This window comes from Ruegeria sp. BH8 (assembly GCF_056538065.1).
Genome location: NZ_JBQFSP010000011.1, coordinates 52,710 through 108,373, shown reverse-complemented (window position 1 = coordinate 108,373; position 55,664 = coordinate 52,710). Strand labels below are relative to the sequence as shown.

The 55,664-nt window shown below is 61.0% G+C and carries 57 protein-coding genes (2 of these 57 cut by a window edge); 35 read left to right on the top strand and 22 right to left on the bottom strand.

Annotated elements, in window-relative coordinates; all coding sequences use genetic code 11:
• From ACR0AD_RS16620 to ACR0AD_RS16580, 9 genes are all read left to right on the top strand, one after another.
• A protein-coding gene (locus ACR0AD_RS16620) for a cytochrome c oxidase assembly protein (RefSeq protein WP_480488490.1) crosses the window boundary here: on the top strand, window positions 1-435 show its 3' portion. It extends 141 nt beyond the left edge of the window; 435 of the gene's 576 nt are visible here — the last part of the coding sequence; its start codon lies off the left edge, out of view; the stop codon is at window positions 433-435.
• 22 nt (window positions 436-457) lie between these two features.
• Window positions 458-1,273: a cytochrome c oxidase subunit 3 gene (locus ACR0AD_RS16615; RefSeq protein ID WP_209505605.1), complete on the top strand. Its 816-nt coding sequence runs from the start codon at window positions 458-460 to the stop codon at window positions 1,271-1,273.
• An 88-nt stretch (window positions 1,274-1,361) separates the two neighbouring features.
• Complete coding sequence (locus ACR0AD_RS16610; protein WP_480484380.1) at window positions 1,362-1,454, top strand: twin-arginine translocation signal domain-containing protein; 93 nt, start codon at window positions 1,362-1,364, stop codon at window positions 1,452-1,454.
• Complete coding sequence (locus ACR0AD_RS16605; protein ID WP_480488488.1) at window positions 1,430-2,107, top strand: SURF1 family protein; 678 nt, start codon at window positions 1,430-1,432, stop codon at window positions 2,105-2,107. Before ACR0AD_RS16610 ends, ACR0AD_RS16605 begins: the two co-directional genes overlap by 25 nt.
• Window positions 2,104-3,492, top strand: coding sequence for a threonine synthase (gene thrC, locus ACR0AD_RS16600; protein WP_480488486.1), 1,389 nt, complete (start codon window positions 2,104-2,106; stop codon window positions 3,490-3,492). The genes ACR0AD_RS16605 and thrC overlap by 4 nt, the downstream gene beginning before the upstream one ends.
• Window positions 3,489-4,751: a M16 family metallopeptidase gene (locus ACR0AD_RS16595; RefSeq protein WP_209598175.1), complete on the top strand. Its 1,263-nt coding sequence runs from the start codon at window positions 3,489-3,491 to the stop codon at window positions 4,749-4,751. The genes thrC and ACR0AD_RS16595 overlap by 4 nt, the downstream gene beginning before the upstream one ends.
• The gene (locus ACR0AD_RS16590) at window positions 4,751-5,335 is read left to right on the top strand and encodes a GNAT family N-acetyltransferase (protein ID WP_209505614.1); all 585 of its coding nucleotides are present in this window, start codon (window positions 4,751-4,753) and stop codon (window positions 5,333-5,335) included. The genes ACR0AD_RS16595 and ACR0AD_RS16590 overlap by 1 nt, the downstream gene beginning before the upstream one ends.
• Window positions 5,336-5,439: 104 nt before the next feature.
• On the top strand, window positions 5,440-6,258 hold the full coding sequence (locus tag ACR0AD_RS16585) for an MBL fold metallo-hydrolase (RefSeq protein ID WP_209505616.1): 819 nt from the start codon (window positions 5,440-5,442) through the stop codon (window positions 6,256-6,258).
• Between the two features lie 38 nt (window positions 6,259-6,296).
• Window positions 6,297-7,712, top strand: a complete 1,416-nt coding sequence (locus ACR0AD_RS16580) for an FAD-binding oxidoreductase (RefSeq protein WP_480488484.1) — start codon at window positions 6,297-6,299, stop codon at window positions 7,710-7,712.
• A 42-nt stretch (window positions 7,713-7,754) separates the two neighbouring features.
• Here the strand turns inward: ACR0AD_RS16580 and ACR0AD_RS16575 are convergent, their stop codons facing one another.
• Window positions 7,755-8,294: an adenine phosphoribosyltransferase gene (locus ACR0AD_RS16575; protein WP_209505620.1), complete on the bottom strand. Its 540-nt coding sequence runs from the start codon at window positions 8,292-8,294 to the stop codon at window positions 7,755-7,757.
• 325 nt (window positions 8,295-8,619) lie between these two features.
• Here ACR0AD_RS16575 and ACR0AD_RS16570 point away from each other — a divergent pair, with 325 nt between their 5' ends.
• Window positions 8,620-8,793, top strand: a complete 174-nt coding sequence (locus ACR0AD_RS16570; protein WP_209505622.1) for a hypothetical protein — start codon at window positions 8,620-8,622, stop codon at window positions 8,791-8,793.
• A gap of 8 nt (window positions 8,794-8,801) precedes the next feature.
• Here ACR0AD_RS16570 and ACR0AD_RS16565 read toward each other — a convergent pair whose 3' ends face one another.
• Window positions 8,802-9,431 carry a LysE family translocator gene (locus ACR0AD_RS16565; protein WP_480488482.1) on the bottom strand — a complete coding sequence of 210 codons (630 nt, stop codon included), beginning with the start codon at window positions 9,429-9,431 and terminating at the stop codon, window positions 8,802-8,804.
• A 67-nt stretch (window positions 9,432-9,498) separates the two neighbouring features.
• On the opposite strand from ACR0AD_RS16565, the gene ACR0AD_RS16560 reads away from it, so the two are divergent.
• Window positions 9,499-9,747: a hypothetical protein gene (locus ACR0AD_RS16560; protein WP_480488481.1), complete on the top strand. Its 249-nt coding sequence runs from the start codon at window positions 9,499-9,501 to the stop codon at window positions 9,745-9,747.
• Here ACR0AD_RS16560 and ACR0AD_RS16555 read toward each other — a convergent pair.
• Window positions 9,744-10,616: an S-methyl-5'-thioadenosine phosphorylase gene (locus ACR0AD_RS16555; RefSeq protein ID WP_480488479.1), complete on the bottom strand. Its 873-nt coding sequence runs from the start codon at window positions 10,614-10,616 to the stop codon at window positions 9,744-9,746. The two genes, ACR0AD_RS16560 and ACR0AD_RS16555, sit on opposite strands and share 4 nt — an antisense overlap.
• Before the next feature lie 66 nt (window positions 10,617-10,682).
• Window positions 10,683-11,243: an invasion associated locus B family protein gene (locus ACR0AD_RS16550; RefSeq protein WP_480484388.1), complete on the bottom strand. Its 561-nt coding sequence runs from the start codon at window positions 11,241-11,243 to the stop codon at window positions 10,683-10,685.
• Between the two features lie 165 nt (window positions 11,244-11,408).
• Here ACR0AD_RS16550 and ACR0AD_RS16545 point away from each other — a divergent pair, with 165 nt between their 5' ends.
• Window positions 11,409-13,043 (top strand): SulP family inorganic anion transporter, encoded by a 1,635-nt coding sequence (locus ACR0AD_RS16545; protein ID WP_480488476.1) that lies wholly within the window; start codon window positions 11,409-11,411, stop codon window positions 13,041-13,043.
• 135 nt (window positions 13,044-13,178) lie between these two features.
• Here ACR0AD_RS16545 and ACR0AD_RS16540 read toward each other — a convergent pair whose 3' ends face one another.
• Window positions 13,179-13,784 (bottom strand): flavin reductase family protein, encoded by a 606-nt coding sequence (locus tag ACR0AD_RS16540; protein WP_480484413.1) that lies wholly within the window; start codon window positions 13,782-13,784, stop codon window positions 13,179-13,181.
• Between the two features lie 72 nt (window positions 13,785-13,856).
• On the opposite strand from ACR0AD_RS16540, the gene ACR0AD_RS16535 reads away from it, so the two are divergent.
• The 5 genes from ACR0AD_RS16535 (at window position 13,857) to ACR0AD_RS16515 (ending at window position 16,919) form a co-directional block, all read left to right on the top strand.
• Window positions 13,857-14,351, top strand: coding sequence for a GNAT family N-acetyltransferase (locus tag ACR0AD_RS16535; protein ID WP_267363076.1), 495 nt, complete (start codon window positions 13,857-13,859; stop codon window positions 14,349-14,351).
• A 52-nt stretch (window positions 14,352-14,403) separates the two neighbouring features.
• Entirely contained in the window at window positions 14,404-15,147 is a 744-nt protein-coding gene (locus ACR0AD_RS16530; RefSeq protein ID WP_480484390.1) for an EcsC family protein, read from the top strand.
• A 140-nt stretch (window positions 15,148-15,287) separates the two neighbouring features.
• Entirely contained in the window at window positions 15,288-15,749 is a 462-nt protein-coding gene (locus ACR0AD_RS16525) for an NUDIX hydrolase (protein WP_480488474.1), read from the top strand.
• A gap of 72 nt (window positions 15,750-15,821) precedes the next feature.
• Window positions 15,822-16,277: a DUF1178 family protein gene (locus ACR0AD_RS16520; RefSeq protein ID WP_480488472.1), complete on the top strand. Its 456-nt coding sequence runs from the start codon at window positions 15,822-15,824 to the stop codon at window positions 16,275-16,277.
• A 3-nt stretch (window positions 16,278-16,280) separates the two neighbouring features.
• The gene (locus ACR0AD_RS16515) at window positions 16,281-16,919 is read left to right on the top strand and encodes an SDR family oxidoreductase (protein ID WP_480488470.1); all 639 of its coding nucleotides are present in this window, start codon (window positions 16,281-16,283) and stop codon (window positions 16,917-16,919) included.
• On the opposite strand, the gene ACR0AD_RS16510 is transcribed toward ACR0AD_RS16515, so the two are convergent.
• Window positions 16,913-17,269 (bottom strand): hypothetical protein, encoded by a 357-nt coding sequence (locus tag ACR0AD_RS16510; RefSeq protein ID WP_480488468.1) that lies wholly within the window; start codon window positions 17,267-17,269, stop codon window positions 16,913-16,915. The genes ACR0AD_RS16515 and ACR0AD_RS16510 overlap by 7 nt on opposite strands.
• A gap of 165 nt (window positions 17,270-17,434) precedes the next feature.
• On the opposite strand from ACR0AD_RS16510, the gene ACR0AD_RS16505 reads away from it, so the two are divergent.
• From ACR0AD_RS16505 to ACR0AD_RS16480, 6 genes are all read left to right on the top strand, one after another.
• Window positions 17,435-18,673: an aspartate kinase gene (locus ACR0AD_RS16505; RefSeq protein ID WP_480488466.1), complete on the top strand. Its 1,239-nt coding sequence runs from the start codon at window positions 17,435-17,437 to the stop codon at window positions 18,671-18,673.
• Between the two features lie 46 nt (window positions 18,674-18,719).
• Window positions 18,720-20,963, top strand: coding sequence for a phosphoenolpyruvate--protein phosphotransferase (gene ptsP, locus ACR0AD_RS16500; protein WP_209505648.1), 2,244 nt, complete (start codon window positions 18,720-18,722; stop codon window positions 20,961-20,963).
• A 148-nt stretch (window positions 20,964-21,111) separates the two neighbouring features.
• The gene (gene zwf, locus ACR0AD_RS16495; RefSeq protein ID WP_480488464.1) at window positions 21,112-22,557 is read left to right on the top strand and encodes a glucose-6-phosphate dehydrogenase; all 1,446 of its coding nucleotides are present in this window, start codon (window positions 21,112-21,114) and stop codon (window positions 22,555-22,557) included.
• Window positions 22,558-22,559: 2 nt separating this feature from the next.
• Window positions 22,560-24,365 carry a phosphogluconate dehydratase gene (gene edd, locus ACR0AD_RS16490; RefSeq protein ID WP_245220531.1) on the top strand — a complete coding sequence of 602 codons (1,806 nt, stop codon included), beginning with the start codon at window positions 22,560-22,562 and terminating at the stop codon, window positions 24,363-24,365.
• Window positions 24,366-24,369: 4 nt separating this feature from the next.
• Complete coding sequence (locus ACR0AD_RS16485; RefSeq protein WP_209505652.1) at window positions 24,370-25,002, top strand: bifunctional 4-hydroxy-2-oxoglutarate aldolase/2-dehydro-3-deoxy-phosphogluconate aldolase; 633 nt, start codon at window positions 24,370-24,372, stop codon at window positions 25,000-25,002.
• Between the two features lie 51 nt (window positions 25,003-25,053).
• The gene (locus tag ACR0AD_RS16480; RefSeq protein ID WP_480488462.1) at window positions 25,054-26,244 is read left to right on the top strand and encodes a pyridoxal-phosphate-dependent aminotransferase family protein; all 1,191 of its coding nucleotides are present in this window, start codon (window positions 25,054-25,056) and stop codon (window positions 26,242-26,244) included.
• 126 nt (window positions 26,245-26,370) lie between these two features.
• Here ACR0AD_RS16480 and ACR0AD_RS16475 read toward each other — a convergent pair whose 3' ends face one another.
• Window positions 26,371-27,486: a pyridoxal phosphate-dependent aminotransferase gene (locus ACR0AD_RS16475; RefSeq protein ID WP_480484397.1), complete on the bottom strand. Its 1,116-nt coding sequence runs from the start codon at window positions 27,484-27,486 to the stop codon at window positions 26,371-26,373.
• Window positions 27,487-27,576: 90 nt separating this feature from the next.
• Here ACR0AD_RS16475 and ACR0AD_RS16470 point away from each other — a divergent pair, with 90 nt between their 5' ends.
• Window positions 27,577-28,647, top strand: coding sequence for an SMP-30/gluconolactonase/LRE family protein (locus tag ACR0AD_RS16470; RefSeq protein WP_480488461.1), 1,071 nt, complete (start codon window positions 27,577-27,579; stop codon window positions 28,645-28,647).
• 66 nt (window positions 28,648-28,713) lie between these two features.
• Window positions 28,714-29,496, top strand: coding sequence for a crotonase/enoyl-CoA hydratase family protein (locus ACR0AD_RS16465; RefSeq protein ID WP_480488459.1), 783 nt, complete (start codon window positions 28,714-28,716; stop codon window positions 29,494-29,496).
• On the opposite strand, the gene ACR0AD_RS16460 is transcribed toward ACR0AD_RS16465, so the two are convergent.
• The 4 genes from ACR0AD_RS16460 to ACR0AD_RS16445 all read right to left on the bottom strand — a co-directional run bounded on the left by ACR0AD_RS16460 (window position 29,497) and on the right by ACR0AD_RS16445 (window position 35,223).
• A complete protein-coding gene (locus ACR0AD_RS16460) occupies window positions 29,497-29,829 on the bottom strand; it encodes a DnaJ family domain-containing protein (protein WP_480488457.1) in 333 nt (110 codons plus the stop codon).
• 39 nt (window positions 29,830-29,868) lie between these two features.
• The gene (locus ACR0AD_RS16455) at window positions 29,869-31,032 is read right to left on the bottom strand and encodes a benzoate/H(+) symporter BenE family transporter (RefSeq protein WP_480488455.1); all 1,164 of its coding nucleotides are present in this window, start codon (window positions 31,030-31,032) and stop codon (window positions 29,869-29,871) included.
• 134 nt (window positions 31,033-31,166) lie between these two features.
• Complete coding sequence (locus tag ACR0AD_RS16450) at window positions 31,167-34,229, bottom strand: valine--tRNA ligase (RefSeq protein WP_480488454.1); 3,063 nt, start codon at window positions 34,227-34,229, stop codon at window positions 31,167-31,169.
• A 94-nt stretch (window positions 34,230-34,323) separates the two neighbouring features.
• Complete coding sequence (locus ACR0AD_RS16445; protein ID WP_480488452.1) at window positions 34,324-35,223, bottom strand: phytanoyl-CoA dioxygenase family protein; 900 nt, start codon at window positions 35,221-35,223, stop codon at window positions 34,324-34,326.
• 164 nt (window positions 35,224-35,387) lie between these two features.
• On the opposite strand from ACR0AD_RS16445, the gene ACR0AD_RS16440 reads away from it, so the two are divergent.
• The gene (locus ACR0AD_RS16440; RefSeq protein WP_480488450.1) at window positions 35,388-37,679 is read left to right on the top strand and encodes a xanthine dehydrogenase family protein molybdopterin-binding subunit; all 2,292 of its coding nucleotides are present in this window, start codon (window positions 35,388-35,390) and stop codon (window positions 37,677-37,679) included.
• Window positions 37,657-38,733: a DUF2235 domain-containing protein gene (locus ACR0AD_RS16435; protein ID WP_480488448.1), complete on the top strand. Its 1,077-nt coding sequence runs from the start codon at window positions 37,657-37,659 to the stop codon at window positions 38,731-38,733. The genes ACR0AD_RS16440 and ACR0AD_RS16435 overlap by 23 nt, the downstream gene beginning before the upstream one ends.
• A gap of 116 nt (window positions 38,734-38,849) precedes the next feature.
• Here the strand turns inward: ACR0AD_RS16435 and ACR0AD_RS16430 are convergent, their stop codons facing one another.
• Both ACR0AD_RS16430 and ACR0AD_RS16425 read right to left on the bottom strand, forming a co-directional pair.
• Window positions 38,850-39,551, bottom strand: coding sequence for a hypothetical protein (locus tag ACR0AD_RS16430; RefSeq protein ID WP_480488447.1), 702 nt, complete (start codon window positions 39,549-39,551; stop codon window positions 38,850-38,852).
• A 287-nt stretch (window positions 39,552-39,838) separates the two neighbouring features.
• Window positions 39,839-40,408 carry a GcrA family cell cycle regulator gene (locus ACR0AD_RS16425; RefSeq protein ID WP_267363457.1) on the bottom strand — a complete coding sequence of 190 codons (570 nt, stop codon included), beginning with the start codon at window positions 40,406-40,408 and terminating at the stop codon, window positions 39,839-39,841.
• Between the two features lie 126 nt (window positions 40,409-40,534).
• Between ACR0AD_RS16425 and ACR0AD_RS16420 the strand changes: the two genes are divergently transcribed.
• A complete protein-coding gene (locus tag ACR0AD_RS16420; RefSeq protein ID WP_480488445.1) occupies window positions 40,535-41,338 on the top strand; it encodes an ABC transporter permease in 804 nt (267 codons plus the stop codon).
• Here ACR0AD_RS16420 and ACR0AD_RS16415 read toward each other — a convergent pair.
• The 3 genes from ACR0AD_RS16415 to ACR0AD_RS16405 all read right to left on the bottom strand — a co-directional run bounded on the left by ACR0AD_RS16415 (window position 41,335) and on the right by ACR0AD_RS16405 (window position 43,979).
• A complete protein-coding gene (locus ACR0AD_RS16415) occupies window positions 41,335-42,570 on the bottom strand; it encodes an MFS transporter (protein WP_480488521.1) in 1,236 nt (411 codons plus the stop codon). The two genes, ACR0AD_RS16420 and ACR0AD_RS16415, sit on opposite strands and share 4 nt — an antisense overlap.
• A gap of 106 nt (window positions 42,571-42,676) precedes the next feature.
• Window positions 42,677-43,561, bottom strand: a complete 885-nt coding sequence (locus ACR0AD_RS16410) for a DMT family transporter (RefSeq protein ID WP_480488443.1) — start codon at window positions 43,559-43,561, stop codon at window positions 42,677-42,679.
• A 52-nt stretch (window positions 43,562-43,613) separates the two neighbouring features.
• On the bottom strand, window positions 43,614-43,979 hold the full coding sequence (locus tag ACR0AD_RS16405) for a MerR family transcriptional regulator (protein ID WP_209505680.1): 366 nt from the start codon (window positions 43,977-43,979) through the stop codon (window positions 43,614-43,616).
• A 74-nt stretch (window positions 43,980-44,053) separates the two neighbouring features.
• Here ACR0AD_RS16405 and ACR0AD_RS16400 point away from each other — a divergent pair, with 74 nt between their 5' ends.
• The 4 genes from ACR0AD_RS16400 (at window position 44,054) to ACR0AD_RS16385 (ending at window position 47,149) form a co-directional block, all read left to right on the top strand.
• Window positions 44,054-44,314 carry a zinc ribbon domain-containing protein gene (locus ACR0AD_RS16400; protein ID WP_209598147.1) on the top strand — a complete coding sequence of 87 codons (261 nt, stop codon included), beginning with the start codon at window positions 44,054-44,056 and terminating at the stop codon, window positions 44,312-44,314.
• 242 nt (window positions 44,315-44,556) lie between these two features.
• Entirely contained in the window at window positions 44,557-45,744 is a 1,188-nt protein-coding gene (locus ACR0AD_RS16395; protein WP_480484534.1) for an acetylornithine transaminase, read from the top strand.
• A gap of 75 nt (window positions 45,745-45,819) precedes the next feature.
• Window positions 45,820-46,746: an ornithine carbamoyltransferase gene (gene argF / locus ACR0AD_RS16390; RefSeq protein ID WP_480473650.1), complete on the top strand. Its 927-nt coding sequence runs from the start codon at window positions 45,820-45,822 to the stop codon at window positions 46,744-46,746.
• Between the two features lie 58 nt (window positions 46,747-46,804).
• Window positions 46,805-47,149 carry a 5-carboxymethyl-2-hydroxymuconate Delta-isomerase gene (locus ACR0AD_RS16385; RefSeq protein ID WP_480488441.1) on the top strand — a complete coding sequence of 115 codons (345 nt, stop codon included), beginning with the start codon at window positions 46,805-46,807 and terminating at the stop codon, window positions 47,147-47,149.
• A gap of 24 nt (window positions 47,150-47,173) precedes the next feature.
• Here the strand turns inward: ACR0AD_RS16385 and ACR0AD_RS16380 are convergent, their stop codons facing one another.
• The 3 genes from ACR0AD_RS16380 to ACR0AD_RS16370 are packed head-to-tail and all read right to left on the bottom strand — an operon-like array spanning window position 47,174 to window position 48,359.
• Window positions 47,174-47,488 (bottom strand): monooxygenase, encoded by a 315-nt coding sequence (locus ACR0AD_RS16380; RefSeq protein WP_480473648.1) that lies wholly within the window; start codon window positions 47,486-47,488, stop codon window positions 47,174-47,176.
• 38 nt (window positions 47,489-47,526) lie between these two features.
• Window positions 47,527-47,904, bottom strand: a complete 378-nt coding sequence (locus ACR0AD_RS16375; protein ID WP_480488439.1) for a hypothetical protein — start codon at window positions 47,902-47,904, stop codon at window positions 47,527-47,529.
• Window positions 47,901-48,359, bottom strand: coding sequence for a MarR family winged helix-turn-helix transcriptional regulator (locus ACR0AD_RS16370; RefSeq protein WP_480473645.1), 459 nt, complete (start codon window positions 48,357-48,359; stop codon window positions 47,901-47,903). Before ACR0AD_RS16370 ends, ACR0AD_RS16375 begins: the two co-directional genes overlap by 4 nt.
• Window positions 48,360-48,535: 176 nt before the next feature.
• Here ACR0AD_RS16370 and ACR0AD_RS16365 point away from each other — a divergent pair, with 176 nt between their 5' ends.
• Window positions 48,536-49,528 carry a pirin family protein gene (locus ACR0AD_RS16365; RefSeq protein WP_480488437.1) on the top strand — a complete coding sequence of 331 codons (993 nt, stop codon included), beginning with the start codon at window positions 48,536-48,538 and terminating at the stop codon, window positions 49,526-49,528.
• A gap of 45 nt (window positions 49,529-49,573) precedes the next feature.
• Window positions 49,574-50,548 carry a 2-dehydropantoate 2-reductase gene (locus ACR0AD_RS16360; protein WP_480488435.1) on the top strand — a complete coding sequence of 325 codons (975 nt, stop codon included), beginning with the start codon at window positions 49,574-49,576 and terminating at the stop codon, window positions 50,546-50,548.
• 9 nt (window positions 50,549-50,557) lie between these two features.
• Here the strand turns inward: ACR0AD_RS16360 and ACR0AD_RS16355 are convergent, their stop codons facing one another.
• From ACR0AD_RS16355 to hrpB, 3 genes are all read right to left on the bottom strand, one after another.
• Window positions 50,558-52,036 (bottom strand): inorganic phosphate transporter, encoded by a 1,479-nt coding sequence (locus ACR0AD_RS16355; RefSeq protein WP_480488433.1) that lies wholly within the window; start codon window positions 52,034-52,036, stop codon window positions 50,558-50,560.
• Between the two features lie 89 nt (window positions 52,037-52,125).
• Window positions 52,126-52,584 (bottom strand): NUDIX hydrolase, encoded by a 459-nt coding sequence (locus ACR0AD_RS16350; RefSeq protein WP_480488431.1) that lies wholly within the window; start codon window positions 52,582-52,584, stop codon window positions 52,126-52,128.
• 192 nt (window positions 52,585-52,776) lie between these two features.
• Entirely contained in the window at window positions 52,777-55,230 is a 2,454-nt protein-coding gene (hrpB, locus tag ACR0AD_RS16345) for an ATP-dependent helicase HrpB (protein WP_480488429.1), read from the bottom strand.
• Between the two features lie 173 nt (window positions 55,231-55,403).
• Here hrpB and meaB point away from each other — a divergent pair, with 173 nt between their 5' ends.
• Window positions 55,404-55,664, top strand: partial view of a methylmalonyl Co-A mutase-associated GTPase MeaB gene (gene meaB, locus ACR0AD_RS16340; protein ID WP_209598140.1) — the 5' end (the start) only. Its footprint extends 711 nt past the window's final position; 261 of the gene's 972 nt are visible here — the first part of the coding sequence; the start codon lies at window positions 55,404-55,406; its stop codon lies beyond the right edge, outside the window.

Genomic DNA, 55,664 nt, shown 5'->3' with positions numbered 1-55,664 from the left:
GAAACTGCCCCCGATACCATTCTGGATCGCACCGTTACCATCCGTTTTGACGCGTCCAAGGCCAAGGACATGGAATGGGAATTCAAGCCGGTCGTGCGCGAGATGGATGTGCGCATCGGCGAAACAGGTCTCGCGTTTTACGAGGCCTTTAACCCGACCGACCGCCCCATTGCCGGGCAGGCGTCTTACAACGTGGCGCCCTATTCTGCGGGTGGGTATTTCCAGAAGATTGCCTGTTTCTGCTTTGAAGAGCAGGTGCTGCAACCCGGCGAACGCGTTGAGATGCCGGTGACTTTCTTCGTCGACCCGGAAATGGTCGAGGATCTTGAAGCCAAGTATGTTCATACGATCACGCTGTCGTATACATTCTACGAAATTAACCTGCCCGAGGGCTATGTCGCCCTCGATGCGCAGGCAGATACAAACACGAACTAACGCCTGTAGGTGAGGGACGCTGATGGCACACGCTAAAAACCACGATTACCACATTCTGGCCCCGTCGATCTGGCCTCTGATCGGCGCCGTCGGCGGCTTTGTCATGCTGTTCGGAGCCGTTCTCTGGATGCAAGGCATCACGCCCTTCATGTTCTGGGCCGGTCTGGCAGCTGTGCTTTACACGATGTTCGCCTGGTGGTCGGATGTGGTTGCGGAAAGCCGTCAGGGTGATCACACGCCTGTTGTCCGCATCGGTCTGCGTTACGGCTTCATCCTGTTTGTCATGTCCGAGGTGATGTTCTTCTTCGCCTGGTTCTGGTCGTTCTTCAAACATCGCATGTACCCGATGTACGACTATGCCGGCACCGAATACATTCAGCCGGATATTCATGCGGTTGACCCGTTCCACCTGCCGCTGATCAACACTCTGGTCCTGTTACTGTCAGGCTGTGCGATCACCTGGGCGCACCATGCGCTGGTGCATGACAACGACCGCAAGGCGCTGATCAATGGTCTGGCCATTGGCATCGTGCTGGGCATCGCCTTTACCTTCCTTCAGGGCTATGAATACGCCGAACTGCTCAAGCATGAAGGCTGGGAATTCGGCGGCGACCAGTTCTATTCCAACTTCTTCATGGCAACGGGTTTCCACGGCGCACATGTGATCATCGGGACAATCTTCCTGACCGTCTGCCTGATCCGCGCGCTTAAGGGTGACTTCACCCCCGAAAAACACGTCGGTTTTGAGGCCGCCGCTTGGTACTGGCACTTCGTCGACGTGGTCTGGCTGTTCTTGTTCTTTGCCGTCTACATCTGGGGCCAGGCTCCGCTGATGTAACGCCGGTCAGGCTGATCAGTTGCAAAAGCCGCCCCAAGGGGCGGCTTTTTCTCTATGCGGGGCGTAAGATTGCGCCCCATACAATTGCGTGGTTGCAATTCAGCACGCGCGCCCCTTAACAAGACGCCGGTTCCTGAAAAGAAGTTTGGTCCTGACATGCGCCGTATCCTGTTCCTGCTAATCTTCGGCCTCGCCGGTTTGGGCGTGCTGCTGTCGCTGGGCATCTGGCAGGTGCAGCGTCTGGCGTGGAAGCAGGACGTGCTGACCGAGATCGAAGAGCGGATCTCGGCTGCGCCGGTTTCCCTGCCGCGGCAGGTTTCGGTGGATCAGGACAAATACCTGCCGGTAACAGTGTCGGGCGAAATGGAGCCTGCGGAAGTCCACGTTCTTGTTTCGCTCAAACAGGTCGGTGCGGGGTATCGCATCATTCAGGCTTTCAACACCGAAGATCGCACTATTCTAGTTGATCGGGGTTTTGTCCCGACAACTGCGAAGCAGACCGAACGTCTGACCGGTCCGATGGAGATCACCGGCAATCTGCATTGGCCAGATGAAGTTGACAGTTACACGCCCGCACCTGATCTCGACGCCAACATCTGGTTCGCCCGCGATGTGCCCGCGCTTGCGGCTGCACTGGGCGCGGAACCGGTTCTGCTGATCGCCCGTTCGCAAACCGATCCGAATGTGACACCGCTGCCGGTGGACACGGCGGGCATACCAAACGATCACCTGCAATATGCAATAACCTGGTTTGGCCTGGCTCTGGTCTGGGCCGCGATGACCGGATACTTCCTGTGGCGCAACCGTGCCAATTCTGAAAGTGACGCGACATGAAATATATCTCGACCCGCGGGCAGGCGCCCGAACTGACGTTTGAAGAGGCGATGTTGACCGGACTTGCCCGCGATGGTGGCCTGTATCTGCCCGCCGAAATCCCGGTGATGTCGCAGGACGAGATCGCGGCGCTGGCCGGATTGCCCTACGAAGAAATCGCATTCCGTGTGATGTGGCCCTATGTCAGCGGCTCATTCGCCGAGGATGAGTTCAAGGCGATCATCGCCCGCGCTCACGAAGGTTTCGGCCACGATGCCCGCGCGCCATTGAAGCAGCTGAACGAGAACCACTTCCTGCTGGAACTGTTCCACGGCCCCACACTGGCCTTCAAGGACTTTGCCATGCAGCTGATCGGCCAGTTGTTCCAGGTGGCGCTGAAACGCCGTGGTGACCGTGTGACCATCGTCGGCGCGACCAGCGGGGATACCGGTTCAGCCGCGATCGAGGCGTTCCGCGGGCTGGACGCGGTGGATGTGTTCATCCTGTTCCCGCATGGCCGCGTGTCCGAAGTGCAGCGCCGCCAGATGACCACGCCTGCGGACAGCAATGTGCATGCTCTGGCCGTTGATGGTGATTTTGACGATTGTCAGGCTGCGCTGAAAGACATGTTCAACGATTTCGACTTCCGCGACGGCGTGAAACTGGCGGGTGTGAACTCGATCAACTTTGCCCGCGTCTTGGCGCAGATCGTTTATTACTTCTCGGCTGCCGTCAGCCTTGGTGCGCCGCACCGCAAGGTCAGCTTCACGGTGCCAACCGGCAACTTTGGCGACATCTTCGCGGGCTATCTGGCCAAGCGAATGGGGCTGCCGATTGATCGCCTAGTGGTGGCGACCAACCAGAACGACATTCTGCATCGCTGCCTCTCGGGTGAGGGGTATTTCAAGGGCGAAACCATCCCCTCGATCAGCCCGTCGATGGACATTCAGGTCAGCTCGAATTTCGAACGCGCGCTCTATTATGCCTATGGCGAAGACGGCGGGGCCATCGCACAATTGATGGATGAGCTGAAACAGGGTGGCTTCAATATCAGCCAGGGCGCGATGAAAGCGCTGCGTGAGAATTTCGATTCGGGCCGTGTGTCCGAAGAGGAAACGCTGGCCACGATCAAATCCACGCTGGCGCACAGCGCCGAACTGGTCTGCCCGCACACCGCCGTGGGCATCAAGGTCGCAGAAGAACACCGCGCGGCAGACGTTCCGATGATCACGCTGGCCACTGCGCACCCGGCGAAATTCCCGGCCGCGGTCGAGAAGGCGAGTGGTGAACATCCGCCTCTTCCCTCCCGCATGTCTGATCTGTATGAACGTCCGGAACGGGTGACCCGCATCGCCAATGATCTGGGTGCCCTCGAGGATCATATTAAAAGGCACATCGCTGAGTGACTGTCAGACAAGACCAACTGAAGAACGGGTTTCGTATCGTCAGTGAACATATGCCGGGGCTGCAATCTGCGGCCATCGGCATCTGGGTAACCGCCGGTGGGCGGCATGAGCGGATCGAACAGAACGGTATTGCGCATTTCCTTGAACATATGGCGTTCAAGGGAACCGAGCGCCGTTCGGCCTTGCAAATTGCCGAGGCGATCGAGGATGTGGGCGGCTATATCAACGCCTATACCTCGCGCGAGGTAACGGCCTATTACGCACGCGTCTTGAAGGACGACGTGGCACTGGCGATGGATGTGATCGGTGACATCGTTTTGAACCCGGTGTTTGATCCACGTGAGATCGAGGTCGAGCGGGGCGTGATCCTTCAGGAAATCGGTCAGGCCCATGACACACCCGATGATGTGATCTTTGACTGGCTGCAAGAGCAGAGCTATCACGACCAGCCCCTGGGCCGGACGATCCTGGGCCCGTCCGAGCGGGTCAGTGCCTTTTCGCGCGAAGATTTGTCGGGCTTTGTGACCGAACATTATGGCCCCGAACAGATGATCCTGTCCGCAGCTGGTGCTGTGGATCACGACATGCTGATGAAACTGGCCGAAGAGATGTTTGGCCATCTGCAATCCCGTAAAGGTCTGATCCCCGAGATCGCACGCTTTACCGGTGGCGAAGCCCGTCAGGTAAAAGAGCTGGAACAGGCACATTTCGCCCTGGCGCTGGAAAGTCCCGGCTATCGCGACGATGCGATCTATACGGCGCAGATCTATTCGACCGCATTGGGCGGTGGCATGTCCTCGCGCCTGTTTCAGGAAGTGCGTGAAGCACGTGGGCTTTGCTACACGATCTTTGCGCAGACCGGTGCCTATGCCGATACCGGAACAACCACGATCTATGCCGGAACCTCGGCCAATCAGGTGGCCGAACTGGCGACGATCACCATCGATGAGATGAAGCGCGCCGCCGAGGACATGAGCCCCGAAGAGGTCGCCCGTGCCCGGGCCCAGATGAAGGCCGGGATGCTGATGGGGCTGGAAAGCCCGTCGAATCGGGCCGAGCGTCTGGCGCGGCTGGTGCAGATCTGGGGACGGGTGCCCTCGCTGGAAGACACGGTTGCCAAGATCGATGCGGTCAGCACCGAGGACGTGCGCGCCTTTGCCGAAACCATGGCCGTTCAGGCCCCGGCGGCGCTGGCGCTTTACGGACCGGTCGCAGACGCACCGACATTGGCGGACTTGCAGGAGAGGCGTGCAGCGTGATGCTGTTGGGCAGACGCAAGCTGAAACTCGAGACCGCGCGGCTTAGCTTGCGTCCGCCTGTACATTCCGATTTCAACGATTGGGCGGCGTTGCGGCGCGCCTCAAAAGGTTACCTGACCCCGTGGGAGCCGATCTGGGCCAAGGATCACCTGAGCCGCAAATCCTTTACCAATCGGGTCTACTGGGCTCAGCGCTCAGTCGCGAGTGGCACAGCAATTCCGCTTTTCCTTTTTCGCCGTGAAGACAATGTGTTGGTCGGGGCGATCACGCTGGACAATATCCGGCGCGGCCCTGCGCAGGCCGGAACCCTGGGTTACTGGACCGGTGAATCCTTTGCCCGTCAGGGATACATGCGCGAAGCGATTGGCGCGATGGTACATCACGCCTTTACCCGTCTGGATCTGAGCCGGATCGAAGCCGCGTGTCTGCCGGAAAACCGGGCGTCGCGCGGTTTGCTGGAAAGCTCGGGCTTCAAATATGAAGGCGTGGCGCAGTCTTATCTACAGATCAACGGGCGATGGCGGACGCATGTTCTCTATGCCAGCCTGCGGTCCGACCGGCGTGGCAAGACGGACGCGGGCTAGGGGGGCTCTGCCCCCGGTCGCGGCAAGCCGCGCCTCCCCCGGGATATTTTTGGCCAGATGAACAAGGGGCATGACTTGGTGACGATCTGCGCTACACTTCGGGTATGCGCTGGTTGGTTGCAGCATTGATGGTGATTTCGGGCGGGGCCGTGGCGCAGGAGCGGCGGCCGAGCCATTGTATCGCCATCGCCGAGGCGGCGCCGGGGATCGAATATCTGCACAAAGCTGCATGGCAGGACCCGGTGCCGGAGTTTTCGGTGCGCATCAGCTATATCGCGCATGCCGCTTTTATGATCCAGACCCGTGGCGGGTTGAATGTGGTGACAGACTTTACCGGGTTCATCGGCAGTGCCGATCTGATTCCCGATGTGGTGACAATGAACCATGCCCATGACACCCATTGGACGGCGCATCCCGACCCGGCGATCCCGCATGTCCTGCCGGGATGGGGAGAGTTCGGGCAGGGGATCGAACATCACCTGGATCTGGGCGAGATGCTGATACGCAATGTCCCAACCGATATCCGCTCGGCCTATGGCGGAGTTGAGGAACGCGGCAATTCTATCTTCGTGTTCGAGGTCGAAGGGCTGTGTATCGGCCATCTGGGACATTTGCATCATGTACCGTCAGACGAACAGTTTGCTGCGCTGGGTCGGTTGGATGTGGTCATGGCCGCCGTCGATGGCGGAACAACCATGCCCTTGCCCGACATGATCTCGGTTCTCAAGCGGCTGAAAAGCTCGGTGATCATTCCGATGCACTGGTTCTCGGAGTTTTCGCTGGATCGCTTCCTCGTGGATATCCGGGATGAGTTCCCGGTCGAACGTGACGGCGTGTCCGAGATCACCGTCTCTCTGCGTGACTTGCCGGACCGTCCAACCGTTGTCGTGCTGGAGCCGCGCTATCTGATTGATCTGGAATAAGGCTTGCCGTGGTGGGATCGGTTGGGCATTGAAAGCGTATGAGTCTGAACCCCGCTGATGACCGCATTGCCACGCTGATCCGCTCGAAACTGGGCGATCACGTGCTGCGCCCGGTGACCGACCGGTATCTGGAAGAGCCGCGTGGGCGACTTGTCGGACAGGCTGGCCTGCTGGCCTTGCCCCGCACAACCGAGGAGGTCTCGGTACTGGTGCAGGTGGCGTCCGAAATGCGTGTTCCGGTGGTGCCTTATGGCGGCGGAACCGGTCTGGTCGGGGGGCAGGTAATGCCGCATGGGCCAGCGCCCCTTGTGATTTCGCTGGAACGGATGACCGCCATCCGGTCCGTCTATCCCACCGAATACGTACTGATTGCCGAGGCCGGCGCCATTTTGCAGGATGTCCAAGCCGCGGCCGAGGCGCAAGACCGCCTGTTTCCCTTGACGCTGGCGGCGCAGGGATCCTGTCGGATCGGGGGCAACCTGTCCACCAATGCCGGGGGCGTCAACGTCTTGCGCTATGGCAATGCGCGCGACCTGTGCCTTGGGCTCGAGGCCGTTCTGCCCAATGGTCAAATCTGGCAGGGTCTCAGCCGGTTGCGAAAGGACAACACAGGCTATGACCTGCGCAATCTGCTGATCGGGGCCGAGGGCACGCTGGGGATCATCACCGCAGCCGCGCTCAAGCTGTTTCCCCGGCCTGCCGCGATCGGGACGGCGATGTTTCAGGTGGCGTCACCCGAGGCTGCCATTTCCCTGCTGGCCCAGGCGCGTGATCGCGTGGGCGAGGCTGTCAGCACTTTCGAACTGATCCACCGGCAGGGGCTGAAGTTCTTGTCCGAGGTTCTGCCGGATGTCCGGCAACCGTTTGAAACACCGCCAGAGTGGAGCGTTCTGATCGAATTGGGGCTGGCCACGGGGCAGTCTCCGTCCGACGCGCTGGAGGATATCTTTGTCCACGCGCAAGCGCTTGGGCTGGTGCAGGATGGCGTGATTGCACAAAGCGAGGCGCAGCGTGATGAGTTGTGGGCCGTGCGCGAGCGAATCCCCGAGGCCAACCGCCTGATCGGCTCGGTGTCGAGCCATGATATCTCGATCCCGATCTCAGAAATTCCGGAATTTGTGCGCCAAGGGGAAAAGTTGGTTTCCGGTCTCGGGCAGTTCCGGATCAATTGCTTTGGCCATCTCGGGGATGGCAATCTGCACTACAACGTCTTTCCCCCCAAGGGGCAGCGCCGCGCGGAATTTGAGGGTCAGAGCGCTGTGGTCAAGCGGGCCGTGCATGATTTGGTCCATGCCTTTGATGGTTCGGTCAGCGCGGAACACGGCGTGGGCCGCATGAAAACGGACGATCTGGACCGCTATGGCGATCCGGTAAAGCTGGATGCAATGCGGACCATCAAGGCGGCGCTGGACCCCTTGGGCATCATGAATCCCGGCGCGGTGCTGAAGGCGTGAACCCGGCTCTGACTCTTGTTAAGAAATCCGAAGGTTGCCGCGTTAAAGCCCTTCGAATTCGCACAGGACATGCACGTCCATGCCCATATCTTCCAATACTTTGCGCCCGCCGAGGTCAGGCAGGTCGATAATGAACGCGCATGAGACGATCTCACCGCCCAAACGCTCGATCAGTTTGATGCCCGCCGCCGCAGTGCCGCCTGTGGCCAGAAGGTCGTCAACGACAAGGATTTTTTCGCCTGGCTGGATGGCGTCATCGTGGATCTCGACGATCGCTTCACCATATTCCAGCTTGTAGTCCTGGCTGATCGTTGTGCCGGGCAGCTTGCCTTTCTTGCGGATCGGCACGAAGCCCAGGCTCAGCTGATGCGCAATCGCCCCCCCAAGGATAAAGCCCCGCGCCTCGAGGCCGACAACCTTGTCGATGCGTTCCCCGGCATAGGGGTGCAGCATCTGGTCAATGGCCATCCGAAATCCGCGCGGATCGGCAAACAGCGTCGTCACATCGCGAAACAGAATTCCTTCATGCGGAAAGTCGACAATCGTCCGGATGTAGTCTTTGACAGTCTTGTTCCTTGACATGAACCAACCCTTTTCCGCTTCAAATACCAAAACGTGTTTGGCCCAAGAGGGTTAGCCATGCAAGGAACAATTCATTCGCACGATCACCAGCGGCACGAAACCACAGCCTTGGGCAATCCGTAATACCGGTGAAGCGTGGCAGGTGGCCAAGACAGGTGCGGCTTGTGCATTTGCGTTGATCTCGCAAAAGAAAGGCCCCAGACGGTTTGAAGGTTCATTGCCATTTCCGTTCCGGTGCTGTTAAGTGCTCGATAACGACAATCACTATGCTATGTATACACAATGCATCTCCTGAATTAACAAGCATTTGCTAGGAGCAACGCGCGTGCCAAAGAAAGACGGCAAGGGATCGACGAAGAAAAACAGCCAGCTGGTTCTGCGTCTGGACAAGGATGAGCGCGACGCGTTTGTCGAGTTGTGCAGGGAGCTGGATACATCAGCTGCCCGCGAAATCCGCCGGTTTATCCGCGGGTTCATGAAGGAAAACGCCGAAAACTGAAGAAGGGGTCAGGCCGGGCGGCGCAGAACTGACGTGGCGAAACCCATCCCGATCAGAGTCAGCCCGCCAAACCGCGTCATCCCGGTGATCACGCTGGCGCGGCCAATCAGCCGCCGCAACCGGTCGGCCAGCAACGCATAAGCCAACGCGTTCAGCCAGGCTAGCCCGACAAAAGTGGCAATCAGGATGGCAAATTGCGGCCCCAGTGGTTCAGCCGGGCGCAGGAACTGCGGCACAAAGGCGATGAAAAAGGCGATGGATTTCGGGTTCAGTGCCGTGACTGCGGCCGCGTGTCCAAACACGCTGCCGGGGGTGACATCCCGCCCGGTCGCGACCGTTCCCAGACCGTTCGCCGGGGCGCTGCGCAGCAGTTTAACCCCAAGCCAGACCAGATAGGCCGCACCGACCCATTTGAGGACGGAAAACAAGGTGGCCGAGGCCAGAACAAGCGCGCCTAGCCCCAACAAAGATGCGGTCATCGCCACAAGATCCCCCACAGCGACCCCCGTGGCCGAGGCCACGGCAACGCTGCGCCCCTTGGACAGCGCATAGCTCAGCACCAACAGCACGGTCGGGCCCGGGATCAGCAGCAAGGCGGTGGATGCGGCAACAAAGGCCAGCCAGAGTTCCAGAGACATAAGGGTCAGCTCGCAATACGTTCCTTTGGTATCGCTATAGCCAAACTACCGGTGCTTGACAATTTTCATGGCGACCAGCTTTCGGGCCCGCCAAAGCAGTCCGATCAGGCCCAGACTTGCACGAAAACTGATACCAGTGCGATCCTTCACAACCGTCGCATTCTTGCGGCGAGTATCCGGCAGAAAGAACCCGCATCCCCTGTGCCCGGACAGTTACGGGCGCAGGGTCGATGTCATGCTTGGACGCTTGCATAACGTGATCCGGGAACCCGAACTGCTGGCGGCGATGATGCCTGATGCGTCGCGCGGAACCTAGAGAATCCGCCCCGCCACCGCGTCCAGTTTGGCCAGCAGCACCGGATCGCGCTTTTCGGGCGCGGTGAGGATGGCATATTCTAGCGCCCGGTCACAGCCATGCGGACAGGGCGCGCGGTCGGTCCCCAACAGGATGGGAAGGCCTTTGACCAGTGCACGGCCCTTGTCGGCATTGCCGGTCAGGGTCGCAATGATGGTGGTCACATCCACCTCGCCATGATCCGGGTGCCAGCTGTCAAAATCGGTGACCATCGCGATTGAGGCATAACAAAGCTCGGCTTCGCGGGCGAGCTTGGCTTCGGGCATGTTGGTCATCCCGATCACGTCGCAGCCCCATTGCTCGCGATACATCTTCGATTCCGCCAGAGACGAAAACTGCGGCCCTTCCATCGCCAGATAGGTGCCGCCGCGATGGATCGTGATACCGGCAGCCTTGCCTGCGGTCTCACAGGCGTCCGACAGGCGCGGGCAGGTCGGGTGCGCAACGCTGACATGGGCGACGCAGCCTGTTCCGAAAAAGCTCTTGTCGCGCGCAAATGTCCGGTCGATGAACTGATCGACGATGACAAAATCGCCCGGTGCCATGCGTTCGCGAAACGACCCGCAGGCCGAGACCGAGATCACATCCGTCACACCAAGCCGTTTCAGCGCGTCGATATTGGCGCGATAGGGCACATCGGTGGGCGAATGCACATGCCCGCGCCCATGGCGCGGCAGAAATGCCATTGCGACACCGTCCAGCGACCCGGTCAGAATCTGATCCGAGGGCGCCCCCCAAGGGGTATCGACACTGACCCATTCCGCATTTTCCAGCCCATCGATGTCATAGATGCCTGATCCGCCGATAACGGCAATCCTGGTTTGGGTCACTGTCCTGCTCCGCCTGAAATACTGATATTGAATTTGTGCGGGTTCGGCCCGAAATTGACAAGAGGTCTATTCCTGTTTCGCCAGCAGGTTACGCTGTTGAGATTGCGTATTGAAATCCGCCCACGCGGCTCCAAACTCATCCAGCGGCCACGTCAGGTCCTGCGATTGACCATGCCTGTCACGAAACTCAAAACGATACGCATCCCCGTTCAGCATGGCATCCAGCAGGCTGTCGGCGCGATGATCCTCGAATGTGCAGCTTAACCCTGTCAGGCACCCGGGGCGCCGCGTGCGCCAGATCACATCCTGATCTTTCTCTATGCGGAATCCAGAAGGGCTGAAGAAGGTGCCGGGCTCAATCCCGAACTCGATTTTGAAACCATCTGGTTCAGGTGTGATGAACATGAATTGCGCCGCAAATTTCGGACGCAAGGAAAACACCTCGGCGCGCCTTATGTAGCAGCGCTTCACCAAAGTACCGGCTTCCTCACGCTCGTCACAAATCGAATTCCAGATGCCGAAAATTTCATGGTGCGTGACACGCCAGTTTCCAGCCGTGTCATTCCCTTGCAAGTCCTGTGCAAAGGCGGGCAGGGCCGATAGAAATATAAGGGCAATCCAACGCATGAACTCACATTTGGGTGCTTGATCCGGGTGCCGCAAATCACGTTGCCGAGAGGCGAGTTATGCGCTGTGCGCATGGCTGCATCCCACCTCCTGCGGTGGCTTAACAGCGGCGCGCCCGCTACAACGACCCCTTCGCGCGAACATAAAATCCTTTAGGACTGTCCAATGCCCCGAGCCTTGCTGGCAAGTTTTGCCAACCGTATCGCCATACCCGATCTGCGCTGGGTGCCGGATGAGGGGCTGACCTTCTCTCGCCTGCGGATCGAACTGCTGTCCGGCCTGACCGTGGCCCTCGCACTGGTGCCCGAGGCCGTGGCCTTTGCCTTTGTGGCAGGCGTGCACCCGCTGGTGGGCCTATATGCCGCTTTCCTTGTGGGGCTCATCACCGCGCTGATCGGCGGACGACCCGGCATGATCTCGGGCGCGACGGGCGCGCTGGCGGTCGTCATGGTGGCTTTGGTGGCCGAACATGGGGTCGAATACCTGTTCGCGACGGTGGTTCTGATGGGGATCCTCCAGGTTATCGCCGGGGCGATGCATTGGGGCCGCTTCATCCGACTGGTGCCGCACCCGGTGATGCTGGGTTTTGTGAATGGCCTGGCCATCGTGATCTTTCTGGCCCAGATGGGCCAGTTCAAGGTGCCGGGTACCATGGAAAACACCGGTCACGGCATGGGTGGTGGAGAATGGCTCTCCGGTGCGCAGCTATACACCATGCTGGGCCTTGTGGCACTGACCATGGCGGTGATCTGGGTGGTGCCGCGCATCACGCGCATCATTCCTGCGCCTCTGGCCGGTATTCTGGTTGTCGCTGCGCTGGTGATCGGTCTGGGTCTGGATGTTCCGCGCGTCGGTGATCTGGCCTCGATCGAAGGTGGTCTGCCTGCCTTCCACATCCCGATGGTTCCGCTGAACTGGGGCACGCTTGAGGTCATCCTGCCCTACGCTGTCATTCTGGCCGCGATTGGCCTGATTGAATCCCTTCTGACCCTGAACCTTGTGGGCGAAATCACCGGCAAGCGCGGCGGGGCGTCTCAGGAATGTATCGCCCAGGGAGCGTCGAATATCGTTACCGGCTTTTTCGGAGGCATGGGTGGCTGCGCGATGATCGGTCAGTCGATGATCAACGTGAAATCCGGTGGCCGGACCCGTATCGCCGGGATCGCTGCGGCGCTGTTTTTGCTGACCTTCATCCTGTTTGCCTCACCGCTGATCGAGCAGATCCCGCTGGCCGCGCTGGTTGGGGTGATGTTCATGGTGGTCATCGGCACCTTTGCGTGGAACTCGTTCAAGATCCTGCGCAAGGTTCCACTGACCGACGCCTTTGTCATCGTTCTGGTCACCGTCGTGACAGTGATGGAAGACCTCGCGGTTGCTGTTGTGGTCGGTGTCATCGTGTCGGCTCTGGCCTACGCTTGGAACAACGCCAAGCGCATCCACGCCGTCACCCGTGAGTCCGCGACCGAAAAAGGGGCGAAGGTCTATGAAATCCAGGGGCCGCTGTTCTTTGGGTCATCGGATGGCTTTATCGAACTCTTCGATGTGCCGAATGACCCGGAAACCGTCATCGTCGATTTCGCTGAAAGCCGTGTGGTGGACCAGTCGGCGTTGCAAGCCATCGAAAATATCGCGGCCAAATACGAGGCAGCAGGTAAACGCGTCATGTTGCGCCACCTGAGCCGGGATTGTCACAAGCTGTTGAACAAGGCAGGCCACCTGATGGTCGACAGTGACGATGACCCGGATTACGAACTTGCCGTCGATTACTCGGTCCGTACCGGCATTCTGGGCGGCCACTGATCCATTTGCGAGGCTCTGCCTCGCGCTCCGGGATATTTGAAGCCAGATGAATGAAGGATCCCTGCTTCATCTGGCCAAAAAATATCCCGGGGGAGCCGCCCGGAACGGGCGGTGGGGGCAGAGCCCCCGACACCCTCAATCATCCGGGCGACTGAGCGAGAACAGCTCGGACACGACCGAATAGTCCCGGTACCCAAGCCGCGCCAGAGGTTTGAACGAGGTTACGTCGAACTTGCCCTCTCGGATGTGGTCGTCGAGCAGATGCACGCCTGTTACTTCGCCGAACACGACGCGGTTGGCCGCGCCCGGCAGAGTGACGATCTGGGTCAACTTGCATTCCAGTGCTGCCGGGGCGCCTTGTACGCGGGCGCAGGGTATGGTTTCACATTCGACCGGGGTTAATCCGGCATGGGCAAACTCGTCCACCTCCTTGGGAAGGCTGGCCGAGCTGGCGTTCATCGCATCCTGATGCGCAAGGGCCACGACATTCACGCAGAATACACCTGTCGCCTCGATATTGGCGATACTGTCCTTGCCGCCGATCTGATCGTGTTTCGTGCCGGTTGTGGCAAACATTACTTGCGGCGGTGTGTAAGCAACCCCGTTGAAAAAGGAATAGGGTGCCAGATTGTTGATCCCATCCGCATCACGGGTCGATATCCAGCCGATCGGGCGTGGCGTGATAATGGCGTTGAACGGGTTGTGCGGCAGGCCGTGGCCGTCTTCGGGGCGGTAGAACATCATATCTCCAAGCGTTTGCCCAAGGCGTAGCGAAGTGCTAGGGCGATTTCCAGCAAGGAAACGAGGGCGGGTGTGCAGCAATTCGGGATCAGGCCAGAAGAGCCGGACGATTGGTGGGAGGTCGAAGCCCTCTATGACCTGTGCTTTGCGCCGGGCCGTGAGGCGTTGTCGTCCTACCGGTTGCGCGATGATGTGCCGCCGGTTTCTGACCTGTCACTGGTCGCGCGCGACGGTCAGGGCATTCTGGCCGGGGCGATCCGCTTCTGGCCGGTCCATGTCGGTGAACACGACGCATTGCTGCTAGGCCCGGTTGCCGTACACCCAACCCACCAGGGCGAGGGTCTGGGCGGTTATCTGATCCATGCCGGTGTCGAAGCCGGGCGTAAGCGCGGGTGGCAGCGGGTCATGCTGGTCGGTGACGAACCCTATTACAGGCGATTTGGTTTTGCGCGGCTGCAAGGTGTCGAGATGCCGCCGCCCACCAACCCGGACCGGGTTTTGGGGCTGGAACTGATGCCTGGTGTCTGGTCCGGAGTTCAGGGGGCTGTCACCCGCTGGACCCGCTGACCTATTGAATCGGCGTGGCTTAACGCCGATGTTGATAGGCAGGAGGACGCACATGCAGAACGTGGTTCTTGTCGAAAACGTGGATGCCGACGCTGAACTGGATCGTTTGGCGGGTTATTACCGATCTGCCGGAGGGGCTGGTGTCAAACTGCTGAACAAGCTGGGCGGATCAGCCGAGTCCCTGCTCGAGCAATTGCCCGATCCGGTTCGGAACGGCCTGACAGGGGCTACCGAGCAGGCGCTGTGGCTTGCGATGCACGCGGCTCAGGGGTCCCGGCGTGCGATCCCTGATCAGCAGCCCTGGGTCAATACCGCGCTTGCCACGGCCATGGGCGCGGCCGGCGGGCTGGGCGGTGTATCAACAGCCCTGATGGAGCTGCCTGCAACAACCGCCATGCTGTTGCGCGCCATTCAGGGGGCCGCCGCGCGCGAAGGTTTCGACCCGTCCGCCGAGAACGTAAAGTTCGACTGTGTGCGGGTTTTGTCCGCATCGGGCCCGCTGTCGCATGATGACGGTGCGGATCTTGGCTTTTTCTCGGTGCGCCTGACACTGACGGGTCCGGCCATGCAGCGTCTGATTGCTGCAGTGGCACCACGCTTTTCAATCGTGCTGGGGCAAAAACTGGCGGCACAGTCCGTCCCGGTGCTCGGCGCGTTGGCCGGTGGTGGAACGAACTATGTCTATTCGCGCTATTACCAGCAAATCGCGCGCGTGCATTTCGGCCTGCGAAGATTGGCGGTTGATGCCGATATCCCGCATGACGAGCTGGTGAAACAGCTGTCAGCCCGTATGTGATCAACAAATGCGCCATCACGCCGGACTTGGCGGACACCACTTCATATGGTAGTTTTTCAAGGGATGGGCGCTAAATAGGCGTGTCCTGCGGGCCTATAACGCCAACGGGTCCTTTGCCCGAGCAAAAGGTGCGTCGCGCAATGAATGCAAGACCGGTACTGCGTGAATTGGCTGAGACTGCGGAACACCCTGTTTTGCGGCAATCCTCTGCTCTGTGTTACCGGATACGGCGTGGCCATCCAGAGGTGTTGCTGATCACGACACGCCGGGCCCAGCGGTGGATTGTCCCCAAAGGGTGGCTCATCCCCGGCCTGACCCCATCGGAAACCGCAGTGCAGGAAGCCTGGGAAGAAGCGGGCGTGACGGGGCGATGCAGCAAAGCGGGGCTGGGGCAGTTTCTGCACCTCAAGCACCGCCCAAATCAGCCCCCGACCTTGATTCTGGTCGATGTTTATGCGCTGCATGTACAGGTAATGTCGCAGGACTTCCCCGAAAAGCACGAGCGCAGGCGCAAGTGGTTTGCACCTGAAAACGCGGCCCAAAAGGTCAGATCACCCGAGCTTGCCGAATTGTTACGCGACTTTAAGACCCATACACATTAAGATAGTACCAGAGAGGCTTGATATTGTCAGTCTGGTCGGTATCTATTCGCCAATCGTAATTTTGGACTGAACATGATTCAATACGCGTTGAAATGCAGTGAAGGCCACACATTCGACAGCTGGTTTCAATCCGCAGAAGCCTTTGACAAGCTGGCCTCTGCCAAGATGGTGACCTGCGCGATCTGCGGATGTACGCAGGTTGCGAAGGCGATCATGACACCGCGTGTCCGACCGGCCCGGAATGCGCAGGGAAAGCCCGAAAACGCGCCTGCATCCAATGAACAGATCAACGTCGCCACCCCTTCGCCCGAGATCGAGAAAGTTCTGACCGAAATACGCCGCCATGTCGAAAAGAACTCGGACTACGTTGGCAAGGATTTTGCAAGCGAAGCGCGCAAGATGCATCTGGGAGAGGCGCCAGAGCGTTCGATCTATGGTGAAGCCAGACCGGATGAGGCAAAATCGCTGATCGAAGATGGCGTGCCGGTGGCACCACTGCCGTTTCTGCCCAGCAGAAAGACCAACTGACCCATGCATGTCGTGATCACCGGTGCCAATCGCGGTATCGGCCGCGCCCTTGCCACGCGCTACGACACCCGCGGTGACGCGGTTACCGGAACCGCACGCGATGGCAGTGCACAGGTCCGTCTGGACGTGTCGGACCCGGCCCAACAGGCAGCAATGGCCGAACAACTGAAAGACCAGCCCGTTGATCTTCTGATCTGCAATGCCGGGGTCTATCTGGACAAGGGGCACACGATCGACGACTACCCCGCCGAAATGTGGGCGCAAAGCTTTGCCACCAACGTGACCGGCGTTTTCCTGACCGTTCAGGCCTTGTTGCCCAATCTGCGCGCCGCAGGCGGCAAGGTCGCGATCATCTCGTCGCAGATGGCGTCCCATACGCGGGCACCGGGGGGCAGCTATATCTACCGCGCCTCCAAGGCGGCGGCGTTGAACCTGGGGCGGAATCTGGCGACGGATCTGAAAGCCGACGGGATCGCCGTGGGCATCTATCATCCGGGCTGGGTGCAAACCGACATGGGCGGCGCGGCCGCTGATATTGATGTCGATCAGGCCGTCTCGGGCCTGATGGAACGCTTTGAGGCCCTGTCAATCAGCTCTACCGGCTGTTTTGAAACCTATGACGGGCAGGCGCACGCTTACTGACCGGTCAGCGCCGCTTTGGGAATTTCATAGACCTCACCGGGTTCAATATAGACCACAAGCACGTCACCCAGCGTTTCATAAGTCATCTTCGAGGTCGAGCTGCTGGACTCCGGCGCACCATCCTTGAAATAGATGTTGCGCACCTTGCCACCCCCCAAAGCCACGGCCAGCGTCGTTGTGCCGTCATCATGGCGGCGCAGCTCTGCATTGCAGCTTTGCATCGGGTCACCGGCATTTGCGGCGCAGGGCACCTTGCCCAGTGCATTCTTTCCGTCCGTGCCGGCCACACTGGCAACCTGCGCCAATGCAGGCGATGACAACAAAGTAACGGCAAGGGCTAGGCGAAACATGGGGAACCTCTTGATTTGGTTGTTACTCGCAGGCTGACACCGCACCTGCGCAATGTAAAGCGGCCCTGTGCCACAGGCGGGTCCTGTTTGCGCTCTTGCTCTTGGGGTGCCCCTCGCTTATGAGGCTCGGGACCTCTAATCCAAGGCGCGGAGACATTTGCCCCCATGCCCGTACTCGTTATGAAATTCGGCGGCACTTCGGTCGCCAACCTGGACCGCATCCGCCGTGCTGCCAAGCGCATCGGTGTCGAAGTTGCCAAGGGCTATGACGTGATCGTCATCGTCTCGGCCATGTCGGGCAAAACCAACGAGCTGGTGGGCTGGGTGAACGAGACCTCGCCGCTGTTTGATGCACGCGAATACGATGCCGTTGTATCTTCGGGCGAAAACGTCACCGCTGGGCTGATGGCGCTGACATTGCAGGAAATGGATGTTCCTGCGCGCAGCTGGCAGGGCTGGCAAGTGCCGCTGCTGACAACCAGCGCGCACAGCCAGGCGCGGATCGAAGACATCCCGACCACGAACATCAACCAGAAATTCGGCGAAGGCATGAAAGTGGCCGTTGTGGCCGGGTTTCAGGGGCTCAGCCCCGAAGGCCGCATCACCACGCTGGGCCGGGGTGGCTCTGACACCACTGCCGTGGCTTTTGCCGCCGCGTTTGGTGCGGAACGCTGCGACATCTATACCGACGTGGACGGCGTCTATACCACCGATCCGCGCATCTGCGAAAAGGCGCGCAAGCTGGACAGGATCTCGTTCGAGGAAATGCTCGAACTGGCGTCGCTGGGCGCCAAGGTGCTGCAGACCCGCTCGGTCGAGCTGGCAATGCGCTACAAGGTAAAACTGCGCGTTCTTTCAAGTTTCGAAGAACAATCCGACGAGGCCGGTACGCTGGTCGTTGACGAGGAGGATATCATGGAATCCAATGTTGTGGCCGGTGTGGCCTATTCCCGTGACGAGGCCAAGATGACCGTCGTTTCGGTGGCGGACCGTCCCGGTATCGCCTCGACCATCTTCACCGCGCTCAGCGATGAGGGCGTCAATGTCGACATGATCGTGCAGAACATCTCGGACGAGGGGCGCACGGACATGACCTTCTCGTGCCCCACCGATCAGGTGGTCCGTGCCGAAAAAGCGCTGCTGGCGATCAAGGACAAGGGCGAGCTCAATTATGCCGAACTGGTCGCCGATACCGGTGTCTGCAAGGTCTCGGTGGTGGGAATCGGTATGCGCTCGCAATCGGGTGTCGCGGCCAAAATGTTCAAGATACTCTCGGATGAGGGGATCAACATCAAGGTCATCACAACCTCCGAGATCAAAATTTCCGTTCTTATCGACAGGAAATACATGGAACTTGCCGTTCAGGCACTGCATGATGCCTTTGAACTGGACAAGGCGGCCTGAGCTGATCGGCCAAGGGTTTCGCCTGACACACTGAATTGGTTGGGCCATGGCGGACGGCACGGAAACAGAATCCCGCAAGCTGCTGGGGCGGTTGCGCGAGGCGATGGCCAGCGAAGCCGCTGGACAGGAGCGCCTTGATCAGATCACTCATCTGATCGCTGACAGCATGCGCAGCGAAGTGTGCTCAATCTATCTGTTCCGCGATGATGAGACCCTGGAACTCTGTGCGACCCAGGGGCTTGCGCCTGAATCGGTACACCAGACCCGGATGCGCATGGGCGAGGGGCTGGTGGGCAGGGTCGCCAAGACCGGCAAGGTGGTCAACACCCCGGATGCGCCGTCTGAAAAAGGGTTCCGGTATATGCCGGAAACCGGGGAAGAGCGGTTTTCGTCCTTTCTCGGCGTGCCGGTGCAGCGCCTTGGGGAAAAGCTCGGTGTTCTGGTTGTCCAGTCCCGCAAAGCGCGTGAATTTTCCGCCGACGAGATCTATGCGCTGGAAGTGGTGGCCATGGTGCTGGCCGAAATGGCCGAACTGGGCGCCTTTGTTGGCGAAGGCGCGGCCCTGTCGCCACGGCACCAGCAATCGGTTCTGCTGCGCGGCGGCCCGGCGCAGGAAGGTTCCGCCGAAGGCCATGTCTGGCTGCATGAACCCCGCGTGGTTGTCACCAATCCGATCGCCGAGGACCCGCACCGGGAACGCGAACGTCTGAATGAGGCGGTGGAAGAGCTGCGCGTCGGTGTCGACAAGATGCTCGAAATTTCCCGGGATGGTGATACCGAACAGCTCAAGGTGCTGGAAGCCTACCGGATGTTTGCCAATTCCAAAGGCTGGATGCGCCGGATGGAAGAGGACATTGCTCTGGGGCTCAGTGCTGAGGCCGCGGTCGAGAAAGAACAATCTCAGGCGCGCGCCCGGATGGGGCAGGTGTCCGATCCCTATCTGCGCGAACGGCTGGCGGATCTTGACGATCTCAGCAACCGTTTGTTGCGCATTCTGACCGGGCAGGGAAAAACCGACAGCGCCGATCTGCCGCCCGATCCGATTCTGGTCGCACGCAATATCGGCCCCGGCGACTTGCTGGAATACGGGCGGGCGCTGAAGGGGATCATCCTCGAAGAAGGTTCAGTCGGCAGTCACGCCACCATTGTGGCCCGTGCGCTGGCGATCCCTCTGGTGGTCCATGTGGGCCGGATCACGACCGAAGCGTTGAATGGCGACCACGTGCTGGTGGATGGCGATCAGGGCGTTGTTCACCTGCGCCCCGAAGATAGCGTGGTCGGCGCCTTCCGCGACAAGATCGCGATGCAGGCCAAAGCGCAGGAACGCTATGCCTCGATCCGCGAAACGCCCTGTATCACACGCGACGGGACGCGCATCAATCTGGTGATGAACGCAGGCCTTATGGCCGACCTGCCGTCGCTGGGAACATCAGGTGCCGAAGGTGTTGGCCTGTTCCGAACCGAGCTGCAATTCCTGATCCGCAATCAGATGCCCAAACGGTCCGAGCTGGTCACCCAGTATCAGCGGGTACTGGATGCGGCAGGCGACAAAAGGGTGGTGTTCCGCACACTGGATATCGGGTCGGACAAGGTGCTGCCCTATATGAAACACGTGGCCGAACCCAACCCGGCCCTGGGTTGGCGCGCCATTCGTGTCGGTCTGGACAAACGCGGCGTGATGCGGATGCAGTTGCAGGCCCTTCTGCGCGCTGCCAATGGTCGCCCGCTGACCATCATGTTCCCCTTTGTCGCGCAGGCCGAGGAGTATCGCGAAGCCCGCTGGGAGGTAAACAAAACCATCGAACGCGAAAAGCGACTGGGCCACGTTCTGCCCGAAACGCTTGAAGTCGGCGCGATGCTGGAAACCCCGTCGCTGGCCTTTGCCCCGCAAAAGTTCTTTGACGAGGTCGATTTCATCTCGATCGGCGGGAACGACCTCAAGCAGTTCTTTTTTGCGGCTGACCGCGAAAATGAACTGGTCCGCCGCCGCTATGACACGTTGAATGTCAGTTTCCTGAGCCTGATGGAACGCATTGTCGAACGCTGCGGGCTTTCGGACACCCCGCTCAGCTTCTGTGGCGAGGATGCGGGCCGCCCGGTCGAGGCGCTGTGCCTTGCGGCCATGGGTATTCGCACCCTGTCGATGCGCCCGGCGTCGATTGGTCCGGTCAAAAGCCTGTTGCTGCGGTGTGACCTGATGGAGGTACGCAAAATCATCGCGGACGCACGCCATCGTGGCGAACAATCCGTGCGCCCGGCCGTGATGGAATGGCTGCGCAGTCAGGTATAGCCCGCAAAACCTCGCTTTTTGGGAAACTATGCTTGATTTTTTCGCGCGGGCTTTTTATCACGCAGGCAATGTTAGCGGTAACAGTGTGCCGCAGAGCCGTTTCATGCCGTGCTGAACTGATATCGGCAAACTCGAGAAGGAGCCTGTGATGGTTTCACGCGTAATTCCGGTAGAGCCGTTCGATCTTGTGTTGTTCGGCGCGACCGGGGATCTGGCGCAACGTAAGATCCTGCCGGGCCTGTACCACCGGTTCGAGGTCGGCCAGATGCCCGATGGGGCGCGGATCATCGGCACGGCGCGCTCGGATATCGACAGCGACGGGTTTCGCGATCAGGTCCGTGCATCGATGCAGGAATTCGCACCGAAGTTCAAAAAGGAAACGCTGGACCGGTTCCTGTCCCATGTTGAATACGTGCCGGTGGATGCGCTGGGCGATGCCGGATGGTCCGATCTGTCCAAGGTGCTGCGCCCCGACGTGGTGCGGGCCTTTTACCTGTCAGTGGGTCCCAGCCTGTTTTCGGGCATTGCGCAGCGCCTGCATGACGCCGGTCTGGCCACGCCGGACAGCCGCATCGTTGTCGAAAAGCCTTTCGGCCATGATCTGGCCTCGGCCAGGGCGCTGAACGAAGGCTTGCGGGCGTGTTTCAAGGAACACCAGATTTACCGGATCGACCATTATCTGGGCAAGGAAACCGTGCAGAACCTGATGGCGCTGCGCTTTGCGAATTCCCTGTTCGAGCCGCTTTGGAACTCGACCCATGTCGATCATGTGCAGATCACAGTGGCGGAAACCGTCGGGGTCGAAGGGCGCGGGGCCTATTACGATCAATCCGGCGCGATGCGGGACATGATCCAGAACCATCTGGTGCAATTGCTGTGCCTGACCGCGATGGAACCTCCGTCAAAGTTCTCTCCCAATGCGGTGCGTGACGAGAAGGTCAAGGTGATCGAGGCGCTGGAACCGGTCGAACCCAGGGACATCGCCCGTGGTCAGTATCGCACGGGCAAGGGCGGTGACGGATACCTTGATCACGTTGGCAAGCCGGCCAGCCGCACCGAAAGCTTCATTGCACTCAAGGTCCATATCGGCAACTGGCGCTGGGCCGGGGTGCCGTTCTACCTGCGCACAGGCAAACGTCTGCGCGCCCGTGCCTCTGAAATCGCGGTGTTCTTCCGCGACCCACCACACACGATCTTTCCCAATGTCGGCCCGTTGCATGGCAACGTGCTGGTGATCCGTCTGCAACCTGACGAAGGCATCACCCTGCGCACAACGATAAAGGAACCGGGGCAGGGCGGCTTCCGCCTGTCCGATGTCGCTCTGGACATGAGCTTTGCCGACGCGCTGGGTGATGACTCGCAATCCCCGGACGCATATGAACGCCTGATCATGGATGTCATCCGGGGCGATCAGACCCTGTTCATGCGTGGGGACGAGGCCGAGGCCGCCTGGGCCTGGGTCGATCCCATCATTCACGGCTGGGAACAGCGCGGGGACAAACCCGCCAAGTACGATCAGGGCAGTTCAGGCCCCGAAGAAGCACTGATGCTGATGCATCGCGATGGGCGTCGCTGGCGTCAGATCGGAGGGTAATCATGGTTCACTCTGTCATTTCTGACGTCACCAAACGGATCATCGATCGCAGCGCCGATCTGCGCGGCCCCCACATCGACCGGATGGAACAGGCCAGATCCAAGGGTCCCGCCCGTGCGCACCTGTCCTGCAGTGGTCAGGCCCATGCCTATGCGGGTGCGGGTGAAGACCAGCAATCCATGGCCACTGGTACGGCGGGCAATCTGGGCATCGTCACAGCCTATAACGACATGCTGTCCGCCCATCAGCCCTTTGAACGGTACCCCGCTCTGATCCGCGATGCGATCCGCGCTGCCGGAGGCACCGCACAGGTCGCGGGTGGCGTGCCAGCCATGTGCGACGGTGTCACCCAGGGCGAAGCAGGGATGGAATTGTCGCTGTTTTCACGCGACGTGATCGCATTGGCAACTGGCGTAGCACTCAGCCACAACACCTATGACGCGGCTGTCTTCCTCGGCGTCTGCGACAAGATTGTCCCCGGCCTGATCATCGGTGCGCAGGCGTTCGGGCATCTGCCTGCGGTGTTCCTGCCCGCAGGGCCAATGACCAGTGGCCTGCCCAATGACGAAAAGGCCAAGGTCCGCCAGAAATTCGCTGCCGGAGAGGTCGGGCGCGACGAACTGATGGCCGCCGAAATGGCCGCCTATCACGGCCCCGGCACCTGCACTTTCTACGGCACCGCCAACACCAACCAGATGCTGATGGAGTTCATGGGCCTGCACCTGCCGGGCTCCAGCTTCGTCAATCCCAACACGCCCTTGCGCGACGCGCTGACACAGGAGGGCGCGCGCCGCGCCCTGTCGCTCAGCGCGCTGGGAAACAGCTATACCCCGGTTTATCAGGTGCTCGACGAACGGGCCTTTGTGAACGGTATCGTCGGCCTGATGGCGACCGGAGGCTCGACCAATCTGCTGATCCACCTGATTGCCATGGCGCGCGCTGGTGGTATCGTTCTGGACTGGCAGGATTTTTCCGATATCTCCGCCGTGGTCCCGCTGGTCGCGCGGGTCTATCCCAACGGTCTGGCCGACGTGAATCACTTCCACGCCGCAGGCGGACTTGGGTTCACCATTGGCACGTTGCTCGAAGAAGGTTTGCTGCACCCCGATACGTTGACCGTTGCCGGGCAGGGCCTGCACAATTACACGCGCGAGCCCAAGCTGATCGATGGTGAGCTGACCTGGCAAGACGGCGCGGGCCACAGCCTGAATGACAAGATTGTCCGCCCCGCCCGCGACCCGTTCCAGCCCACCGGCGGCCTGTCGCGCCTGACCGGAAATCTGGGCACCGGGGTCATGAAAGTATCAGCCGTCGCGCCAGAACATCAGGTCGTCGAAGCGCCCGTGCGGGTGTTCCACGATCAGGATGAGGTGAAAGCCGCGTTCAAAGCCGGAGAATTCACCGGTGACGTCATCGTCGTGGTCCGGTTTCAAGGCCCCAAGGCCAACGGGATGCCGGAACTGCACTCGCTGACGCCCATGCTGTCGATCCTCCAGGGCCGGGGCCAGAAAGTGGCGCTGGTCACCGATGGCCGCATGTCTGGCGCTTCCGGTAAAGTGCCCGCCGCCATCCATGTTGTCCCCGAGGCGCTCGACCGCGGCCCCATTGCATACCTTCAGGACGGTGACATCCTGCGCGTTGACGCGGTCAGGGGTGATCTGGAAATCCTCACCGCAGGCGTTCTGGACCGCGCGCCCGTCACCACCGATCTATCCGCCAATCAACACGGCGCAGGGCGCGATCTTTTTGGCGCGTTCCGCCAGAATGTCGGCTCGGCCGACACCGGTGCCAGCATTTTCGGAGTTTAACCTCATGTCCAAATCCCAACGCACCCGTGAAATCTGCGCACTGGCCCCGATCGTTCCGGTTCTGGTTGTCGATGACGTCGCGCAGGCCCGCCCGCTGGCCGAGGCATTGGTCGCCGGCGGTCTGCCAGCGCTCGAGGTCACCTTGCGCACGCCCGCCGCGCTCGACGCGATCCGCGCGATGGCCAAGGTGCCCGGCGGCGTGGTCGGCGCAGGTACGCTGGTCACACCCGAAGACGTCCGCGCCGCCAAAGAGGCGGGCGCGCAGTTCGGCGTCTCTCCGGGCGCAACCGACGCGCTCATCGCGGCGTGCGAGGCCGAGGGCCTGCCCCTGCTGCCCGGCGCGGCCACGGCCAGTGAAGCGATGGCATTGCTGGAAAAAGGCTATGACATGCTGAAATTCTTCCCGGCCGAGGCCTCGGGCGGCGCGCCCGCGCTCAAAGCCATCGGTGCGCCCCTGCCGCAGATCAGTTTTTGCCCGACAGGCGGGGTGTCGCCGTCCAACGCCCGTGACTATCTGTCCCTGTCCAACGTGGTCTGCGCCGGTGGCAGTTGGGTCGCGCCCAAGCAGATGGTCGAAAGCGGTGACTGGGCCGGGATCGAAACACTTGCGCGCGAGGCATCAAAGCTGGCGGATTGACGCCGCGAAGCCCCTCGGTAATGTGGGCGTCACCTCAGACAGGTTGACCCCATGACACAGACATCTGCCCTCTCTCAGGGGCGAACTTATTTGGCAATCCCGGGCCCCTCGGTGATGCCGGACGCGGTCCTGCAGGCGATGCATCGCCCGTCGCCCAATATCTACGATGGCGCGCTCATCGACATGATGCCCGACCTGACCCGCGATCTGCGCCGGGTTGCTCGCACAGGCCATGACGTTGCCATCTACATTGCCAATGGTCACGGCACGTGGGAGGCCGCTCTGTCCAACGTGATCGCCCCCGGCGAAACCGTTCTGGCTCCTGCCTCGGGCCGGTTCACCCATGGCTGGGCCGAGATGGCCGAAGGCATCGGGGCAAAGGTGCAACTGATCGACTTCGGCACCTCATCCGCCTGGGATCTCGACCGGATTGCCGACGCTTTGCGCGCGGATAAAGGCCACCAGATCAAGGCTGTTCTCGCGGTTCATGTGGACACATCAAGCTCGATCCGCAACGATATCCCGGCGCTGCGCAAACTGCTCGACGATCTGGACCACCCGGCGCTGTTGATGGCCGATTGCATCGCCTCGCTGGGATGCGACCGGTTCGAGATGGATGAATGGGGCGTCGATGTCACGGTCACCGCCTGCCAGAAAGGCCTGATGACCCCCGCAGGCACAGGCTTTGTCTTTTTCAACGACAAAGCACAGGCCAAGCGGGCCGCCATGCCGCGTGTGTCACGATATTGGGACTGGCAGCCGCGCGCTAACCCTGACCTGTTCTACCAGTATTTCGACGGTACCGCGCCGACACATCACCTTTATGGTCTGCGTGCTGCGCTCGACCTGATCCATGCGGAAGGGATCGAACAGGTCTGGGCCCGCCATGAACGTCTGGCCACCGCCATCTGGGCGGCCTGCGAAACATGGGCCGAAGGCGGCGCGCTGCATCTGAACGTTGCCGACCGCGCCCGCCGCAGTCACGCCGTCACTGCCCTGCGCCTGACCGGAGGCCGCGGCACGGCCCTACGCGCGTTCACCGAACATCAACTGGGCCTGACATTGGGCATTGGCCTTGGGATGGAGGATTACGACAGCTGTTTCCGCCTCGGGCATATGGGCCATGTCAACGGGCAAATGGTGATGGCGATGCTGGGCGGTATGGAAACGGCCATGGCCGCGCTTGATATCCCCCGTGGCAAAGGCGCGCTCGAGGCCGCCGCCGCCGTCCTGGCCGCCTGATACACGTCAGACGAACAGCGCTGATCCGCCCCTTCATCTGGCCAAAAATATCCTCGGGGGGAATCGCGCATTGCGCGATGGGGGGCAGACAGCCCCCCTTTGCCCCGTTGGCAAGACAGACCAGCGCTAGCCCGTCTTTGCCCGCACCTCTGCTAGCGCCTTGGGCAAGGCGGCCGCAAAAGCATCCAGATCTGCTGTTTCACCACAGCTTACCCGGATGCACCTGTTCTGGGGCGCTGCAAACGGCATCCGAACAAACAGACCCCGCGCAACCAAAGCCTCCAGTACCGCTCTGGCGAATTCTCCATCCCGCCCGCAATCAATCGTCACGAAATTGGTGGCCGAGGGCAACGGCTCCAACCCGTTCTCGCGGGCAATTGTCCCTATCCGCTCACGCGCCTCGGCGATCTGTGTTTGAATATGCTCCAGCCAGGCGCCATCCTGCAACGCGGCCAGCGCCCCGGCCTGCGCCGCGCGGTTCATGCCGAAATGGTTGCGCACCTTGTTAAAGGCTGCGATCAGGTCGGGCGCTCCCATGGCATAGCCAACCCGCGCGCCCGCCATGCCATAGACCTTGGAAAATGTCCGCATCCGGATCACGCGAGGGTCGTCTGCGCTGACGGGTGCCGCTGTCCCATCTGGCGCGCATTCCACATAAGCCTCATCCAGAATCAGCAGGCAACCGTCGGGCAGGGCATCCATCGCCGCCACGATATCCGCGCCGGAATGCCAGCTGCCCATCGGATTGTCCGGATTGGCCAGATAGACCAGTTTTGCACCCACCTCGGCCGCCTTCGCAAACAGGGCCGCCGGGTCTTCGTGATCCCCGGCATAAGGGACCTTGTGCAGAACGCCACCGAACCCGGCCACATGATAATTAAAGGTGGGATACGCCCCGTCCGAGGTTACAACCGCATCCCCGGGCCCTACAATCAGACGCACAAGATAACCCAGAAGCCCGTCAATCCCTTCGCCCACAACGATATTTTCGGAGGTTACCCCATGATACTCGGCCAAAGCATGGCGCAGATCGTGGTTCTCGGGATCGCCATACATCCAGATATCAGACGCGGCCTGCTCCATGGCCCGGATCGCGCGGGGCGAGGGGCCAAACACGCTCTCGTTGGCCCCAAGACGGGCAATGAACGCCGCGCCGCGCTGACGCTCTTGCGTTTCGGGGCCCACAAAGGGCACGGTGGCGGGCAGGGATTGGGCAAGCGGGGTGTATCGAGGTCCTGTCATGCCTGCAGATAACCCCAAGCCCGAGCTTCGGGCAAGCGCGCACCTCATCCCGCGTGTCGGAACGTATTGAAACACAAGTAAGGAGCGCAGATGCGCATACTGTCTGCCATTGTTCTTCTGGGCCTCGCCTATCTTCTGTTCTGGCCCGTTCCCGTTATCCCCGTCGCCGTTGAGATGCCGGAAGATGCAGGTTTCACAGGAGATTTCGCCGAGAACACAGCGCTGGACGCCGCGCAGATGATCCGCCTGCCGGATGGGGAAACCGGCCCCGAAGATATCGCCATCCTGCCCGACGGCGCGGTCTATACGACCAGCCGGTCTGGCACGCTCTATCGGATTGACGGGGCCGACCCTGTTGTGGTCGACCAGCTTGGCGGGCGTCCTCTGGGCCTCAGGGCCGGGCCGGATGGCGCGCTATATATTGCCGACAGCTTTCGCGGGGTGATGCGCTGGACCGGGTCGGGCACGCTTGAATCCGTGGTGGCAGATATCGACGGTGCACCCGTGGTCTATGCAAACCAACTGGACGTGGCACAGGACGGCACGATCTATTTTTCGAACTCCTCTGACCGGTTCGACCCCGAAACCATGGGCGGGACCAAGCCGACCTCGGTCCTGACCATCTGGGAACAATCCGATACAGGCTATGTCGCCCGTCACACACCCGACGGCAGAACCGAAAAGATTGCCACTGGGTTCGTCTATACCAATGGCATTGCCCTCTCGCCCGATACAGATTTCCTGCTGATCGCCGAGACCGGCCGCGCACGGGTGCACAAGCTGTGGCTCAGCGGGCCGAAAGCCGGTCAGCAAGAGGTCTTGCTGGACAATCTGCCGGGCTATCCCGACAATCTCGAAGCACAGGGCGATGGCACCTACTGGATGGCCTTCGCCAGCCCGCGTGTGCCGTCCGAGGCGCTGATGCCGTACCCCTTCCTGCGCAAGGTGATCTGGCGGCTGGGCCCGGCTGTGCGCCCGGCGCCGATCCATCGGGGTATGCTGGTGCAGTTCGATGGTGAAGGCACGATCCTGCGCACGCTACAGGATCCGCAGGGCCGTATTGGCATCACGACAGGGGGCCGGATCGTGGGCGATCAGTTCTATGTCATGACGCTCGATTCTCCCTGGTTCGGGCGGATGCCTGTCAGCGATCTGCCCTGACGTCGCAGTGGAAATCGGCGTCCCGTCCGGGCATGGTCGCCGCAACTGAATTTCGGGAGGTCCCCCATGTCACGCGTATCCGTCACCTATCAAGACCATGTTGCCCATGTCATCCTGACCCGGGGTGACAAGATGAACGCGCTGGATGACGCGATGGTCAAGGCATTGCTCTCTGCCGGGCAAGAGGTCGCCGCCTCGGACGCCCGCGCCGTGGTTTTGTCGGGCGAGGGGAAAAGCTTCTGCGCCGGGCTCGACATGGCAAGCTTTGCCAAGATGGCCCATATGGACCCCACCGAATGGCTGATGACCCGCAGCCACGAAGATGCCAACGAAATGCAGGAGCTGGCGCTGATCTGGCGTCGCGTACCGGTGCCGGTGATCTGCGCCATTCAGGGCGTCGCCTATGGCGGTGGCCTGCAAATCGCTCTGGGCGCGGATATACGTATCGCGCACCCCGAGGCGAAACTGGCGGTGATGGAGATGAAGTGGGGTATCATCCCCGATATGGGCGGCATGGTTCTGCTGCCCCGGCTTGTGCGTTCGGACGTGCTGCGCCTGCTGACCTACACGGCCCGGCCCATCGGCGCGCAGCAGGCGATGGATTGGGGACTGGTCACGCAGCTTTCAGATGACCCGCTGACCGAAGCTCTGGCCATTGCCGAGAATATCGCCGGTCAAAGCCCCTCGGCTATCCGTGCCGCCAAGCGGCTGATCGAAGTGGCCGAAACCCAGCCCCGTGCGGACGTTCTCAAGGCGGAATCCGCCGAGCAGGTGGAGTTGATCGGCAAGCCTCATCAGATGGAGGTCGTGATGGCGCAGATGCAGGGCCGCAAGCCCGAGTTCAAGTGATCAGCGCATGAAAGCCCGCCGCGCATCGCGGGCCATGTTGTAACGCATTTCCAGATCAGCGATCTCCGACATCGCGGCCCGGCGTTCCGCGGGGTCGGTCAGGGCCGGATACGCTTTGCGGGCCGCATCCAGTTTCTTTTTGATGTCGAACTCTTCGGGCAGAACCCCGGCTTGCGCCATGATCCGGTGCCCGGCGGCGATGGCCAGATCGCCCTGCGCCTCGCCGGACCGGTCGGGCAGGGGGTGACCTTCGCCGACAAGGCCCTGCAACTGCCCCTCGGCCTGTGCCTTTTTGATCTGGCGCTCCACCAGTTTTCCAAGTGAACCGAACATGGAGCAACTATACCCGGCAAGGGCAGGATGCGAAAGCGGCTACCGGATTCTGTTGCTCACCAGATAGGCCAGCCCGCCGACCAGCAGGCCCCAGACCGCCGCGCCCAGCCCAAAGACCGAGATGCCCGATGCGGTGATCGCAAAGGTCAGCATCGCGGCCTCACGCTCGGCCGGAACCTCAAGTGCTGCGAAAATCGAATTGGCCAGCACGCCGATCAGGGCGACACCGGTCAGTGTCCCCATCAACAGCGGATCGGCATGGGATGCAAAGCCGGTAATCGCCACGGCAAAGATACCGAATACACCATAGAACACCCCACCCATGATGGCCGACCAGTACCGTTGCGCGGGATCGGGGTGGCTGTCTTCGTTGGAACACATCGCAGCGGTGATCGCAGCAAGGCAGGTGGCAGGTGCACCAAATGGTGCCGATAACAGGCTCGCCCCACCCACGGATGAAAACAGCCTGCCCGGAGCCGGGGTATAGCCAAAGCTGCGCATCACCGCGATGCCGGGAATGTTCTGGGTCGCCATCGTGACGATGAACAGCGGGATGGCGATTCCGATGGTCGAGGCCAGCGAGAAACCGGGCATGGTCCAGACCGGTGCCGCCAGCCATCGCGCCGGGGTCACCGAGGTGTCGCCTGCGTTCAGTACCACAACCAGCGCGGCGGCGGCAACGGCCGCCGGAACGGCGAACAGCCGGTTGATCCGGCCTGCGATGAACCATGTCAGGATCACCGGCAGGGCTTGCGCGGGCAATTCGACTGCGGCCTGAAAGGGCAGAATGCAAAGCGGCAGCAGAACGCCCCCCAGCATGGCCTGTGCCAAAGTCGTTGGAATGGCGGCCGCCAGCCGCCCCAATGGCCGCCAGAGCCCGGCCAGCACCGTCAGCGCCCCTGCACACAGGAACGCGCCCGTTGCCTCGGAAAACCCCAGCGCCGGAGTCGCGGACACCGCCAGCAGCGCCGCCCCCGGTGTAGACCAGGCGACGCTGATCGGTTGCCGGTACCACAGGCTCAGCACAATGGCGGTCAGTCCCATTGCGATGGCCGCCATCATCAGACCCGAGGCCGCCTGCGCCGGAGACGCCCCCATCGCGGCCAGCCCCTGCAACACGATAGGAAAGGAACTGAAGAACCCGACAATGGCGACAACCAGCCCGGTCGAGACTGTCTGGAGCGGTGGGGCAAACTGGGTCATGACAGCCTCGGGCGGTTGGGGTTGGTGATTGCTAACAAGCGGCGGCAGGGGCGGGCAAGGTCTGAACGCGCAAAAGAAAACCCCGCCGGATCAGCGGCGGGGTTTGGGGTATGAGTATTTTGAAAAGGTGAAGATCAGGCGATCTCGGCCAGACGGGCCAGCGCCTCGTTCAGCTTGGCTTCTTCTTCCTCGCGGGCGGCGAGGTTGGCTTTGGCTTCCTCGACCACCTCGTCCGGGGCCGAGGCCACGAATTTGGGGTTGTTCAGACGCCCGCGCAAGCCACCCAGTTCCTTGGCCAGCTTGCCCTTGGCTTTCTCCAGCCGCTCCTTTTCCGCGCCGATGTCGATGATATCCGCCAACGGCAGGCCGAAGCTCGCACCGGGGGCCGCGATGGAGATCGTGCCTTTGGGCAGCTCATCGGCCTTGGTCAGGCTGTCGATCCGGGCCAGACGCTTGATCAGCGCCTCGTTGCGGTCCCACGCGGCTTGGCCGTTGGCGTCGATCTCGGTCACCAGCATCGGCACGTAGAGACCGGCAGGTACCCGCATCTGCGCACGGGCCGAGCGGGTGTTCTCGATTACCGAGATCACCCAGTTCATCTCACGATCCGCATCGGCGTCGACCAGTTCCGTGCCGTAGGTCGGCCAGTCGGCGTGGACGACCAATTTGGCGCGATTGCCGGTCAGGCCCCACAGCTCTTCGGTGATGAAGGGCATGATCGGGTGCAGCAGGACCATGCACTGATCCAGAACCCAGCGCATGGTGGCGCGGGTCTCGGCCTGTGCTTCGGCGTCGTCGCCTTGTAGCAAGGGTTTCGACAGTTCCACATACCAGTCGCAGACCTTGCCCCAGACAAAGGCATAAAGCCCGTTTGCCGCATCGTTGAAGCGATAGCTTTCCAGCGCCGCGTCGACCTCGGCCCGCACGCGGGCGGTTTCGCCGATGATCCAACGGTTGACGGCGGCTTTTGGCTTCAACTCGCTAACGTCCAGTTGCGGCACGGCGTCGGTAAAGACCTCGTTCATCTCGGCAAAGCGGACGGCATTCCAAAGCTTGGTGCCGAAGTTGCGATAGCCGGTGATGCGTTCACGCGACAGTTTCAGCACGCCGCCAATCGCCGCCATCGAGGCGTTGGTGAACCGCAGCGCGTCGGCACCGAACTCGTCCACGATCTCCAGCGGGTCAATGACGTTGCCGGTGGTCTTGGACATCTTCTTGCCCTTCTCGTCGCGGACGAGCGAGTGCAGGTAGACGGTGTGGAACGGAACCTCGTTCACCACGGCCAGCTGCATCATCATCATCCGGGCGACCCAGAAGAACAGGATATCCGCGCCGGTGATCAATACGCTGGTCGGGAAATAGCGGCGCATCTCGTCGGTATCCTCGGGCCAGCCCAGCGTGCCGATGGGCCAGAGGCCGGAGGAGAACCAGGTATCGAGGACGTCGGGGTCGCGGTAGAGGCCGATTTTGCCCTCGCGAATGAACGAGATAGCCTCTTCCTTAGTAGAGACCTCGGCGATTCCCATGCCTTCGTAGTAGCCCTCAACGTCCGCCCGAATTGCATCAAAAGACGGGCCGCAGAATACCGCAAACTCCCCTTTGTTGTGGCTTTCCATACGGGCGATGCGATCAGGGTTCGGTTCCAGCCCCGAGCACTTCTGCTGAGGCCCATACCAAACCGGAATCTGATGCCCCCACCACAGCTGGCGCGAGATGCACCAGGGCTCGATGTTTTCCAGCCAGTGGTAATAGGTTTTCTCGCCCGATTCAGGGATGATCTTGACCGTGCCATCCTTGACCGCGTCCAGCGCAGGGCCGACGACCTTTTCGGCGTCGACGAACCACTGGTCGGTGAACATCGGCTCGATGACGACTTTCGAGCGGTCGCCAAAGGGCTGCATGATCGGCTTGCTCTCGACCAAAGGCACCAGAGCCGCCGGGTTGTCATCCTCGCCCAGTTTGGTGCCCAGACGCGGATCATCCGCGCGGGTCATCACGGCCAGACCGTCAGCAGTGATTTCCTCGACCACCTTCACACGCGCCTCGAACCGGTCCAGTCCGCGCAGGTGATCCGGGATCAGGTTGATTGCGTCGATCTCATTCTCGGTGAACGGCTTGCCGCGCGCATATTCCTGCGCCTTGCCCGCCTCTTCGGCGTAAGGCGCGCCATCAGCCCGCATCGCGCCCTTGGTGTCCATCAGGCGGTACATCGGAATACCGCCGCGCCTGGCGACCATATTGTCGTTGAAGTCATGCGCGCCGGTGATTTTCACCGCGCCCGAGCCGAAGTCGGGATCGGGATACTCATCGGTGATGATCGGAATCTGGCGGCGATGCTCTTTCGGTCCAACCGGGATTTCGCACAGTTTGCCGACGATCGGCGCGTAGCGCTCATCCGACGGATGCACGGCCACAGCACCGTCGCCCAGCATGGTTTCGGGCCGCGTGGTTGCAATGGAAATATAATCCCGCTCTTCGCGGAAGATCACATTCCCATCTTCATCTTTTTCCAAATACTCATATGTCTCACCGCCCGCCAAAGGGTACTTGAAGTGCCACATGTGGCCTGGCGTTTCAATATTCTCGACCTCAAGGTCCGAAATCGCAGTCTCGAAATGCGGGTCCCAGTTGACCAGTCGCTTGCCGCGATAGATCAGGCCCTTCTCGTACATATCGACAAAGACCTTGATAACGGCATCATGGAAGTTGGGTGAGTTTTCGTGCCCGGTGCGTGGGTCACCTGGTGCGCCCGCCATGGTAAAGGCATTGCGCGACCAGTCGCAGGAATTCCCCAACCGCGTCATCTGTTCGATAATCTTGCGGCCGTATTGCCCCTTCCAATCCCAGACCTTGGCCAGAAACTCCTCGCGCGCGTAGTCGGTACGCTTCTTGCCCTCTTCGGCCATCAGTTTCTTTTCAACCTGCATCTGCGTGGCGATGCCGGCGTGGTCCTGACCAGGTTGCCACAGAGTGTCGAACCCGCGCATCCGGTGCCAGCGGATCAGAATATCCATCAGTGTATGGTTAAAGGCATGTCCCACATGCAGCGCGCCGGTCACGTTGGGCGGTGGCAGCATGATGCAAAAGCTCTCATCACGCGAACGGTTCGCGCCTGCCTTGAAGGCTCCGGCCTGTTCCCAGGCCTCATAGATACGGGCCTCGGCCTCGGCCGCGTTGAATGTCTTTTCCATCGCCATGGGATGCGTCCTGCGTCAACAAATTCGGGTCAGCGCCTGCAATAGCGAATGGAGACGGGAAGGGGAAGGCCCTGTGCGGCGACGATTGCCGAAGTCACCCCGTGCCGGTCGCCTCGTTTCCGTACAGGTGCGTGCTTTGTGCCGCGCCTTGTGTCATCGCCTTGGCCTGATCCTCCCGAATGCGGGCATGAAGCGCCAAGGCTGGCTGCGAAAACAACTCGGTCGGTGGTTCGATGAGGATGAAATTGCCCACCCGGTCTTCGCCCCGCGCCAAGACCGCGTAATCGCGGTCCGCCACTTTTTGCTGTGCGTTCGGGTTCAGATACCGGATCGCCAGCCCGATCCGCCGATCGTCCGACATATTGGGCCCCGAGCCATGGATTGTGAGGCCATGGTGCAACGACATCTGACCCGGCTGCAATTCGATATGCGTTTTGTCCTCGTCTGCCACATCGACAGCCACCTCCTGCCCGCGCGACAGCAGGTTGTTGTCTGAAAACGTGTCGTTATGGGGCAGGATCGGGTTTTTGTGGCTACCCCTGACAAAGTCCATGCAGCCGCTTGTTACCGTGGCAGGCGACAATGCGATCCATGCGGTCATCTGATCCGGTGTTTCGCCCATCCCCCAATAGGTCAGGTCCTGATGCATTCCAACAACCTGCGTTGTGCGTGGCTCTTTGATGAACAGTTCCGCAGACCACAGCAGCAAATCCGGCCCCAGTATTCCTTCGACGACGTCCAGAACCCTGGGATCCAGTGCGATACGGGCGACCAGCGGCATCACCACATGGGCGTTCAGGCGTTTGTACATGTTCAGCGGCAGCGGAAGGTCAGCCACGCGCCAGGTCTTCTCGATCTGCTCCAGCTCGGCCCGGAAATGTGCGGTCTCATCCGGCGAAAAGACAGTGATGGGAAAGACAAACCCGTCTTGCCAATACGCGTCGACCGATGGGGCGTCCAGGCGGCCCTGTGTCAGGGAAATGGGTTCGGGCATGGGGGACCTCCGGCAGGCTGCATTTTCAAACAGCCTACGAATCCCTCTGTGGCTCCTGCAATCCTGTTTACGACATCGGTGTCGCCACACGCTTTCATGCAAGGCGCTGGACATAAGCGAGCGCAGGGCTAGTGTCGCCATCAAGGCAGTGACAGGAGCATCCCATGGAAAAATTCGGCAAAAGCCAGCCGGTCAAACGGACCGAAGATCAGCGGTTCCTGACCGGGCAGGGGCGCTATATGGACGATGCCGTGCCCGGCAATGCGCTGTTTGCCGCTTTTTTCCGCAGCCCTGCGGCCCATGGCGATATCACTGCGCTGGATCTTGAATCCGCGCGGGATGCTGACGGGGTGCGGCTGGTCATGACATTGGACGATCTTGCCGCCTCGGGCATCGACACGGTGATGAATGCAGCAACCTTGACCAACCGCGACGGGACCGGCTCTGCCGCGCCGGATCGGCATATGCTGGCCAAGGACCGTGTGCGCTTTGTGGGCGAACCCGTGGCCGTTGTCATCGCGGATACGCTGGTACAGGCGCAGGACGCGGTCGAGCTAATCTGGATGGACATCCAGGAACGCCCCGCCAAGCTGGACGTGAAAGCGGGGGGTGAGGCCCTGCACCCGCAAGCGCCCGACAACCGCGCGTTTGATTGGGGTCTGGGGGATGAGGCTGCGACCAAGGCCGCCTTTCAGGCCGCCGCCCACACCGTGTCGCTGAACGTGCAAGACAACCGCGTCATCATCAGCTCGCTCGAGCCACGGGGCTGTCAGGCCGATTGGTCTGGCGGGCGTCTGCACTTTTCCTATGGCGGGCAGGGTGTCTGGGCGATGAAGGCACAGCTGGCGCAAAAGCTGAAACTCGATGCGGATGCGATCCGTGTCACCACCCCGGATGTGGGGGGCGGGTTCGGCATGAAGGTGATGCCATATCCCGAATATTTCTGCGTGGCCGTGGCTGCGATGAAACTGGGCCAGCCCGTGCACTGGATGTCCGACCGGTCCGAGGCAATGCTGTCCGATCACCACGGCCGCGATCTGACCTCTCTGGCCGAGCTGGCCTTTGATGCCGACCACCGGATCACCGCCTACCGGGTCCACAGCAAAGTCAACCTTGGTGCCTATAACAGTCATTTCGCGCAGGCGATCCAGACAAGCCTGTTCAGCAAGGTGCTGATGGGGGTCTATGACGTTCAGACCACCTATCTCCGGGTCGAGGGGTTCTATACAACGACAACACAGGTCGACGCCTATCGCGGTGCCGGACGTCCCGAGGCGATCTATGTGCTGGAACGCGTGATGGACCGCGCGGCACGCGAACTGGGCGTTGACCCGTGGGAGTTGCGGCGCAAAAACTTCATCAGGCCCGGCGATTTCCCCTACACCTCTGCCACGGGTGAAACCTATGATGTCGGAGATTTCGACATGGTCCTGCGCCGTGCGGCCAGCCAGACCAGCGGGTTCGAGGCCCGCAAGGCCGCCGATGCCGAACGCGGTCTGATCCGGGGGCAGGGTCTTTGTTACTATATCGAAAGTATTTTGGGCGACCCTTCCGAGAACTCGAAGGTCGAGTTTTGCGAGGATGGCACTGTGAACCTTTATGTCGGCACACAATCGAACGGGCAGGGGCACGAGACGGTTTATGCCCAGTTCCTGTCCGATCAGACCGGCGTTCCGATGGCCAGGATCACCGTCATTCAGGGGGATACCGACCGGCTTGGCCATGGCGGCGGAACGGGCGGCTCGCGCTCGGTGACGGTGCAAAGTACCGCGACCCTCGCCACCATTGACAAAATGATCGCCGCATTCACGCCTTATCTGGCCGATAAGATGGGGGTCGAGGACAGTGATGTGCGATTTGACCATGAAACATTCCGCGCGCCGGGCTCGAACCTGACGCCGACCCTGACCGAAGCCGCGGCCATGGCCCGCGCTGACGGGCGATTGGACTTGCTGACGCATGAGTCCCGCGCGCAACTGGATGCCCGCAGCTATCCTAACGGCGCGCATGTTGCCGAGGTTGTGATCGATTCCTTCACCGGCGAAACCCGTGTGGACCGCTACACCGTGGTTGATGATTTCGGAAATCTTATCAACCCGATGCTGGCCGAAGGGCAGGTGCATGGCGGGGTGGTTCAGGGCATCGGGCAGGCGCTGTCGGAACATGTGGTGCATGATGATCACGGACAGCTGCTCACGGCATCGTTTATGGATTACGCCTTGCCCCGCGCGGTGGACGTACCCATGATAAAGTTTACCTCGGCGCCGGTGCCGTCAACTTCCAACCCGATGGGGATGAAAGGATGCGGCGAGGCCGGCACGGTGGGCGCTCTGGCCGCTGTGGCAAATGCGGTTCAGGACGCGCTCTGGGATCACGGGGTGCGGCAGGCGGATATGCCTTTCACACCTCACAAGGTTTGGGAATTGCTGACGCATGAATCTGTCGCGGCTCAGTAGGAAGATTCTGGGATGGCTCGGGCGGCCCTTGCGGTCCGAGCACTCCGCCGAAACGCGGCACCGCGAGCCGATCAGCCACGTCATTATCCTTGATGGCACCATGTCCACCCTCGAACCGGGGTTCGAGACCCACGCCGGTCAGACCTATCGCCTGTGCTGCGAAATGGGCAGCAAGGTGTCGGTGTTCTACGAGTCGGGCGTGCAGTGGGAAAGCTGGAAGTCCACCATGGACGTGATGATGGGCCGGGGCATCAACCGCCAGATCCGCCGCGCTTATGGCTATCTGGCGTCCCGCTACAAACCCGGTGACCGCATTTATTTCATCGGTTATTCCCGTGGCGCCTACGGCGTGCGCAGCCTGGCTGGGGTGATCGATATGATCGGCCTGCTCAAGGCCGAACACGCGACCGAGCGGAACATCCTGCAAGCCTACCGCCATTATGAATGCAATGTCAGCGGCACTGCCGCCCGCGATTTCCGCCGCAAGTTCTGCCACGACAACGTCAAGATCGAGATGGTCGGTGTCTGGGACACGGTCAAGGCGCTGGGCCTGCGCCTGCCGCTGCTGTGGCGCTGGGCCGAGGATCGCCATGCCTTTCACAACCACCAGCTGGGCCCTGCCACTCTGCATGGCTATCACGCGCTGGCCCTAGACGAAACGCGCGAGGTGTTCGAGCCGGTTTTGTGGCGATGCAAGCCCGAGTTCAATGGCCATGTGGAACAGGTCTGGTTCCGTGGCACCCATGGCGATATCGGCGGCCAGCTGAACGGCTATGAAGAGGCCCGGCCGCTCAGCAATATCTCGTTGATCTGGATGCTGGACAAGGCCGAGATGCACGGGCTGCCGATGCCCGAAGGCTGGCGCACCCGTTTCCCCACGGATGCCCATGCGCAATCGGTTGGAACCTGGCGCGGTTGGGGCAAGATATTTTTGCTGCGCAAACACCGCAAGGTCGGGCGGGACCAGTCAGAACGCCTGCATGTCTCGGTCGCGCCGGATGAATTGCCGGGCTGGGTGGCGATGCCGAACCTGCCGACACATCCCGCGCAGTGAAAGGCTACCATGTGCCACTGACACCAAGATCACCTGCACTTCAATGTCAGGTTCGAGCCCAAATAGACCATCACAGGGCGTATGGATTGCGCCTGTTTGCTTTAGATAGGCCTGCTTTAATTCGGTAACCCAACTGCGATTGCTTTCGCGCTAGCAAGTGAAGAGGCAACAATCTTGTCAAACTCCACTACCGCATCTGGATTAACTTCATTATCGTCATAGTCCGCGGCAATAAGCTGATTATGAAACGTCTGAATCATCTCCGTTTGATGAAGCAGGTCTCTTTGTGTGCAAAACATGTCCCATGACGGGTTGGGAGATTGGAAATTTACACAAGCGTCAGCCCCGTCTCTTATCGTTTCTGCCGCTACTGCAACATAATAGAAGCTGCGGCCAAACCTCCGATTTTCGGACTCTGCTTCACTATACAACAACAATAGCTCGACCCACGCGTAATAACCGACACTAAATGGAAAAGTCTCATCATATTCGAAGACTACGTCGATATTACTGCCGAGCTCCTCGAACCCAGAACAACTCAAACGTATTCGTTTTTGCTGAGCATCTTCGGTATTTGCAGATGGAACTAGAACAACTTCTGGGCTCTTTTCTAGCGCAGCATAATATGGGTATGCGATGATCCTACCGTCTTCATCGAATGGGTTTTCCCAAAAATGGTACGGCGTTTCGACACACCCGCGGTAATCATCAGGAACACTTAAGGTTAACCCGTTGTCAGCAACGGCAGGTGAGGTCAAAAAGCTTGCTAGGCCTAAGCTCATTGCTAACAGGGATGTTCTCGTAAGGATTTGATTCACCTAAATGCTTCCAATTCCAAGTTGCCTCAACTTTGTGCCGCGTCTTGGAACTGACATCAACCTCAGCTCTGCAGTCGAAAGCATGCTTATCAAGGTCGGCATTGTCCGCAAAGTTGACGCTCCGAACTAAAACACCCTAGCAGCATTCAGCGAGGGTGTTTTCTTTGTAAGAGCTCGTTACGTCTTGCGTCGGTCTTGACTATGCAACGCTTCCGGCAAGAGGCGTGGCGAAACGCCTGCGCCCTTTTCACGTTCTATAGACATGATTTAGGTTCTGGTGTTCGCAATTACCGCCGCCGGTCGCGGCGCGAGCTCATGGGTTGGAAGGCCACGCCCACATGCGCCTCGCAATAGGGTTTGCCCGCCTCAACCGGCAGGCCGCAGAACCAGAAATCCTCGGTCGCGGGGTCGCCCACGGGCCACTTGCAGGTCTTCTCGGTCAGTTCCATCAGCGTCAGCTTCTTGGCTTTCTTCTCGATCTCGTTGACCTTGGCCAGCGCCTCGGGGCTGATCTCGTTGGCCGAGGGCTGCGGCGGCAGCGGCTGACCGGCCGGGATGATCTGGCGACGGGCCGGAACGGCGGGTTTCGCCTCGGCAGCAGCAGCCGGGCGCGCCGGTTCTGTCTTTGGCATGGGTCTGGGCTTGGCTTCGGCCTTGGGCGCGGGCGCCGGTTTCTCTTTCGGTTCGGACTTGGCCGGGGCTGCGCCTGCTGTCCGGTTGGACAGGCCCAGGCGGTGGACCTTGCCAATCACCGCGTTACGGGTCACACCGCCCAGTTCCTTGGCGATCTGGCTGGCCGACTGGCCTTCGCCCCACATCTTCTTCAGCAGTTCTACGCGCTCGTCTGTCCAGGACATCGTCAGCCTTTCAAAAGCGGAAAGCGGCCCCGGATTCGGGCCGCCTTGGGAATTCGTCTCAGCCCCCTATTCTAAACACTGCGGCCCGAGTTACAAGCTGTCTTCGAATCAGGTTGAGGGCAAAGCATGCAGAATCCCGCAGAACAGACCGCACGCAGCCTTGGGGCGGTCAACTGGATGGGGCTTTACACGCTGGCGCAGCGCGAAATCCGGCGCTTTCTTTCGGTCTGGACCCAGACCGTTCTGGCGCCTCTGGTCACGGCTGGCCTGTTCCTGCTGATTTTCACCATCGCCATCGGGCCCAGCCGCCCTGACGTCATGGGCGTGCCGTTTGTGGTCTTTCTGGCACCGGGGATCCTGATGATGACTGTGATCCAGAACGCCTTTGCCAATACCTCCTCTTCGATGGTGATTGCCAAGGTGCAGGGCAATATCGTCGACACGCTGATGCCGCCGCTGTCCCCGCTCGAGATCCTGCTGGGGTATCTTGCCGGTGGCATTGCCCGTGGCCTGATGATCGCGCTGGTGATTTCGGTTGCTTTGCTGGTTTTGCTGTCCATCGCGCCCCAGCACCCGTTGATTGCGCTGATCTTTGTTGTTCTGGGGGGCGCATTCATGGGCGCGCTGGGTCTGTTTGCCGGGATATTTGCGAACAAGTTCGACCAGATGGCCGCGATCACCAACTTCATCGTCACACCTCTGGCCTTCCTGTCGGGCACCTTCTATTCGGTCGAGGCGCTGCCTCCTGTCCTGAACCGTCTGACCCATCTGAACCCGGTCTTCTACCTGATCGATGGGCTGCGTTACGGCATGATCGGCGTGTCCGACAGCTCTCCGTGGTTGGGCATGGCGGTTTGTGGTTTTGCCACGCTGGCCATCGGGCTGATCACCTGGCAAATGCTGCGTGCCGGTTATCGGCTTAAGGCTTAACCGGTCTCTGCCAACCTGTCGGGCGGCAGGGCAGGTTTGGGTTCGCCCAGCCGCGGATGCAAGCGGGCCGAGACAGCCCATGCCCCGAACAAGGCAATCCCGCCTGCCGCAAACACACCGGCCACCGGAGCCACCAGCAGGACCAGAGCTGCAACACCGGGCGTCAGAATGCCCGAGACATCGCGGTAACTGGAATAAATCGCCGACATCTCGGTTCGCTCAGACGGTTTAACGGCCATAAGGAAGGGCAATCCGGCGCAGATGTCCAGAACGATCAGCCAGACAGACCCCAGAACCAGCGCAGCGACCGAGGCAACCGGCCATCCCGCGACCAATCCGGCTGCGAAAAAGCAGCCTCCCGCGGCGGCAAACCCGATGCGAACAGCCGACCTGAGCGACCGCGTCTGGACCCAGCGCAGGATCAACGGGGCGGCCAGCAGCATGGCGTTAGTGCATGACAGAAGGATGCCGCCCAGTTGTTCTCCCAGCCCGTTCTGGATGGCGAAAATGGGCAGGTAGACCACATATATCCACCACCCGCAGGACCGGATCATTGCAAACAGATATCCGGCAACCAGTCGGGGTTGGACAAAGAACCGGGGAAGAAAGGCCAACGGGTTGTTGGCCGGACCACGGGCCTTGGTGATCAGCTTGCCATTGCCCAGACGCATGCGCCAGAACTGCGCCAGCATGACCAGCGCCGCTCCGGCACTGATGACAAACGGGGCAGGGCGCCAAAGCTCCATCAGCAGAACACCGGCCATTGGGCCGCCCGTCCATCCCAAAGCGCTGTAGAACATGCGGCTGGTCTCGCACCGGCCAAGTTCGATCTTGCTGATGTAATCCAGCACATAGGTGTTGAAGCAGATGAAAGTGACAACCGCGGCCATGGTATTCAGGGCCAATGCGCCGACCACGGCCTCTGGGCTGCCCACGATCGCCAGCGATGCACCACAGATGAACATGACGCACCCGGTGGAATAGGCCCATCTGCGCGGTACAAAACGGATCAGGCACGGCACCATCAACCCGACCAGAAGGGACAGGATGCCAATCAGGAAATACAGGAATGACACGGACGAGGCATCGCCCAGCGCCCGGTACATCGCCAGCGGAAAGACCGAAATCAGAATACCGCGCACCACGGCTTCAATCCCGGCCAGAATCCCGAAATCGCGCACCGATGGGGCAGGCGCGTGGCGTACCCATTCAGGTATTCGGCGTTCATGCATAACAAACTCGCAAATCAACTCAGCCCAGAATGCGCCGGTCACCTCGCCATTCATGGGGATTTGCGACACAAAGGTCGCCCCTGAACCGCAAGGGCGGTTTTTTCTGTCAGGTCCGGCGGTTTACCGCCTCGCGCCAGACCAGGATCAGCCCTCCGGTCAGAATCGTGACCGCGCCAATCAGGCTGATCCGGTCGGGGATCACATCAAACGCCGCAAATTCGTACAGCGCGGCGAAAATCAGCGTGGCATAGCTGATCGGGGCCACGAATGACGCGTCCGCACGTGCCATGCCGTTGATAAAACAAACCTGTGCGCAGGCCATCAGCAGGCCGATCCCCACCAGCGCAACCCATTGCTGCGGTGTCGGCATGTGAAACACAAAGCTGACCGCGACCGTGGCGATCACCAGCCCCATCGTGTTGTTGATCAGCAGAATCTGGATCGGGGCCTCGCGCCCCGACAGTTTCTTAATAAAGATCAGCTCCATCCCGATAAACGCAGCCGCAGCCAGCGCCAGAAGGGCGGCGGGTTGAAAACTTGCAGGTGTCGGGCGCAGCAGGATCACTGCACCCACAAGGGCCACGGCCGCCGCCAGCCAGCGCCACGGGCCGACGCGTTCCCCCAATAGCGGAATGGCCAGGACCATGCCAAAGACCGGGTTCAGAAAGGAGATCGCCGTCGCATCCGCCATCGGAATGTACGCAACAGACGCGAACATCAACGTCACCCCGGCCCAGCCAAAGCTGGTTCGCCCGATATGCAGCCCCCAATGAGGCCGTCCCAGCCGGGGACGAAGCACTGCGACCGCGGACAGGATGGCAAGCAGGGCAAACAGAAACCGCCCGTGACTGATCTGCATCGCGTGCAAGGGTGGCCCGAGTGTATCCGTCCCCAAGGCCTTGGCCAACAGCGTCGTCGCCGCGATAAAGGCGGTCGCGACAAAGATCAGCCCTGCGGCCAGAGCAGGATTTTGCGCCTTCGGGGTGAACATGGGCGAAAGCGGTGCGCCAAAACGGGGGCCATGGCAAGACGCAATTCTGCGCTCAGCGCAAAACCGGTGGGGCCGCCAGCGCCGCCTTGGCTTGTTTGAGGCTGTCCAAAAACCGCTCTGCCCGCACAATCCGCGCTTCGACCTCGTCAATCCGGTCCTGCAGAAACGCCTCGCCGTCAAAGCTGTCGGGATCGGCGGCTTCCAACTGCCCCAGCAACATGACCAGTTCTGCAATGCTGATGCCTGCCGCCTGTGCATCGGCAACTTGCTCCAGCGTGATCAGCGCGTCTTCGGGATAGTCGCGATAGCTGTTCGTGTTGTCCGGCCCCGGGCCTGACCGGATCAACCCCTGCCGTTCATAAAACCTCAGCGTGTCGCGGCTCAGCCCGCTGCGCCGCGCAAGTTCCCCGATCCGCATGTTTCAAAACCGTTGACTCAACTCCATGGTTTTGATCCTATGTCAGACAGTCATTCTCTGCAAGGACAAGCATCATGGGTCCCAAATGCCAAAGTTGCGGCATGCCGCTGTCAAAAGATCCCCAGGGCGGCGGGTCCGAAGCTGACGGCGGGCGCAGCACGCGTTACTGCTCGCTGTGTTACGAAAACGGTGCGTTCCGCCACCCCGACGCTTCGCTGGAAGAGTTTCAGTCTCATTGCGTCGATGCCCTCGTCGCCAAAGGCATGCCCCGCATCCTTGCCTGGGCTTTCACCCGCGGTATGGGCAAGCTCGACCGCTGGCGCTCGGCGGGATGATCCGGCGGCAATTTTGACCCTGCGGCAATAATAGGGTTTTCAGGCTGTCTTTTCACGTCTATAGAGCGGCCATGATCAAACGCGCACATATCCAGTTGCTCCGACGCCGACGCCTCTCTGCGTAATCGGCCTGTTTGATCCCATGTGCCTGCCAAATTGGCACAAATCTCACCAAATCTGTTGACGAACCGGGCCTTCGTGTATCACTCACGAGGCTCAAACGACCCGAAAAGGATGATCCCATGATCCCGTCCGTTCTGCCGACCTATAACCGCGCGCCCCTGTCATTTGTAAAGGGCGAAGGCGCCTGGCTGACCGAGGCGGATGGCCGACGTTTTCTGGACCTCGGCGCAGGGATCGCGGTGAACGCGCTGGGCCACGCCCATCCGGCGCTGGTGGCCGCACTGACGGAACAGGCCCATGCGCTGTGGCATGTCTCGAACCTCTATAACATCCCGCAACAGCAGGCACTGGCAGACAAGCTGGTCGAACACACCTTTGCGGATACGGTATTCTTTACGAATTCCGGTACCGAAGCCTGTGAACTGGCCGTGAAAATGGCCCGCAAGTATTTCTATGACAAAGACCAGCCCGAACGGGTTGAGATCATCACCTTCGATGGCTCCTTCCATGGCCGGTCGTCGGCGGGCATCGCTGCGGCCGGGTCTGAGAAGATGACCAAAGGCTTTGGCCCGCTTTTGCCGGGCTTTGTCCACGTCACCTTTGGCGATCTCGACGGTGTCACCGACGTCATCACGGAAAATACCGCGGCCATCCTGATCGAACCGATTCAGGGCGAGGGTGGCATCCGCCCCGTACCCGATGCCGAACTCAAGGCCCTGCGCGCCATTTGTGACGAACACGGTCTGCTGCTGATCCTGGACGAGGTGCAATGCGGCGTCGGTCGTACCGGCAGGCTCTTCGCCCATGAATGGGCCGGGATCACCCCGGATATCATGATGGTCGCCAAAGGCATCGGCGGCGGTTTCCCTCTCGGTGCCGTGCTGGCAACCGAAGATGCGGCATCCGGTATGACCGCAGGCACGCATGGCTCCACCTATGGCGGCAACCCGCTGGGCTGCGCCGTGGGCTGTGCGGTGATCGACCAGGTCGCCACACCCGCCTTTCTCGAAGGTGTCAACCGCAAGGCTGGCCTGTTGCGCCAGAAACTCGAAGGCCTGGTCGCCGATCACCCCGAGGTCTTCGAAGAGGTGCGCGGATCGGGCCTGATGCTCGGCCTGAAATGCAAGGCGCCAAATATAGATGTGGTCAATGCGGGCTATGACAATCTGGTCATCACCGTCCCCGCCGCCGACAACGTCATCCGCCTGCTGCCCCCCCTGACCCTGACCGAGGATGACATCGCCCAGGCCATGATCCGCCTCGAAAAGGCCGCCAATCAGATCGAAACCCAGCTCGCAACTGCCTGAGCTTCATCTTTTCCCAAATACTCCGGGGGTGTGGGGGCTGGCCCCCACCGCCCGACCAGCCAAAAGCGAAGCGATATGAACCATTTTCTCGATATCCACAAAACTGATGCCACCGCGCTGCGGTCCATGATCGATCAGGCGGGCGCGATGAAACAAGCGCGTCTGGGCCGTCCCAAGGCCGCCCCTGACGACGAACAGCCGCTGAAAGACCGTATGGTCGCGCTGATCTTCGAAAAGCCCTCGACCCGGACGCGCGTGTCCTTTGACGTGGGTGTGCGCCAGATGGGTGGCCAGACCATGGTGCTGTCGGGCAAGGACATGCAGCTCGGTCACGGCGAAACCATTGCCGATACCGCCCGTGTGCTGTCGCGCTATGTCGACATGATCATGATCCGCACCTTCGATGAAACCATCCTGACCGAGATGGCCGAATATTCCGACGTGCCCGTCATCAACGGCCTGACCGACCGCACCCATCCCTGCCAGATCATGGCCGATGTTTTGACGTTCGAGGAGCACCGCGGCCCCATTGCGGGCAAGAAAGTGGTCTGGACCGGCGACGGCAACAATGTCTGCGCCTCCTTCCTGCACGCCGCCGGTCAGTTCGGCTTCGATCTGACCTTCTCCGGCCCGGCCCAGCTTGATCCGGAAGAAGAGTTCATGGGGTTTGCCCGCCAGAAGGGGTCCCGAGTCGTCATCGAACGGGACCCGCACAAAGCGGTCGAGGGCGCTGATCTGGTGGTGGCCGACACCTGGGTTTCGATGCATGACAGCCAATCCGCCAAGGAACGCCGCCACAACATGCTGCGCCCCTATCAGGTCAACGCGGAACTCATGTCACATGCCAAACCCGACGCGCTGTTCATGCACTGCCTGCCCGCGCATCGTGAGGAAGAAGCAACCTCCGAGGTCATGGACGGCCCGAACTCGGTCATCTTCGATGAGGCCGAAAACCGCCTGCACGCACAAAAGGCCGTAATGCGCTGGTGTCTGGGCGTTTAGGATCACCTTGCAGTTTCGAGAGGGCCATCAGGCTCTCTCATGACCCCCGGAGCATTCAATGCCTCACGTTACCCTGGAATTCTCCAAATCTCTGGACGACACCCATGATTTCCAGATGATTTGCGAGCAGTTGCATACCGTTCTCGCAAAACATGATGAAATCGACGCCTCAGCGCTCAAGATCCGCGCCGCGCCGATTGCCTATTCCTACATCGGAACGCAACCGCAGACCTTCGTGCATGCCACGCTGCTGTTGATGCGCGGACGGGATGAGGCCACACGGGCCGAGCTTAACGCCATCATTCTGGACGTTCTGGCCCAGACCATGCCCGAGGTCGGCAGCATCACCGTGCAGGATGTCGAGATGACCCGCGCCACCTATGCAAAGCGTTTGGCTGGTTGATGGCGCGGGTACTCTCCGGGTCCGTCAGCCGTGTATTGGCGCGTTGTTGATCGCGCTGAGGTCTTCCATGATGTCAAAGACATGATCCGAGGTCACTGCGACCCCGATGGCCTCAAGGCGTTTCAGGTGCATCGCCTTGTAGGTCTCCAGACTGGCGCGATCGCGAAACAGATAGGTCGATCCGAAATGGTTCGTGCCTTCTTCGACAGTCCAGATCTTCCAGACGACACCGGGTTCCTGGGCGATGCTTTCAGCCAGTTCCTTTGTTCCGGCCAGAAATTCTGCGGTTACGGGTCCGTCATAGGCCAGATGCAGATCCCAGATTTTCATCGTACTCATGGTCAAATGCTCCACGTTCAGGGGGGTAGGGGGTGTGGTCAGCGGTTCCTGCCAAGCTGCACAAAGCTCAGAATGGCAAGCAGCGCAAAGAAGATGGGGTCGGACCAGCCAAAGCCGGTGAACACCCCGGTCAGACAGGCATAAAGCGTGATGACAACGCCCAATATGTTGGTCCCCATCAGACCTTTCAGGATGTTCTGTGCTGTCTCGGTACCGGTTTCAGTGTTTCGAAACAGGAAGCTGATAAGGCCGATGCCACCCAGAAAGATCGCATTATGCTGCGACAGAAACACGGCATACCGATCGTTCAGTTGCAGTCCATAGTTGGGCCAAAGGATGGTTGGCGCAAAAAACAGCGCCAATGCGAAAAACATATAGATCACACCATGCGCGGTCAGGAAGGTTTTGTTGGTCATGTCTCGCCTTTCTGTGGTTGGGGCAGCTTTTTGCGAAGCTGGTTGAGCGTTCTGATTGTCTCGCGTCTGGTTTCGGTGCTCAGGCGTCCGAATATCTGCTCCAGCGCCTGATTGTGGACGGGCATGAACGCGGCCACTTTCTGTTTTCCGGCTTCTGTCAGGCGTAAAACGCGGGCGCGCTTGTCGGTTTCATCAACGGTCTTCTCCACCAGACCGGCCTGAATCAGGTTTTTGACGACAACATCCAGATTGCCGGATGTGGACAGCGTCAGGCGCAACAGGTCATTGATCGACAGCGCACCTTTGGTGTTCAGAGTCTCCAGCGCATCCCACTGAGGTGCCGTCAGACCCCCGGCGCGAAACACCGGTCCCATGGCACGCATGAACAACTGCTGGCTGCGCAACAGGGCCAATACCAGGGCCTGATTTTCTCGGTTTTGAGTCTCGTGTGTCATGGCAGTCATTTATCCCTAGTTAGGGGTTATATCAATATGCACCACCACGCGCGAATGCCGCAAATATGCACGTCCCCCGTGCAGGGCTGCACTGACGCCGGGCCCGGGCCTGCATATATTTTGACTTAGCGAATGCAGACCTGCTTTGGATGATCAAAAAGGCCGAGGATACGAATGTGAGCTGGAACCCGTCCCACACCACCGACGCAGCTGAAAACGGCGCGCTGGAAACACTCATCATTCCCCGCGCCCGCGATCTGGGCGGGTTCGAGGTGCGCCGCGCGCTGCCCTCGGTCAAACGCCAACTGGTTGGCCCATTCATCTTCTTCGATCAGGTCGGCCCGGCAGAATTCGTCACCGAAGGCGGCATTGATGTGCGTCCGCACCCGCATATCGGGCTGGGAACCGTCACTTACCTCTATCAGGGCGAATTCGAACACCGCGACAGCCTCGGCACTCACCAGATGATTTACCCCGGCGAGGTCAACTGGATGGTTGCAGGCCGTGGCGTGACCCATTCCGAGCGCACCAGCGAAGAAACGCGCGGCAAAGGCCACAAGCTGTTCGGCATTCAGACCTGGCTTGCCCTGCCCGAAGCGCAGGAGGATATGGCCCCCGAGTTCGAACACCACAAGCAAGGCGCGCTGCCCCATATCCAAGACAAGGGCGTCAGCGCACGGCTGATCCTCGGCACTGCTTATGGCGAAACCAGCCCCGTGACGATGCCGTCCGAGACCTTTTATCTGGATGTTCAGCTTGCCCCCGGTGCGTCTTTCCCGCTGCCCGACGACCACGAGGACCGCGGTGTCTATGTCACGCAAGGATCGATCGAGATTGCAGGCGACATGTTCGACGAAGGCCGCATGATGGTGTTCCGCCCCGGTGACAGGCTGTCGGCCCGGGCAGGCCCGCAGGGCGCGCGGCTGATGCTGCTGGGCGGTGCCACTCTGAATAAGGATCGCTATATCTGGTGGAACTTCGTCTCATCCTCGAAAGAAAAGATCGAGACGGCGATTCATGAGTGGAAAAGCGCCGATTGGGTCAATGGCGCCTTCCACCTTCCGGCAGGGGATGACCGCGAGTTTATCGCCATTTCAGAACAGTTTGAGCGTACTAAGCCCCGGTTGGCCCGCCCGCGTACGGCGTCGGGGCCGGGTGGGCTTGTGTAACCGTCCGTTTGCGGTGATCCTTTCTGGTATACCAGAGGGGGTATCATGAAACTTGTCATCGCAGGCGCGGGCAGCATCGGCTGCTACTGCGGCGGTTTACTGGCCCGCTCAGGGCATGCGGTGACCTTGCTGGGGCGTGCCCGTGTACTGGACCCGATCCGCGAACATGGGCTGACGGTCACGGATTACGATGGCCTCAATGCCCATGTTGCGGCGGAAGCCCTGACACTCAGCTCCGATCCTGCCTGCCTGGATCAGGCCGAACTGGTGATCGTCACCGTCAAATCCGGGGCGACGGCGGATATGGCCGGTCATATCGCGGACGCCGCCTGTCGGGACGCGCCCGTCCTGTCCTGGCAAAACGGGATCGAGAATGCGGCAACCCTGCGCAAGGCGCTGCCCGGTCGGGATGTGCGCGCGGGTATGGTCCCCTTTAACGTGGTCCCGAACGGCCCCGCCACCTATCACCGGGCCACATCGGGCGAAATCGTCATCCAGAACGGCCCCGGCGATCTGGCCACCGCCCTCAGCAGCCCGGACCTGCCCGTTATCGCAACTGACCGGATCGAGGCGGTGCAATGGGGCAAGCTGGTGATCAATCTGAACAATGCGCTGAACGCGCTGTCGGGCCTGCCTCTTGTGGATCAGCTGCTCAGCCGTGACTGGCGCAACCTCATGGCCGACCAGATGGCCGAGGCGCTGTTGGTTCTCAAGGCGGCCGGGCATCCGGTGGCCTCGACAACGCCGCTTCCGGCGTGGATGACGCCGCATATCCTACGCTTGCCGACACCCTTGTTCAGCCGGATCGCAGCGCGGATGCTCACCATCGATCCCACCGCCCGGACCTCGATGGCCTATGACCTGATGGCCGAGCGGCAAACGGAAATCGACAGCCTTCAGGGCCATATCATTCGGCTGGGGCATGAAACCGGGGTGCCCACCCCCCTTTGCACGAAAGTGTCAGACCTGATCAAACACGCGCCCGATCACCCGCTGTCCCCGGAACAGATCAGGCTCTGATCGCGGTCGTCAGACGAACCTTGTCAATGTCCAGAAAATCACGGCCGACATGGCGGCTGCGGCAGGCACGGTCACGACCCAGGCCGCAACGATCGTCATGAAATGCGACCGCCGCACCAGCTTGCGCCGCCGGTATTCTTCGGGGGCCAGCTTCTGGGCTGTCGCGTTTCGCCCATTGTTCTGTTTCCGCCTACGATCCGACTGCCACTCACGATAGAACCCGACGCCGAAAATTGCGCCAACGGCGATATGCGTGGAACTGACCGGCAAGCCCAGCCAGCTGGCGACAATGACCGTGATCGCCGCTGACAATGCCACGCAAAACGCCCGCATCGGGTTCAGCTTGGTGATCTGGCTGCCGACCATCCGGATCAGCTTGGGCCCGAACAGGAACAGGCCGAACGAAATCCCGAACGCGCCGATGATCATCACCCATAACGGGATCGAAACCTTTTGGGCGAAATCCCCGAACTCCGCCGCGTGAACAATCGCTGCAAGGGGGCCGACCGCGTTGGCCACATCATTGGCGCCATGGGCAAAACTCAGAAACGCGGCCGATATCACCAATGGCAGGCCAAACAGGGTTTTCAGCGACCGGGTCCGGTTCTCCAGTCCCTCGGACTTGCGACGCACCCAGGGAACCGTCAGCGCCCAGACCAGCACGCCGCTGCCCAGACCGATCAGCAGCGCCATCTGCAGATCAATCTTCACGATCCGCTTCAGACCCTTGACCGACAGATAGGTGGCAAACGCCGCTGCCATCACCGCCACAAGGATCGGCACCCAACGCCGCGCGGCGGCGATCTTGTCGTCCTGATACTGGATCTTGGTCTTGATCAGCGCCAGAAATGCCGCCGCAATGACGCCGCCAAGAACCGGAGAGATCACCCAGCTGGCCGCAATTGCGCCCATCGTGCCCCAGCTCACCGCGCTCAGACCGGCAGCGGCAATCCCCGCGCCCATGACCCCGCCCACAACCGAATGCGTTGTCGACACTGGCGCACCGATCCAGGTCGCCAGATTGACCCACATGGCGGACGAGATCAGCGCCGCCATCATGGCCCAGATGAACACATTGGTGTTCTGCACCGAGGCCGGGTCGATGATCCCCTTCGAGATGGTCGAGACGACGTCGCCTCCCGCAAGCAAAGCGCCCGCGCTTTCGGCAACGGCGGCGATCACGATGGCACCGCCCATGGTCAGCGCGTTCGCACCCACCGCGGGACCCATGTTGTTGGCCACGTCATTGGCGCCGATATTGATTGCCATATAGGCCCCGAACGCGGCCGCAGCCACGACGATATAGGTGCCGTCGGCCCGTCCGAACAGCACCGCCGCCATCAATCCGGCAAGCACCATGAACGCCAGTGCGATTCCCGGCGCCAGCAGCGGGCGGGCGACATGAAGATTGGCAATTTCGACGCGCGAGATACGTTGCAGGTCGGTGTCAAGCGCCTGCCAGCGCGGTTTTGAGTTTGTGTCAGACATGGGCTTGGTCAAAGATTGGCAGATCGCCCGCAGCTAACGGTTTCCCGGTTCAGGGGCAAGCGCGCAGCCATCAAATTGTTGCGAAACGGCTACATCTGTCGCAGCAGCGCCTGCAACTCGGGCTCCTGAACCCGTTTGGCGGCTTCTGCCGGTGAAAACCACTGACGTTTGCGCTTGTCCACTTCGGGAAAATCATCCGCCAGCTCGTGCACGGAAACCCGGTAGACACGGGTCAGGACCGACTGTGCCGACCCGCCCTTGAAGATCTTGTCATAGGTGAATTGGCCGACGGGCTCCTTGTCGACCGCTTCTGCGCGCACGCCAGCCTCTTCCCATGCCTCCAGCAGGGCCGTCTCCAACCCGTCCAGACCATTGACAGGCCAGCCTTTCGGGATGATCCAGCGCCCGGTTTCGCGGCTGGTGATCAGCAGAACCTCGTCTTGATCCTCGTGCCTGCGCGTGCACAGGGCCGCAAACTGCACCCTTTGGGGACGCAGGAACAAGGGGCGTCCAACCTCTTCCCAGATATTTCGCAGCCAAGCACTCATGAGATGTTCTTCAAATCCTGTTTCTGTCTTCGAAACCTGTGTGACGTAACAACAATAATGCCAGACTTCAATGAAATGTCCGCTTATTTCTGATTATGACCGGTTCTTCGGTCAATTTACTGTGATTTGTGAGATTTCGTGCAACAGCCCCGAAATCCTGAGCCGCTTGCCGGAAGCAACGCGGCAATGGGTCTATTCCTGCCTGCGCTTGGCCCTCAGCGTCGGGTCGGCCTGTGTCGGGTCTTCGGGCCAGGGGTGCTTGGGGTATTGCGCCCGCATATCCTTGCGCACATCCGCATAAGACCCGGCCCAGAACCCCGGCAGATCGCGGGTAATCTGGATCGGGCGCTGCGCCGGCGACAGCAGCGTGATCTTCAGGGGCTGTCCGCCAACCACCGGATGCCGGGTCACGCCGAACAGCTCCTGCAACCGAACCGAGATTTCGGGGACCGCCGCGCCATAATCGATCGGCACCTTGCGCCCCAGAGGTGTTTCAAACGATCCCGGGGCGCGCCGGTCCAGTTCCTGGGTCTGGGCCCAGTCCAGCCGCGCGCGCAAGGCGGGCAGCAGGTCGAACCGTTTCCAGTCCTCTGCGCTTTTGACACCGGACAGCATCGGCAACAGCCAGCCGTCCAGCTCGGCCATCAGACCCTCGACCGAAAAGTCGGGCAGATCCACCCCGTCGGCACGCACCAGTTCCACCCGCGCGGCCAGCCGTGCGGCGGCCCCGTCCAGCCGCAACCCCAGATCGCGCACCCCGTCCAGCATCGCACGCGCCACGGCGTCGTCCGGGACGTCCTTCCAGATGCGGTCGTCCAGCGTGATCGCCCCGAACCGCTCCTGCTGCCGGGAAACGACCCGCCGTTCGCGTTTCGACCAGGCGCAAACCTCGACCCAATCGATCTGGTCGGTGAACAGTTCGCGGATCTCGCGTTCCGAAATCTGGGTGGCCATCCGCACCTTTGCCTCGCGCGGGTTGCCATCGGTGTCGGTGACAACCAGAAAAGGCGCGGCCGCCAGTGAATCGCCACTGTCCAGCACGACACCTTTACCCCCGGACAGCACATAACGCGGCGCATCGCCTTTGCGGCGCTGCCCGATGCGGTCGGGATAGGCGAGGGCGGCCATGGCGGCAGCGCTCAGATCATCCGTCTTGCTTCCGGCCTGTTTCGTCAACCGCTTGGCCTCTGCATTGATCCGATCCACGGCCCCCTTATTCACCTGCCAGACCCGGTTGCGCTGAAAGGTGCGCACATCCCGCAGTGCCTCTTGCCGCAAGGCGATATCCACCGGCGCGCCGCGCAGGGGGTCGCGCTCGGCCATCAAGGCGGCCAAAGGCGCGGCATTCGGTCCGGCCCGCACCAGCATATGCCCCAGCCGGGGATGCAACGGCAGCGCCGCCAGCGCCCGCCCGTGTTCGGTGATCCGCCCCTTGCCGTCCAGCGCGCCCAGCATCGCCAGAAGGGCACGCGCCTCGGCCATCGCGCCTTCGGGTGGCGGGGTCAGAAAGGCCAGATCGGCGGCATCCGCGCCCCACAGCGCCAGCTCCAGCGCCAGCCCGGTCAGATCGGCGGCTTCGATCTCGGCGGGTGGGTACGCGGCCAGCGCACCGTCTTCCCCCTTTGACCAGAGCCGGTAACACAGCCCTTCGGCCACACGGCCTGCACGACCCGCGCGTTGCGTGGCCTCGGCCCGTGTCACCCGCTCGGTCACCAGCCGCGACATGCCCGAGCCCGGATCAAACCGCGCCCGCCGCGCTTGTCCCATATCCACCACCACCCGGATATCGGGGATCGTCAGCGAGGTTTCGGCAATCGACGTCGCCAGCACCACCTTGCGCCCGGTCTCAACCGGGGCAATCGCCGCGCGCTGGGCCGCAAAGGGCATGGCCCCGAACAGCGGGCACACCGTGCAATTGGCGGGCAGGCGTCCGGTCAGGGCTGCCTCAGCCCGCCGGATTTCACCCTCACCGGGCAGAAACACCAAGATCCCGCCACCGGTGGAGCGGGTCTCGCGCTCGGCCTCAACGACCAGATCGACCAATGCATCCAGCCGCCGCGCCTGTGGCCCCAACGGCCGATCCAGCCAGCGCATCTCGACGGGATAACTCCGCCCTTCCGACGTAACCAGCGGCGCGGCCATCAGGTGCCCCACCGGGTCTGCGTCCAGCGTGGCCGACATGGCCAGCAGAATCAGATCGTCCCGCAACGCGCCCGTGACCTCAAGGCACAGCGCCAACCCCAGATCCGCGTTGAGTGAGCGTTCGTGGAATTCATCAAAGATCACCGCCCCGATGCCCGGCAGGTCAGGGTCCGATTGCAGCATCCGGGTCAGAATGCCCTCGGTCACCACCTCGATCCTTGTTTCTTTTGACACTTTCGCGTCGCCCCGCACGCGGTAGCCAACACTCTGGCCTGCGCGTTCTCCCAGTGTCTCTGCCATCCGCTCTGCCGCGGCCCGTGCAGCCAGTCGCCGGGGCTCCAGCATCACGATCCTGCCGCCACACAGACCCGCCTCCAGCATCGCCAGCGGAACCCGCGTGGTCTTGCCCGCACCGGGCGGTGCTTGCAGCACGGCCCGCCCCTGCGCGCGCAGGGTGTCCAGCAGGCCGGGTATGGCATCGTCTATGGGCAGGCGTAGGGTCATCCGGCCCTTATCCGCGATCCCGCAGGTGGCGTCCAGTTTCCGCGCTCACATCAGCAAATCGCCCCGCACGAAATGACGCAGGCTGCGCGATCTTCGCACTTCCTGCCGCCTCCGGTCTGGACAAACACCCCCCAAGCACGGCAACTGTTCCTGCCTCTAGGATCGGGACAAGAATGCAGACAGACAGCCTGAGCGACAGAATTCTGAAGGGCGAGCGCCGGGCGCTGGCGCGTGCGATCACCCTTGTTGAAAGCAACCGCGCCGATCACCGGGCACAGGCCAGCGACCTTCTGGCACAGCTTGCCGGTTCGGGGCGTCAGGCGCTGCGCATCGGTCTGTCTGGCACACCCGGCGTGGGCAAGTCCACCTTCATCGAAAGCTTTGGCATGATGCTGACAGGGCAGGGGCTGCGCGTCGCGGTTCTGGCGGTCGAT

Bases quoted from the DNA above. Each gene is read 5' to 3' on its own strand.
- ACR0AD_RS16615 (WP_209505605.1), top strand. From the start codon at position 458: ATGGCACACGCTAAAAACCACGATTACCACATTCTGGCCCCGTCGATC.
- ACR0AD_RS16605 (WP_480488488.1), top strand. From the start codon at position 1,430: ATGCGCCGTATCCTGTTCCTGCTAATCTTCGGCCTCGCCGGTTTGGGC.
- thrC (WP_480488486.1), top strand. From the start codon at position 2,104: ATGAAATATATCTCGACCCGCGGGCAGGCGCCCGAACTGACGTTTGAA.
- ACR0AD_RS16590 (WP_209505614.1), top strand. From the start codon at position 4,751: ATGCTGTTGGGCAGACGCAAGCTGAAACTCGAGACCGCGCGGCTTAGC.
- ACR0AD_RS16585 (WP_209505616.1), top strand. From the start codon at position 5,440: ATGCGCTGGTTGGTTGCAGCATTGATGGTGATTTCGGGCGGGGCCGTG.
- ACR0AD_RS16580 (WP_480488484.1), top strand. From the start codon at position 6,297: ATGAGTCTGAACCCCGCTGATGACCGCATTGCCACGCTGATCCGCTCG.
- ACR0AD_RS16575 (WP_209505620.1), bottom strand. From the start codon at position 8,294: ATGTCAAGGAACAAGACTGTCAAAGACTACATCCGGACGATTGTCGAC.
- ACR0AD_RS16565 (WP_480488482.1), bottom strand. From the start codon at position 9,431: ATGTCTCTGGAACTCTGGCTGGCCTTTGTTGCCGCATCCACCGCCTTG.
- ACR0AD_RS16560 (WP_480488481.1), top strand. From the start codon at position 9,499: ATGGCGACCAGCTTTCGGGCCCGCCAAAGCAGTCCGATCAGGCCCAGA.
- ACR0AD_RS16550 (WP_480484388.1), bottom strand. From the start codon at position 11,243: ATGCGTTGGATTGCCCTTATATTTCTATCGGCCCTGCCCGCCTTTGCA.
- ACR0AD_RS16545 (WP_480488476.1), top strand. From the start codon at position 11,409: ATGCCCCGAGCCTTGCTGGCAAGTTTTGCCAACCGTATCGCCATACCC.
- ACR0AD_RS16540 (WP_480484413.1), bottom strand. From the start codon at position 13,784: ATGTTCTACCGCCCCGAAGACGGCCACGGCCTGCCGCACAACCCGTTC.
- ACR0AD_RS16530 (WP_480484390.1), top strand. From the start codon at position 14,404: ATGCAGAACGTGGTTCTTGTCGAAAACGTGGATGCCGACGCTGAACTG.
- ACR0AD_RS16525 (WP_480488474.1), top strand. From the start codon at position 15,288: ATGAATGCAAGACCGGTACTGCGTGAATTGGCTGAGACTGCGGAACAC.
- ACR0AD_RS16520 (WP_480488472.1), top strand. From the start codon at position 15,822: ATGATTCAATACGCGTTGAAATGCAGTGAAGGCCACACATTCGACAGC.
- ACR0AD_RS16515 (WP_480488470.1), top strand. From the start codon at position 16,281: ATGCATGTCGTGATCACCGGTGCCAATCGCGGTATCGGCCGCGCCCTT.
- ACR0AD_RS16510 (WP_480488468.1), bottom strand. From the start codon at position 17,269: ATGTTTCGCCTAGCCCTTGCCGTTACTTTGTTGTCATCGCCTGCATTG.
- ACR0AD_RS16505 (WP_480488466.1), top strand. From the start codon at position 17,435: ATGCCCGTACTCGTTATGAAATTCGGCGGCACTTCGGTCGCCAACCTG.
- ptsP (WP_209505648.1), top strand. From the start codon at position 18,720: ATGGCGGACGGCACGGAAACAGAATCCCGCAAGCTGCTGGGGCGGTTG.
- zwf (WP_480488464.1), top strand. From the start codon at position 21,112: ATGGTTTCACGCGTAATTCCGGTAGAGCCGTTCGATCTTGTGTTGTTC.
- edd (WP_245220531.1), top strand. From the start codon at position 22,560: ATGGTTCACTCTGTCATTTCTGACGTCACCAAACGGATCATCGATCGC.
- ACR0AD_RS16485 (WP_209505652.1), top strand. From the start codon at position 24,370: ATGTCCAAATCCCAACGCACCCGTGAAATCTGCGCACTGGCCCCGATC.
- ACR0AD_RS16480 (WP_480488462.1), top strand. From the start codon at position 25,054: ATGACACAGACATCTGCCCTCTCTCAGGGGCGAACTTATTTGGCAATC.
- ACR0AD_RS16475 (WP_480484397.1), bottom strand. From the start codon at position 27,486: ATGACAGGACCTCGATACACCCCGCTTGCCCAATCCCTGCCCGCCACC.
- ACR0AD_RS16470 (WP_480488461.1), top strand. From the start codon at position 27,577: ATGCGCATACTGTCTGCCATTGTTCTTCTGGGCCTCGCCTATCTTCTG.
- ACR0AD_RS16465 (WP_480488459.1), top strand. From the start codon at position 28,714: ATGTCACGCGTATCCGTCACCTATCAAGACCATGTTGCCCATGTCATC.
- ACR0AD_RS16460 (WP_480488457.1), bottom strand. From the start codon at position 29,829: ATGTTCGGTTCACTTGGAAAACTGGTGGAGCGCCAGATCAAAAAGGCA.
- ACR0AD_RS16455 (WP_480488455.1), bottom strand. From the start codon at position 31,032: ATGACCCAGTTTGCCCCACCGCTCCAGACAGTCTCGACCGGGCTGGTT.
- ACR0AD_RS16450 (WP_480488454.1), bottom strand. From the start codon at position 34,229: ATGGCGATGGAAAAGACATTCAACGCGGCCGAGGCCGAGGCCCGTATC.
- ACR0AD_RS16445 (WP_480488452.1), bottom strand. From the start codon at position 35,223: ATGCCCGAACCCATTTCCCTGACACAGGGCCGCCTGGACGCCCCATCG.
- ACR0AD_RS16440 (WP_480488450.1), top strand. From the start codon at position 35,388: ATGGAAAAATTCGGCAAAAGCCAGCCGGTCAAACGGACCGAAGATCAG.
- ACR0AD_RS16435 (WP_480488448.1), top strand. From the start codon at position 37,657: ATGAATCTGTCGCGGCTCAGTAGGAAGATTCTGGGATGGCTCGGGCGG.
- ACR0AD_RS16425 (WP_267363457.1), bottom strand. From the start codon at position 40,408: ATGTCCTGGACAGACGAGCGCGTAGAACTGCTGAAGAAGATGTGGGGC.
- ACR0AD_RS16420 (WP_480488445.1), top strand. From the start codon at position 40,535: ATGCAGAATCCCGCAGAACAGACCGCACGCAGCCTTGGGGCGGTCAAC.
- ACR0AD_RS16415 (WP_480488521.1), bottom strand. From the start codon at position 42,570: ATGCATGAACGCCGAATACCTGAATGGGTACGCCACGCGCCTGCCCCA.
- ACR0AD_RS16410 (WP_480488443.1), bottom strand. From the start codon at position 43,561: ATGTTCACCCCGAAGGCGCAAAATCCTGCTCTGGCCGCAGGGCTGATC.
- ACR0AD_RS16405 (WP_209505680.1), bottom strand. From the start codon at position 43,979: ATGCGGATCGGGGAACTTGCGCGGCGCAGCGGGCTGAGCCGCGACACG.
- ACR0AD_RS16400 (WP_209598147.1), top strand. From the start codon at position 44,054: ATGGGTCCCAAATGCCAAAGTTGCGGCATGCCGCTGTCAAAAGATCCC.
- ACR0AD_RS16395 (WP_480484534.1), top strand. From the start codon at position 44,557: ATGATCCCGTCCGTTCTGCCGACCTATAACCGCGCGCCCCTGTCATTT.
- argF (WP_480473650.1), top strand. From the start codon at position 45,820: ATGAACCATTTTCTCGATATCCACAAAACTGATGCCACCGCGCTGCGG.
- ACR0AD_RS16385 (WP_480488441.1), top strand. From the start codon at position 46,805: ATGCCTCACGTTACCCTGGAATTCTCCAAATCTCTGGACGACACCCAT.
- ACR0AD_RS16380 (WP_480473648.1), bottom strand. From the start codon at position 47,488: ATGAGTACGATGAAAATCTGGGATCTGCATCTGGCCTATGACGGACCC.
- ACR0AD_RS16375 (WP_480488439.1), bottom strand. From the start codon at position 47,904: ATGACCAACAAAACCTTCCTGACCGCGCATGGTGTGATCTATATGTTT.
- ACR0AD_RS16370 (WP_480473645.1), bottom strand. From the start codon at position 48,359: ATGACACACGAGACTCAAAACCGAGAAAATCAGGCCCTGGTATTGGCC.
- ACR0AD_RS16360 (WP_480488435.1), top strand. From the start codon at position 49,574: ATGAAACTTGTCATCGCAGGCGCGGGCAGCATCGGCTGCTACTGCGGC.
- ACR0AD_RS16355 (WP_480488433.1), bottom strand. From the start codon at position 52,036: ATGTCTGACACAAACTCAAAACCGCGCTGGCAGGCGCTTGACACCGAC.
- ACR0AD_RS16350 (WP_480488431.1), bottom strand. From the start codon at position 52,584: ATGAGTGCTTGGCTGCGAAATATCTGGGAAGAGGTTGGACGCCCCTTG.
- hrpB (WP_480488429.1), bottom strand. From the start codon at position 55,230: ATGACCCTACGCCTGCCCATAGACGATGCCATACCCGGCCTGCTGGAC.